51 protein-coding genes (2 of these 51 cut by a window edge) are annotated in these 56,201 nt (G+C 73.6%); 29 read left to right on the top strand and 22 right to left on the bottom strand.

Features of this window, described 5'->3' with window-relative positions:
* From uraH to ACIP4Y_RS09335, 5 genes are all read left to right on the top strand, one after another.
* Nucleotides 1–269: the 3' portion of a hydroxyisourate hydrolase gene (gene uraH, locus ACIP4Y_RS09355; protein WP_358646385.1), read on the top strand. 139 nt of this gene lie to the left of the window's left edge; the window shows 269 of its 408 coding nt (coding positions 140–408); its start codon lies off the left edge, out of view; the stop codon is at nt 267–269.
* A 4-nt stretch (nt 270–273) separates the two neighbouring features.
* A complete protein-coding gene (gene pucL, locus ACIP4Y_RS09350; RefSeq protein ID WP_401389927.1) occupies nt 274–1,197 on the top strand; it encodes a factor-independent urate hydroxylase in 924 nt (307 codons plus the stop codon).
* Between the two features lie 64 nt (nt 1,198–1,261).
* Entirely contained in the window at nt 1,262–2,674 is a 1,413-nt protein-coding gene (locus ACIP4Y_RS09345) for a nucleobase:cation symporter-2 family protein (RefSeq protein ID WP_401389924.1), read from the top strand.
* 80 nt (nt 2,675–2,754) lie between these two features.
* Nucleotides 2,755–4,140 carry an 8-oxoguanine deaminase gene (locus ACIP4Y_RS09340; protein ID WP_358646391.1) on the top strand — a complete coding sequence of 462 codons (1,386 nt, stop codon included), beginning with the start codon at nt 2,755–2,757 and terminating at the stop codon, nt 4,138–4,140.
* Nucleotides 4,141–4,339: 199 nt separating this feature from the next.
* The gene (locus ACIP4Y_RS09335; protein ID WP_401389921.1) at nt 4,340–5,755 is read left to right on the top strand and encodes a nucleobase:cation symporter-2 family protein; all 1,416 of its coding nucleotides are present in this window, start codon (nt 4,340–4,342) and stop codon (nt 5,753–5,755) included.
* Nucleotides 5,756–5,771: 16 nt separating this feature from the next.
* On the opposite strand, the gene ACIP4Y_RS09330 is transcribed toward ACIP4Y_RS09335, so the two are convergent.
* Both ACIP4Y_RS09330 and ACIP4Y_RS09325 read right to left on the bottom strand, forming a co-directional pair.
* Complete coding sequence (locus tag ACIP4Y_RS09330) at nt 5,772–6,392, bottom strand: 3'-5' exoribonuclease domain-containing protein (RefSeq protein ID WP_401389918.1); 621 nt, start codon at nt 6,390–6,392, stop codon at nt 5,772–5,774.
* 77 nt (nt 6,393–6,469) lie between these two features.
* Entirely contained in the window at nt 6,470–6,679 is a 210-nt protein-coding gene (locus ACIP4Y_RS09325) for a hypothetical protein (protein ID WP_401389915.1), read from the bottom strand.
* Here ACIP4Y_RS09325 and ACIP4Y_RS09320 point away from each other — a divergent pair.
* Nucleotides 6,672–7,043 carry a hypothetical protein gene (locus ACIP4Y_RS09320; RefSeq protein WP_401389912.1) on the top strand — a complete coding sequence of 124 codons (372 nt, stop codon included), beginning with the start codon at nt 6,672–6,674 and terminating at the stop codon, nt 7,041–7,043. The genes ACIP4Y_RS09325 and ACIP4Y_RS09320 overlap by 8 nt on opposite strands.
* 13 nt (nt 7,044–7,056) lie before the next feature.
* On the opposite strand, the gene ACIP4Y_RS09315 is transcribed toward ACIP4Y_RS09320, so the two are convergent.
* The 5 genes from ACIP4Y_RS09315 to ACIP4Y_RS09295 form a co-directional block, all read right to left on the bottom strand.
* A complete protein-coding gene (locus ACIP4Y_RS09315) occupies nt 7,057–7,479 on the bottom strand; it encodes an acyl-CoA thioesterase (RefSeq protein ID WP_358646397.1) in 423 nt (140 codons plus the stop codon).
* A gap of 52 nt (nt 7,480–7,531) precedes the next feature.
* Nucleotides 7,532–8,152 carry a hypothetical protein gene (locus ACIP4Y_RS09310; RefSeq protein WP_401389908.1) on the bottom strand — a complete coding sequence of 207 codons (621 nt, stop codon included), beginning with the start codon at nt 8,150–8,152 and terminating at the stop codon, nt 7,532–7,534.
* 109 nt (nt 8,153–8,261) lie between these two features.
* The gene (locus ACIP4Y_RS09305) at nt 8,262–8,861 is read right to left on the bottom strand and encodes a histidine phosphatase family protein (RefSeq protein ID WP_401389905.1); all 600 of its coding nucleotides are present in this window, start codon (nt 8,859–8,861) and stop codon (nt 8,262–8,264) included.
* A gap of 79 nt (nt 8,862–8,940) precedes the next feature.
* On the bottom strand, nt 8,941–10,740 hold the full coding sequence (locus ACIP4Y_RS09300; RefSeq protein WP_401389902.1) for a trypsin-like serine protease: 1,800 nt from the start codon (nt 10,738–10,740) through the stop codon (nt 8,941–8,943).
* Between the two features lie 117 nt (nt 10,741–10,857).
* Nucleotides 10,858–12,066 carry a pyridoxal phosphate-dependent aminotransferase gene (locus tag ACIP4Y_RS09295; protein ID WP_401389899.1) on the bottom strand — a complete coding sequence of 403 codons (1,209 nt, stop codon included), beginning with the start codon at nt 12,064–12,066 and terminating at the stop codon, nt 10,858–10,860.
* 81 nt (nt 12,067–12,147) lie between these two features.
* Here ACIP4Y_RS09295 and ACIP4Y_RS09290 point away from each other — a divergent pair, with 81 nt between their 5' ends.
* Nucleotides 12,148–12,774, top strand: a complete 627-nt coding sequence (locus tag ACIP4Y_RS09290; RefSeq protein WP_401389897.1) for a winged helix-turn-helix transcriptional regulator — start codon at nt 12,148–12,150, stop codon at nt 12,772–12,774.
* A 60-nt stretch (nt 12,775–12,834) separates the two neighbouring features.
* Here ACIP4Y_RS09290 and ACIP4Y_RS09285 read toward each other — a convergent pair whose 3' ends face one another.
* The 3 genes from ACIP4Y_RS09285 to ACIP4Y_RS09275 are packed head-to-tail and all read right to left on the bottom strand — an operon-like array spanning nt 12,835 to nt 16,448.
* Nucleotides 12,835–13,635 carry a hypothetical protein gene (locus tag ACIP4Y_RS09285; protein ID WP_401389894.1) on the bottom strand — a complete coding sequence of 267 codons (801 nt, stop codon included), beginning with the start codon at nt 13,633–13,635 and terminating at the stop codon, nt 12,835–12,837.
* Entirely contained in the window at nt 13,635–14,897 is a 1,263-nt protein-coding gene (locus tag ACIP4Y_RS09280; RefSeq protein WP_401389891.1) for a VWA domain-containing protein, read from the bottom strand. The genes ACIP4Y_RS09285 and ACIP4Y_RS09280 overlap by 1 nt, the downstream gene beginning before the upstream one ends.
* 9 nt (nt 14,898–14,906) lie before the next feature.
* Entirely contained in the window at nt 14,907–16,448 is a 1,542-nt protein-coding gene (locus ACIP4Y_RS09275) for an IucA/IucC family protein (RefSeq protein ID WP_401390659.1), read from the bottom strand.
* A 129-nt stretch (nt 16,449–16,577) separates the two neighbouring features.
* Between ACIP4Y_RS09275 and ACIP4Y_RS09270 the strand changes: the two genes are divergently transcribed.
* Together ACIP4Y_RS09270 and ACIP4Y_RS09265 are read left to right on the top strand one after the other, a co-directional pair.
* Nucleotides 16,578–18,077 (top strand): IucA/IucC family protein, encoded by a 1,500-nt coding sequence (locus ACIP4Y_RS09270; RefSeq protein WP_401389888.1) that lies wholly within the window; start codon nt 16,578–16,580, stop codon nt 18,075–18,077.
* Nucleotides 18,078–18,097: 20 nt separating this feature from the next.
* Nucleotides 18,098–19,012, top strand: coding sequence for a HipA family kinase (locus ACIP4Y_RS09265; RefSeq protein WP_401389885.1), 915 nt, complete (start codon nt 18,098–18,100; stop codon nt 19,010–19,012).
* 52 nt (nt 19,013–19,064) lie between these two features.
* Here the strand turns inward: ACIP4Y_RS09265 and aceB are convergent, their stop codons facing one another.
* Both aceB and ACIP4Y_RS09255 read right to left on the bottom strand, forming a co-directional pair.
* A complete protein-coding gene (gene aceB, locus ACIP4Y_RS09260; protein WP_401389882.1) occupies nt 19,065–20,690 on the bottom strand; it encodes a malate synthase A in 1,626 nt (541 codons plus the stop codon).
* Nucleotides 20,691–20,874: 184 nt separating this feature from the next.
* On the bottom strand, nt 20,875–21,483 hold the full coding sequence (locus tag ACIP4Y_RS09255; protein WP_401389879.1) for an NTP transferase domain-containing protein: 609 nt from the start codon (nt 21,481–21,483) through the stop codon (nt 20,875–20,877).
* 144 nt (nt 21,484–21,627) lie between these two features.
* Between ACIP4Y_RS09255 and ACIP4Y_RS09250 the strand changes: the two genes are divergently transcribed.
* On the top strand, nt 21,628–21,948 hold the full coding sequence (locus ACIP4Y_RS09250) for a DUF5955 family protein (RefSeq protein WP_401389877.1): 321 nt from the start codon (nt 21,628–21,630) through the stop codon (nt 21,946–21,948).
* Nucleotides 21,949–22,319: 371 nt separating this feature from the next.
* Here the strand turns inward: ACIP4Y_RS09250 and ACIP4Y_RS09245 are convergent, their stop codons facing one another.
* Complete coding sequence (locus tag ACIP4Y_RS09245) at nt 22,320–22,775, bottom strand: DUF6234 family protein (RefSeq protein WP_401389874.1); 456 nt, start codon at nt 22,773–22,775, stop codon at nt 22,320–22,322.
* Between the two features lie 101 nt (nt 22,776–22,876).
* Nucleotides 22,877–23,674 (bottom strand): IclR family transcriptional regulator, encoded by a 798-nt coding sequence (locus ACIP4Y_RS09240; RefSeq protein WP_401389871.1) that lies wholly within the window; start codon nt 23,672–23,674, stop codon nt 22,877–22,879.
* Between the two features lie 274 nt (nt 23,675–23,948).
* Between ACIP4Y_RS09240 and allB the strand changes: the two genes are divergently transcribed.
* From allB to ACIP4Y_RS09210, 6 genes are all read left to right on the top strand, one after another.
* Nucleotides 23,949–25,289, top strand: a complete 1,341-nt coding sequence (allB, locus tag ACIP4Y_RS09235) for an allantoinase AllB (RefSeq protein ID WP_401389869.1) — start codon at nt 23,949–23,951, stop codon at nt 25,287–25,289.
* A gap of 53 nt (nt 25,290–25,342) precedes the next feature.
* Nucleotides 25,343–26,473, top strand: coding sequence for an allantoicase (gene alc, locus ACIP4Y_RS09230; protein WP_401389866.1), 1,131 nt, complete (start codon nt 25,343–25,345; stop codon nt 26,471–26,473).
* Between the two features lie 125 nt (nt 26,474–26,598).
* A complete protein-coding gene (locus ACIP4Y_RS09225; RefSeq protein WP_401389863.1) occupies nt 26,599–27,411 on the top strand; it encodes an AIM24 family protein in 813 nt (270 codons plus the stop codon).
* Between the two features lie 73 nt (nt 27,412–27,484).
* Nucleotides 27,485–28,057, top strand: coding sequence for a dihydrofolate reductase family protein (locus ACIP4Y_RS09220; RefSeq protein ID WP_401389860.1), 573 nt, complete (start codon nt 27,485–27,487; stop codon nt 28,055–28,057).
* Nucleotides 28,058–28,256: 199 nt separating this feature from the next.
* Complete coding sequence (locus ACIP4Y_RS09215) at nt 28,257–29,165, top strand: DMT family transporter (protein ID WP_401389857.1); 909 nt, start codon at nt 28,257–28,259, stop codon at nt 29,163–29,165.
* 86 nt (nt 29,166–29,251) lie between these two features.
* Nucleotides 29,252–29,647 carry a ribonuclease domain-containing protein gene (locus ACIP4Y_RS09210; RefSeq protein ID WP_401389855.1) on the top strand — a complete coding sequence of 132 codons (396 nt, stop codon included), beginning with the start codon at nt 29,252–29,254 and terminating at the stop codon, nt 29,645–29,647.
* 24 nt (nt 29,648–29,671) lie between these two features.
* Here ACIP4Y_RS09210 and ACIP4Y_RS09205 read toward each other — a convergent pair whose 3' ends face one another.
* Nucleotides 29,672–29,875: a hypothetical protein gene (locus ACIP4Y_RS09205; protein ID WP_401389852.1), complete on the bottom strand. Its 204-nt coding sequence runs from the start codon at nt 29,873–29,875 to the stop codon at nt 29,672–29,674.
* Nucleotides 29,876–30,076: 201 nt separating this feature from the next.
* Here ACIP4Y_RS09205 and ACIP4Y_RS09200 point away from each other — a divergent pair, with 201 nt between their 5' ends.
* The 3 genes from ACIP4Y_RS09200 to ACIP4Y_RS09190 all read left to right on the top strand — a co-directional run bounded on the left by ACIP4Y_RS09200 (nt 30,077) and on the right by ACIP4Y_RS09190 (nt 33,359).
* Complete coding sequence (locus ACIP4Y_RS09200; protein WP_401389849.1) at nt 30,077–31,336, top strand: sensor histidine kinase; 1,260 nt, start codon at nt 30,077–30,079, stop codon at nt 31,334–31,336.
* An 85-nt stretch (nt 31,337–31,421) separates the two neighbouring features.
* On the top strand, nt 31,422–32,096 hold the full coding sequence (locus tag ACIP4Y_RS09195) for a response regulator (protein WP_401389846.1): 675 nt from the start codon (nt 31,422–31,424) through the stop codon (nt 32,094–32,096).
* Nucleotides 32,097–32,168: 72 nt separating this feature from the next.
* Complete coding sequence (locus ACIP4Y_RS09190) at nt 32,169–33,359, top strand: cytochrome P450 (RefSeq protein WP_401389843.1); 1,191 nt, start codon at nt 32,169–32,171, stop codon at nt 33,357–33,359.
* Between the two features lie 47 nt (nt 33,360–33,406).
* Here ACIP4Y_RS09190 and ACIP4Y_RS09185 read toward each other — a convergent pair whose 3' ends face one another.
* Complete coding sequence (locus tag ACIP4Y_RS09185; RefSeq protein WP_401389840.1) at nt 33,407–34,426, bottom strand: Gfo/Idh/MocA family oxidoreductase; 1,020 nt, start codon at nt 34,424–34,426, stop codon at nt 33,407–33,409.
* Nucleotides 34,427–34,556: 130 nt separating this feature from the next.
* Here ACIP4Y_RS09185 and ACIP4Y_RS09180 point away from each other — a divergent pair, with 130 nt between their 5' ends.
* The 8 genes from ACIP4Y_RS09180 (at nt 34,557) to ACIP4Y_RS09145 (ending at nt 45,027) form a co-directional block, all read left to right on the top strand.
* A complete protein-coding gene (locus ACIP4Y_RS09180) occupies nt 34,557–35,294 on the top strand; it encodes a GntR family transcriptional regulator (RefSeq protein ID WP_401390656.1) in 738 nt (245 codons plus the stop codon).
* Between the two features lie 163 nt (nt 35,295–35,457).
* Nucleotides 35,458–36,462 (top strand): sugar ABC transporter substrate-binding protein, encoded by a 1,005-nt coding sequence (locus ACIP4Y_RS09175; RefSeq protein WP_401389837.1) that lies wholly within the window; start codon nt 35,458–35,460, stop codon nt 36,460–36,462.
* The gene (locus ACIP4Y_RS09170; protein WP_401389834.1) at nt 36,459–37,502 is read left to right on the top strand and encodes an ABC transporter permease; all 1,044 of its coding nucleotides are present in this window, start codon (nt 36,459–36,461) and stop codon (nt 37,500–37,502) included. The genes ACIP4Y_RS09175 and ACIP4Y_RS09170 overlap by 4 nt, the downstream gene beginning before the upstream one ends.
* The gene (locus ACIP4Y_RS09165) at nt 37,499–38,269 is read left to right on the top strand and encodes an ATP-binding cassette domain-containing protein (protein WP_401389831.1); all 771 of its coding nucleotides are present in this window, start codon (nt 37,499–37,501) and stop codon (nt 38,267–38,269) included. Before ACIP4Y_RS09170 ends, ACIP4Y_RS09165 begins: the two co-directional genes overlap by 4 nt.
* 141 nt (nt 38,270–38,410) lie before the next feature.
* A complete protein-coding gene (locus ACIP4Y_RS09160) occupies nt 38,411–39,556 on the top strand; it encodes an ROK family glucokinase (RefSeq protein WP_401389828.1) in 1,146 nt (381 codons plus the stop codon).
* Nucleotides 39,553–40,134, top strand: a complete 582-nt coding sequence (locus ACIP4Y_RS09155) for a sugar kinase (protein ID WP_401389825.1) — start codon at nt 39,553–39,555, stop codon at nt 40,132–40,134. The genes ACIP4Y_RS09160 and ACIP4Y_RS09155 overlap by 4 nt, the downstream gene beginning before the upstream one ends.
* Nucleotides 40,135–40,231: 97 nt before the next feature.
* Nucleotides 40,232–43,099, top strand: a complete 2,868-nt coding sequence (locus ACIP4Y_RS09150) for a DEAD/DEAH box helicase (RefSeq protein ID WP_401389822.1) — start codon at nt 40,232–40,234, stop codon at nt 43,097–43,099.
* Entirely contained in the window at nt 43,096–45,027 is a 1,932-nt protein-coding gene (locus ACIP4Y_RS09145; RefSeq protein ID WP_401389819.1) for an SWIM zinc finger family protein, read from the top strand. The genes ACIP4Y_RS09150 and ACIP4Y_RS09145 overlap by 4 nt, the downstream gene beginning before the upstream one ends.
* On the opposite strand, the gene ACIP4Y_RS09140 is transcribed toward ACIP4Y_RS09145, so the two are convergent.
* The 5 genes from ACIP4Y_RS09140 to ACIP4Y_RS09120 form a co-directional block, all read right to left on the bottom strand.
* Nucleotides 44,922–46,247 carry an LLM class flavin-dependent oxidoreductase gene (locus ACIP4Y_RS09140; RefSeq protein WP_401389816.1) on the bottom strand — a complete coding sequence of 442 codons (1,326 nt, stop codon included), beginning with the start codon at nt 46,245–46,247 and terminating at the stop codon, nt 44,922–44,924. The two genes, ACIP4Y_RS09145 and ACIP4Y_RS09140, sit on opposite strands and share 106 nt — an antisense overlap.
* Nucleotides 46,244–47,611, bottom strand: coding sequence for an NtaA/DmoA family FMN-dependent monooxygenase (locus ACIP4Y_RS09135; RefSeq protein ID WP_401390653.1), 1,368 nt, complete (start codon nt 47,609–47,611; stop codon nt 46,244–46,246). The genes ACIP4Y_RS09140 and ACIP4Y_RS09135 overlap by 4 nt, the downstream gene beginning before the upstream one ends.
* 119 nt (nt 47,612–47,730) lie before the next feature.
* On the bottom strand, nt 47,731–48,420 hold the full coding sequence (locus ACIP4Y_RS09130; protein ID WP_358646466.1) for a response regulator transcription factor: 690 nt from the start codon (nt 48,418–48,420) through the stop codon (nt 47,731–47,733).
* A complete protein-coding gene (locus ACIP4Y_RS09125) occupies nt 48,417–49,664 on the bottom strand; it encodes a transposase (RefSeq protein WP_401389813.1) in 1,248 nt (415 codons plus the stop codon). The genes ACIP4Y_RS09130 and ACIP4Y_RS09125 overlap by 4 nt, the downstream gene beginning before the upstream one ends.
* 396 nt (nt 49,665–50,060) lie before the next feature.
* The gene (locus tag ACIP4Y_RS09120; protein ID WP_401389810.1) at nt 50,061–51,296 is read right to left on the bottom strand and encodes an MFS transporter; all 1,236 of its coding nucleotides are present in this window, start codon (nt 51,294–51,296) and stop codon (nt 50,061–50,063) included.
* A gap of 232 nt (nt 51,297–51,528) precedes the next feature.
* Between ACIP4Y_RS09120 and ACIP4Y_RS09115 the strand changes: the two genes are divergently transcribed.
* A complete protein-coding gene (locus ACIP4Y_RS09115) occupies nt 51,529–55,449 on the top strand; it encodes a BTAD domain-containing putative transcriptional regulator (RefSeq protein ID WP_401389807.1) in 3,921 nt (1,306 codons plus the stop codon).
* A 17-nt stretch (nt 55,450–55,466) separates the two neighbouring features.
* Here ACIP4Y_RS09115 and ACIP4Y_RS09110 read toward each other — a convergent pair whose 3' ends face one another.
* Entirely contained in the window at nt 55,467–55,856 is a 390-nt protein-coding gene (locus ACIP4Y_RS09110) for a MerR family transcriptional regulator (protein ID WP_358646474.1), read from the bottom strand.
* A 102-nt stretch (nt 55,857–55,958) separates the two neighbouring features.
* On the opposite strand from ACIP4Y_RS09110, the gene ACIP4Y_RS09105 reads away from it, so the two are divergent.
* On the top strand, nt 55,959–56,201 hold the start of the coding sequence (locus ACIP4Y_RS09105) for an SDR family NAD(P)-dependent oxidoreductase (protein ID WP_401389803.1). 498 nt of this gene lie beyond the right edge of the window; only the first 243 of its 741 coding nucleotides appear in the window; it begins with the start codon at nt 55,959–55,961; the stop codon falls past the right edge of the window.

Raw genomic sequence — 56,201 nt, 5'->3', positions numbered from 1 at the left:
CCGACGCCGACGGCCGGTGCAAGGACCTTCCGGACCTGCCGGAGGGCACCACCCACGTACGGCTCGACTTCGCCGTCGAGGCGTACTTCGAAGAGAAAACTGCGAAGAAGCAAGCCGATGCGCAGCAGGACGCCCCCGCGAATCGGGACAGCGGACCGGCGGTGTTCTTCCCGGAGGTGGCGATCACGTTCGCCGTCGTACCGGGCGAGCACTACCACGTACCGCTGCTGCTCAACCCGTTCGGCTACTCCGTTTACCGAGGGAGCTAGCTAAATGCCCACCATCCTGGGACAGAACCAGTACGGCAAGGCCGAGAACCGAGTCGTCAAGATCACGCGGGACGGCGCCACCCACCACATCAAGGACCTCAACGTCTCCGTCGCGCTGAGCGGCGACATGGACGAGGTCCACTACTCCGGCTCCAACGCCAACGTCCTGCCGACCGACACCACCAAGAACACGGTGTTCGCGTTCGCCAAGGAGTACGGCATCGAGTCCGCCGAACAGTTCGGCATCCACCTGGCCCGGCACTTCGTGACCAGCCAGGAGCCGATCCACCAGGCCCGCATCCGCATCGAGGAGTACGCCTGGGAGCGGATCGAGACCTCCGACGCCAACAGCAGGTTCATCGGCGCCGACGAGGTCAAGCACTCCTTCGTCCGCAAGGGCCAGGAGACCCGCCTCACCCAGATCACCTACGACGGTGAGCGGTGGGAGGTCGTCTCCGGCCTGAAGGACCTGGTCGTGATGAACTCCACGAACTCCGAGTTCTGGGGCTACGTCAAGGACAAGTACACCACCCTCCAGGAGGCGTACGACCGGATTCTCGCCACCCAGGTCTCCAGCCGCTGGCGGTTCAACTGGACCGACGACGAGCAGAAGATGCCCCACTGGGAGAAGTCCTACGAGCAGGTCAGGAAGCACATGCTCCAGGCCTTCGCCGAGACGTACTCCCTCTCGCTGCAGCAGACGCTGTACCAGATGGGCTCGCGGATCATCAACAACCGCAGCGAGATCGACGAGGTCCGCTTCTCGCTGCCGAACAAGCACCACTTCCTGGTGGACCTGGAGCCGTTCGGACTGAAGAACGACAACGAGGTCTACTTCGCCGCCGACCGCCCCTACGGCCTCATCGAGGCCACCATCCTGCGGGACGGCTGTGAGGCCCGTATCCCGGTCGACATGACCAACCTCTGACGCGGGACGCGCGCCCCCGGCCCCGCCACCCGGGCCGGGGGCCCGCCACACCGGAGGGAACGAAATGGCACAGCCTGCAAAGGGGCCGGCGAAAGCCCCGTGTCCCACCCCGCCGGTGCACACCGAGGACGCCGTCACGTCCGTGCACCCGGTGGACGAGAAGCTCCACCTCTCGCGGCTCGTCCCCGCCGCGCTCCAGCACATCGCCGCCATGTACGCGGGCGTGGTCACTCCTCCGCTCATCATCGGCCAGGCCTGCGGACTCGACCTCGCGGCCCGCACCCGGCTGATCGCCGCGAGCCTGCTCATCGCCGGTGCCGCGACCGTCCTGCAGACCCTCGGCGTCAAGGGCCTGGTCGGCAACCGGCTGCCCTTCGTCAACGCCGCCTCCTCCGCCGGCATCGCCCCGATCCTCGCCATCGCCGAGACCAACGGCAAGGGCCACCAGCTCCCCGCGATCTACGGCGCGGTGATGGTCGCCGGCGCCTTCTGCCTGGCCCTCGGCCCCTTCTTCGGCCGGCTGCTGCGCTTCTTCCCGCCCCTGGTCACCGGCGTCGTCATCACCCTGATCGGCGTCACGCTGATGCCCGTCCCGGTGAGCTGGGCGCAGGGCGGCGACAAGACCGCCGCCGACTTCGGCGCCATGCGGCACCTCGCGCTCGCCGGGTTCACCCTCGCCGTCATCCTGCTCATCCAGCGCTTCGGCAGGGGCTTCGTCCGGCAGATCGCCCTGCTGTCCGGGCTGCTCATCGGCACCCTCGCCGCGATCCCGTTCGGCATGGCCGACTTCAGCGGCCTGAAGTCCGCGCCGGTCGCCGCGCTGCCCGCCCCCTTCGCCTTCGGCGCCCCCGAGTTCCAGCCCGCGGCCATCCTCTCCCTGTGCATCGTGACGCTGGTGCTGATGACCGAGTCCAGCGCCGGCATGCTCGCCCTCGGCGAGATCTGCGACCGCCGTGCCGACGCCCGGACCATCACCCGCGGCCTGCGCACCGACGGCATCGCCACCCTGCTCGGCCCCGTCTTCGGCGGCTTCCCCACCTCCGCCTTCGCCCAGAACGTCGGCGTCGTCTCCCTCACCCGGATGCGCAGCCGGTACGTCGTCGCCGTCGCCGGCGCCGCGCTGCTCGTCCTCGGCGCCTTCCCCGTCCTCGGAGCGGTCGTCTCCCTGGTCCCCATGCCGGTCCTCGGCGGCGCGGGCATCGTGCTCTTCGGCTCGATCGCCGTCAGCGGCATCCGTACGCTGTCCGAGGCGGGCCTGGACGACAGCTCCAACATCATCCTGGTGGCCGTGGCGCTCGGTGCCGGCATCATCCCGCTGGCCGCGCCGACCTTCTACGCCGGGTTCCCGGCCTGGGCGCAGACCGTGCTCGGCTCCGGCATCAGCGCGGGCGCGCTCGCCGCGGTCCTGCTCAACCTCTTCTTCCATCACCTCGGCACCCGGGGCCGGCAACCGGCTCCGGCACTCAAATCCTCCTAGGGTCCTGCCGTGCCCTCCCCGTGGACACCCCCTTCGGTCCCTCTGTCCACGGGTCCGCCACTGAAAGACAAGGACGCACGATGGCACCATCGGCAGCCCAGCGCATCGTCATCGAGAACTGTGCGATCGCGACCGTGGACGCGGGCGACACGGAGTACGCCTCCGGACACCTCGTCCTCGCCGGCAACCGGATCGAGTCGGTCGGTGCGGGCAAGGCCCCCGAGGGCCTGGAGAACGTGGTGCGCCGGATCGACGCCACCGGCCACCTGGCCACGCCCGGTCTGGTCAACACCCACCACCACTTCTACCAGTGGATCACCCGGGGCCTGGCCACCGACCACAACCTGTTCAACTGGCTGGTCGCGCTCTACCCCACCTGGGCGCGCATCGACGAGCAGATGACGTACGCCGCCGCGCAGGGGTCCCTCGCCATGATGGCCCGGGGCGGTGTCACCACCGCCATGGACCACCACTACGTCTACCCGCACGGCTCCGGCGACCTGTCCGGCTCGATCATCCGGGCCGCCGCCGAGACGGGCGTACGGTTCACGCTGGCCCGCGGCTCGATGGACCGCAGCGAGAAGGACGGCGGCCTGCCGCCGGACTTCGCCGTCGAGACCCTCGAGGGCGCCCTCGCCGCCACCGAGGAGACCGTCAAGCAGCACCACGACGCCTCCTTCGACGCGATGACCCAGGTGGCCGTGGCCCCCTGCTCGCCGTTCTCCGTCTCCACCGAACTCATGCGCGAGGGCGCCGAGCTGGCCCGCCGCCTCGGCGTACGGCTGCACACCCACGGTTCGGAGACGGTGGAGGAGGAGAAGTTCTGCCACGAGCTGTTCGGCATGGGCCCCACCGACTACTTCGAGTCCACCGGCTGGCTCGGCGAGGACGTGTGGATGGCGCACTGCGTCCACATGACCGACTCCGACATCGCCGCGTTCGGCCGCACGAAGACCGGCGTCGCGCACTGCCCGTCGTCCAACGCCCGCCTCGCGGCCGGCATCGCCCGGGTCCCCGACATGCTCAGGGCGGGCGTCCCGGTCGGCCTCGGCGTCGACGGCACCGCCTCCAACGAGTCCGGCGAACTCCACACCGAACTGCGCAACGCCCTGCTGATCAACCGGCTCGGCGCGCACCGCGAGGCCGCCCTCAACGCCCGGCAGGCGCTGCGGCTCGGCACCCACGGCGGCGCCCAGGTGCTCGGCCGGTCCGGGCAGATCGGCTCGCTGGAGCCCGGCAAGCTCGCCGACCTGGTGCTGTGGAAGATGGACACCCTCGCCCACGCCTCCATCGCCGACCCGGTCACCGCGCTCGTCTTCGGCGCCGCGGCCCCGGTCACCGCCTCCTTCGTCAACGGCCGGCAGATCGTGGAGAACGGCCGTCTGCTCACCGTCGACGAGGACGCCGTCGCGGCCGGCACCCGCGCGGAGGCCCAGCGCCTGGCCCGCATCGCCGCGCAGGCCTGATCCGCACCGGGCCTCACCAGGACTCCGGCCGGGAGGGACGGCTCCCGGCCGGGACCGTGGATCCGAGCGGGATCCACGGCACGCCGTCTCCGGGGCGCGTGCGCACGCACGCACCCCGGAGACGGTCACCACCACACCGCTGCCCACCGCTCATGCGCCACCCCCGTCACGGTCCCGCACGACCACACGCACCACCTCCATGAAACCCACGTCGCCTACGACGTGTTACCCGCCCGGAGGAGCCGCCGTGGCCGCCCATCCAGTTGACGAGAAACTCCCCGCCCTCAAAATGGCGACCAGCGGTCTGCAGCATGTGGCCGCCATGTACGCCGGAGTCGTCGCCCCACCGCTCATCGTCGGCGCGGCCATAGGCCTGTCCGCCACCGACCTGACCTTCCTCACCGGTGCCTGCCTGTTCACCGCGGGCCTCGCCACCTTCCTCCAGACGCTCGGCTTCTGGAAGATCGGCGCCCGGCTGCCCTTCGTCAACGGCGTCACCTTCGCCGGTGTCGCCCCCATGACCGCGGTCGTCGCCTCCACCGAGGACAAGTCCGACGCCCTGCCGGTCATCTTCGGCGCGGTCGTCGTCGCCGGCCTCCTCGGCTTCCTCGCCGCGCCCTTCTTCAGCAAGGCGATCCGCTTCTTCCCGCCGGTCGTCACCGGATCCGTCATCACCCTGATCGGCGTGTCCCTGCTCCCCGTCGCGTTCGGCTGGGCCCAGGGCCCCGACCCCAGGGCCGACGACTACGGTTCGACCACCTACCTCACCCTCGCCGGCGTCACCCTGCTGATCGTCCTGCTGCTGCGCCGCTTCACCCGCGGCTTCGTCAAGCAGATCGCCGTCCTGCTCGGCCTGATCGCCGGCACGCTGATCGCGATCCCGTTCGGCGTGACGGACTTCGGCCCGGTCGCCGACGCGGACGTGATCGGCTTCCCGACCCCGTTCCACTTCGGCGCCCCACAGTTCCAGCTCGCCGCGATCCTCTCCCTGTGCGTGGTCATGGTGGTCTCGATGACCGAGTCGACCGCCGACATGCTGGCGCTCGGCGAGATCGTCGAACGTCCCGCCGACGAGAAGACCATCGCGGCCGGTCTGCGCGCCGACACCCTCGGCTCCGCGATCAGCCCGCTGTTCAACGGCTTCATGTGCAGCGCCTTCGCCCAGAACATCGGCCTGGTCGCCATGACCAGGATCCGCAGCCGGTACGTCGTCGCGACCGGCGGCGGCTTCCTGGTCCTGATGGGCCTGTGCCCGATGGCCGCCTCGCTCATCGCGGTCGTACCCCGACCGGTCCTGGGCGGCGCCGGCGTCGTCCTGTTCGGCTCGGTCGCCGCGAGCGGCATCCAGACGCTGGTCCGGGCCGGTCTGGACAGGGACAACAACGTCCTGATCGTGGCCGTGTCCCTCGCGGTCGGCATCGTGCCGATCACCGCGCCGGACTTCTACCACGCGTTCCCCGAGACCGCGAAGATCGTCCTGGACTCGGGGATCTCCACCGGCTGCGTCACGGCCGTCGTCCTGAACCTTCTCTTCAACCACCTCGGCAGGGGCGGCGAGGCCCACGACGTCACCCATCCCATGGAGGCGGGGGAGGAGATCGCCGCTGCGCACTGAAGGCCGGCGGTCAGGGTTACGAGGCCGGGGGAGCGGGCGGCGACGCCGCGGCCCCCGGCCACTTCATGAGATTGGCCAGCAACTCCGCCTGCTCGATCGCGTCGTCCAGGGCGTGGTGCGTGTGCCGGCGCCGGGACAGCAGCGCGCGGGGCATGGTGCCCTTCGCCACCGCCCGCAGCGGCAGCCGTGCCTTCGTCGCGTACAGCGTCTTCATGTCCAGGCATCCGGAGTGCCCGAACGGACTGGACCCGGTGAAGCGGATCAGGTACCAGTACAGGAACGTCCAGTCGTACGACGCCGGGTAGCCGCACATCACCGGCTGCGCGCCCGCACTCACCTCCCGCACCCACGTGGCGAACTCCGCGAGGGCCACGGAAGGTTCGGCTCCCTCGGCGGCCAGCCGGGCCCGGTCGAGACCGCTCACCGCCAGCGCCTCTGGCACGAAGTCCTCGCTGATCGGGCGCAGTTCGCGGTAGAAGGTCCGCTGCTCGGGGTCGGCGGCCGTGAAACCGGCACCGTCCTGCACCCCGGCGACCGCCGCGCCGAGGCTGAGCATCGAGTACGGCCCGGGAATGGGGCCGTCGGCCTCGATGTCGACGGAGATGTACAGGCTGGGCTTGACGCGACGTGCGGACATGACCCGGAAGCATCCCACTCGCGCCGCGCGCAGGCACGCGAATTCGGGGGCCCGTATGCACCGGGAGGGCCGCCGGGTCAGGCGCGGTGCTCCCGCAGGAGGGCCGCCGCCGGCACCAGGCCCGCCGCCGCGACGGCCGTCGCGACACCGAAGGCCGGCCGGGAGCCCTCGGCGGTCGCGGGCAGCGGGGCCGCGCCGGCGGCGGCCAGGGCCTCGGTGCGGCTCGCCGCGAGCGTCGACAGCACGGCCAGCCCCGGCGAACCGCCCACCACCTGGGTGGTGTGCAACAGACCCGACGCCGGCCCCCGCCTCCTCCGGCCGCGTCCCGGCCATCGCCAGCCCGGTCAGCGCGGGCATGGCAGCGGCGAAACCGGCGGACAGCAGCATCGCGGGCAGGACGTCGGTGACGTAGGGGCCGTCGGCGGGGGCGCGGCCGAGCAGGGCCATGCCAGCCGTGATCAGCAGCAGACCGGCCAGCAGCACCCGGTACCGGCCGAACCGGGCCACGGTCCGCGCGGACGCCCCAGCATCAGCGAGTGGAACGACACCCTGCAACGGCTGACCGGCTGGGCCGAACGCGACCGGGTGTACGTCGCCGGGGCGCGGGCGGCCTACGACGCCGGGCACCGGCCCGAGTCACTCGACGCGTAGGCCGTCCGGCGGCCTACAGGCCGAACAGGGCGACGTCCGTCGCCAGCTCCTTGAACACCTCCCGCGGGTCGGGTACCAGCTTGCGCTCCGCGAGGTTCAGCAGGCCGCCCACCGCGGTGACCTCGGCCGCCACGGTGCCGTCGGCCTTGAGGATCTCCTGCCGGATCCGGAAGGTCTTGCCGCCGCCCCACTCGAACGCGCACGTGACGTCGACCTCGTCACCGGCGAGCAGTTCCCGCAGGTAGCGGATGTTCGTCTCCAGCGCCACCGGGCCCACGCCCCGGGCCAGCAGCCGGGCCTGGCTGATCCCGGCCGCCTGGAGCAGCGACCAGCGGGCGTGCTCCGCGTAGTTGAGGTACACCGCCTGGTTGAGATGTCCCTGGACATCGGTCTCGTAGCCGCGGACGGTCACACGGACGGAAAACGGTTCGGCCACTGCTTGCCCTTCTCGCGTTCGGTTCTGCGGTCGACCGATCCTGACACGCCGGTCACACCCGGCGCGGTGAGGCCAGCAGAAAGCGCGCTCTCGTCCGGGGCTCGGTGTACTCGCCGGCCTGCCAGCCGGCCCGCTCCAGCGTGGCCGCGCAGGCCGCCAGGGCCCCGGCGTCCGGCGCGTACACCGCGACGGCCTCCGGCTGCGGGGTGGCCCGGACCCGGTAGCCGTCCGTGTCCCCGCCCGCCGGAGGGTGCCCGGCGGCCTCCAGCGCGAGCGCGGCGGCCCGCACCAGGTGCGTGCGCTCCCATCCGCAGGGCCGGTCCGCGGCGCCGTCGGGATTCGTCATCCGGCGCAGCTCCAGCAGCCCCTGCCAGGCGCTGTTCACCTCCCGCCGCCGGGCCGGACCGGTGCCGGGCGGCTCCTCCTCGCCGCCGACGCGGGCCGTGAACACCCCGGTGTCCGGCGCGGGCTCGGCCGGTGCCTCGGGCACCGCCTCACGTATCCGGTGGCCCGCCGGGGTGAGGAAGTGGTCGTGCGGCGGCCGGGGATGCCGGAAGGCCAGCCCCCGCTTCACCAGCGCCGCCAGCTGGGCCTCGGTACCGCGCAGCCGGCCGGTGACCGGGTCGGCGCCCTCGATCACCCGCCGCTGCGCGGCGGTCGGCGGTCGGGTCACGGGACACTCCTTTTGGTACCGCTCGCTCCACGGGACCGCCGAACGGACGGCCTCTTCGCAGAGTACGGCCCGCCTCCGACACAGCGGGGCCCGCAGCAGGGCGGTGCCGCTACTCCCGAGGCCGGATGTTCCACCCCGCCACCACCGGGCGGCCGTGTTCCGTGCCCAGGCGGCACAGGGAGCCGGTCGCGAGCTGGAAGTGGGCGCCGTGCCGGGGCGGGAGGCCCAGGCGGCGGGCGGTGAGGACGCGGAGGAAGTGGCCGTGGGCGATCAGCACGACGACGCCCTCGGTGCTCGCGAGCGCGGCGTCGGCCTTGGCCAGCATCCGGTCGGCGCGCTCCCCGACCTGCTCCGGGGTCTCGCCCGGGTGGTCCGGCGGCCCGGGCGCGACCCCGTCCGTGAACAGGAACCAGCCGGGCCGGCTCCGCTGGATCTCCGGGGTGGTCACCCCCTCGTACCCGCCGTAGTCCCACTCGCGCAGGTCGGCGTCGACCCGCGCGTCCGGGATCCCGATGAGGTCGGCGGTCTCCCGGGCCCGCTGCAGGGGGCTGACGAAGGCCGCCCCGATCCGGTGGGAGCGGATCAGCGGCACCAGCAGGCGCGCCTCCTCCCGCCCGTGCTCGGTGAGGGGCACGTCGGTCCAGCCGGTGTGCCGCCCGGACCGCGACCACTCGGTCTCCCCGTGCCGGACGAGAAAGAGGTCACCCATGACGGCACGGTGGCACAGGGCCGCCGCGGCCCGCAGGACGGACTGCGCCAGACGGCCGCTCCGGCACCGGCGCCGGGTGTCAGGTGCCGGGGTGGACCAGCGTGTGCTCGGTGCCGAGGGCCTTGGTGCCGGTGTCGGCGTACAGCGTGGTCTCCCCGTCGGACCAGCGCACGACCAGGTCGTTGCGGGCGCGGTCGTGCCGGAAATCGCCGGCCGTCAGCACTGCCGCCTGCTGCCAGAGGCTGTTGGGCCCGCGCAGCCGGGTCCGGGTGCCGAGCCCGGCGGCCGAAGTGCCGGCGTACGTGTCGAGCGTCCCGTCCGCCCAGCGCACCAGCAGGTCCCCGGTGCCCGTGCCGTCGAAGTCGCCGCCGGTCAGCAGGGCGGCCTTGGTCCAGGTGGCGTTCGCCCCGAGGAGCGGCGTGCCGGTGCCGAAGCCGTCGGCCCCGATCTCGTCGTACAGGGTGAGCGAGCCGTCGGCCCGGCGCACCAGCAGGCCGGTGCCGCCGTCGGCACGGAACGGGCCGGCGGTGAGCTGCACGGCGTTCTTCCACGCGGCGCCGGGCGGCGCCATCCGGATCTCCCGGCCCAGGCCGGACGGGCCGGGCTGCGGGTAGAGCGTGACCTCGCCGTCGGACCAGCGCACCAGCAGCCCGGCCCGGTCGCCGCCGGTGAAGGTGCCGCCGGTCACGGCCCGGGCGTGGGTCCAGGTGGAGTTGGCCTTCTGCAGCTGCTTCTCGGCGCCGAAGCCGCCCTTGCCGTCTCCCGGCTGCAGGGTGACCGCGCCGTCGGACCAGACCACGAGCAGATCGCCGTGCAGGTCGCCGGTGTAGTCGCCGGAGGCCATGAGTACGGCCTTGCGCCAGCGTGCCGCCCCGCCCGGCAGCGTGCCCTTCACGCCCCGGTACGGCGGCAGGTCGGCGGGCGGGGCCTGGTCGGCGACGGCGCCGGCGAGGAGGTTCGCGGCGTCGGCGCCGAACGCGGTGGCGTAGCTGATGTAGTCGGCGCTCGCGTCGTTGCCGCCGCCGTTGTAGCCGCCGAGGTTGCCGATCACGTGCCCGGTGCGGCCGTCGTCCTTGTAGTCGGTGATCCACGGGCTGCCGGACACCCCGCCGTAGTAGCCGCCGCAGGTCATCGACAGCTGCCGGTAGCCGCGCAACTGGGTGGTCGGGACGGTGCACTTGACGGCGCGTCCGGCGCTGTTGTGCCGGTAGGAGGGGTAGCCGACGACGGTGACGTTCCGCAGGTGGTAGCCGGAGGGCCGGGTGAAGGTCAGTCCGCCGCCCACCGCGTCCTGCAGGGACTGCCCCCGCTGGTTGGACGAGACCCGGGCGAACGCGGTGTCCAGGTCGGACGCGGCCTTCTTGGTGGTGGTCGAGCCGCGGTCGGGCACGTACCGGGGGTCGATGAAGATCCGCTGGATGTGGAAGATGCCGTACGGCTGCCGGTCGGGGGCCGCGCCCTTCACGAACTTCGGGACGAAGATGTAGTCGCCCTTCATGTTCAGCGCGCAGTGGGCCGCGGTGAGCACGATGTTCCGGGCCTTCGTGTCGATCACGCTGCCGGTGCAGTGCCAGGTGGTGCCGCGCGGCCCGTCCGTGCCGAAGAACGTCCCCACCAGCCGCGTCCCCTTGAACAGCGTGCCCTGCGGGCGGCGCGCGGCGGCGGGACCGCCCGGCGCCGACGGCGCCTGCCGCGCCGCGTCCAGCGGCCGTGCGCCGGCCATGCGCTGCGCGGTCCAGAACCGTGCGGCCTGTTGTGCCTCCTGCCCGGCGGACGGGCCGGGCGGCGTGGGCTCCGCGGCCCCCGCCGCCGGGACCGCGAGGCCGAGCAGGGCCGCGCACAGCACGACGACGGTGGTACGGCGCCTTCCGTACGACAACACTGCTGATCCCCCTGGTGCTTCCGGTCCGTCCGGTCCGTCCGGTCCCTCCGGACTGCTGGCACCGGTCGGCAACGGGGGTGATCTTCGCACGGATGAGCGAAACGGGCCAGGCGGCTACTGCCGGTACCCGCTCAGGAACCTGCCGATCCGGCCGATCGCCGCCTCCAGGTCCTCCGCGTACGGCAGGGTCAGGATGCGGAAGTGGTCGGGGCGGGGCCAGTTGAAGCCGGTGCCCTGGACCACCTGGATCTTCTCGCGCAGCAGCAGGTCCAGGACGAACTTCTCGTCGTCGTGGATCGGGTGCACCTTGGGGTCGATGCGCGGGAACGCGTACAGCGCGCCCTTGGGTTTGACGCAGGACACGCCGGGGATCTCGTTGAGCTTCTCCCAGGCCACGGTCCGCTGCTCGTGCAGCCGGCCGCCGGGCACGGTGAGTTCGCGGATGGACTGGCGTCCGCCGAGCGCGGCCTGGATGGCGTACTGGGCGGGCGCGTTGGCGCACAGCCGCATGGAGGCCAGCATGGTCAGGCCCTCCAGGTAGTCCTTGGCGTGCTGCTTCGGACCGGTGACCACCAGCCAGCCGGAGCGGAAGCCCGCCACCCGGTAGGTCTTGGACAGGCCGCAGAAGGTGAGGACGACCAGGTCGGGGGCGAGCGCGGCGGCCGAGTGGTGGACGGCGTCGTCGTACAGGATCTGGTCGTAGATCTCGTCGGCGAACACCATCAGGCCGTGCCGGCGGGCCAGGTCGAGGATGCCCTCGACGACCTCCTTCGGGTAGACCGCACCGGTGGGGTTGTTGGGGTTGATGATGACCACGGCCTTGGTGCGGTCCGTGATCTTCGAGGCCATGTCGGCCAGGTCCGGGTTCCAGTCGGCCTGTTCGTCGCACAGGTAGTGCACGGCCTTGCCGCCGGCCAGCGTGGTGACGGCCGTCCAGAGCGGGAAGTCCGGGGCGGGGATGAGGATCTCGTCGCCGTCCTCGACCAGCGCCTGGACGGCCATGGAGACCAGCTCCGAGACGCCGTTGCCCAGGAAGACGTCGTCCACGCCGACCTCCAGGCCCAGGGTCTGGTAGCGCTGGGCGACCGCGCGGCGGGCCGAGAGGATGCCGCGGGAGTCCGTGTAGCCGTGCGCCTGCGGCAGCATCCGGATCATGTCCTGGACGATCTCCTCCGGCGCCTCGAACCCGAAGGCCGCGGGGTTGCCGGTGTTCAGGCGCAGCACGCTGTGCCCCGCCTCCTCCAGCGCGTTGGCGTGTTCGATCACCGGACCCCGGATCTCGTAGCACACCTCGCTGAGCTTGTTGGACTGCCGGAACTCCATGCGCCCCTCCGGAAACTCGTGATGCTTGGTTTTACCAAGTAGGAGCTTGGAAAGTCCAACAACATGTCTAGACTGCGTCGCATGCCACCTCGCCGAAGCTACGACCAGTACTGCTCCGCAGCCCGCGCGCTCGACCTCGTCGGGGACCGCTGGACCCTGCTGATCGTCCGGGAACTCCTCGCCGGCCCCCGTCGCTACACGGACCTGCACGCGGACCTGCCCGGCGTGAGCACGGACGTACTCGCCTCACGGCTGAAGGACATGGAGCGGGACGGACTGGCCACCAGGCGCCGGCTGCCCCCGCCGGGCGCGGTCTACGTCTACGAACTCACCGGCCGCGGCCGCGCGTTGCTGCCCGTACTGCAGGCGCTGGGCGCCTGGGGCGAGGGCGAACTGGGCGAGCGCCGGCCCACGGACGCTGTCCGCGCCCACTGGTTCGCACTGCCGCTGCTGCGTGCCCTGGACGGCGAGGGCCTGGTCGAAGTCGGCCTGGAGGAAGGCGAGTTCCACCTCCACGTCGGCGCCGAGGACGGGCCGGTGTACGGCGACGGACCCGCGCCCGGCGAGGCGGACGCGCGGCTGGTGATGGACGCGGCGACCTGCGAGGCCATCGCCCGCGGGGAGACGGCCCTGTCGCAGGCGGTACGGGACGGACGGGTGACGGTGACCGGTGACGGCACACCGGCCAAGGCGCTGCGGGAGGCGTGAGAGCGGGCCGCGGCAAAGAGAAAGGCCCGCCGGGAGGCGGGCCTTCGCATCACATCGGTTTCACCCGTTCGGCGGCACCCGCGACGGCCGGCCCGACCCCCGCGTGAGCACGTACCCGCCGATGCCGGCCAGCGCGGCCAGGACGGCGCCGATGCCGGTCCACACCCAGCGGTCGGACCACCAGCCGGAGGACCAGCCGTCGTCCCGGCCGAAGCTGGAGAGCACCGCGGTCTTCGTACCGTCCTTGTCCTCCCCGGACGTGGCCGCGATGCCGGGGACGAGCGGCTTGCCCAGCGAGCCGTCCACCGCCGCCGCCCCGCCGACGTCCTTGGACTCGACGCGCACCTCGGCGCTCACCGGCTGCCCGAGGTCGGCGGCGGCGAGGTCCACCACCGTCAGCCGGATGTAGTACGTGCCCGGCAGCGGGTCATTGGCCCACGGCTCCGACCAGCCGCGCACCGTGCGCAGCACACAGGCCAGCTCGACCGAGCCGGCGCCCTGCGCGGCGGTGCGGGTCTGGGCGCCGTACTGGCAGGCCTGGCGGCGCCGCAGACCGTCGTACACGTCGAGCTGCCAGGTCTCGGAGCCGTGCGTGGCGGGGAGCTTCACCGTCGCCCGGACGGTCGGGCGCTGGCCGGTGTCCGCGGGGAACGACCAGTACAGGTAGTCGCCGGTGGAGCCGGAGGCGGTGGCCCGCTGCCCCTGCTCGATCTCGGTGGCCGTCCGGAAGGAGGAGCCCGCCCGGGTCGGCGCGTCGCCGTCGGCTGAGGCGCTCGGGGAGGGCGAGGAGTCGGCGGCGGCCGGCCCGGCGGCCAGCCCCAGCGCCAGCAGCGCGGCGCCCAGCACTCGTGTGATCCGCATCAGTTGGTCCTCCAGACCGCGACCCGCCAGCGCGACAGCCAGCCCCACAGCAGACCGGCGAGGAAGCCGGTCAGCACCAGCAGACCGAGCAGCCACCAGCCCCGGCCGAGACCGAAGGCGGCCACGTCGTGGTGCCCCGACGGCCCGTCCACCACGTCCACGGTCAGCTCCAGCGGCAGGCCGGGGCTCGTCTTGACGCCGGCGGCGGCCGAGAAGGAGCTGGTGACCTGGAGGCACACGGTCTCAGCGGGCGCCGTGTCGTCGTCGCTGTCCGGCCTCGGATAGCGCAGACCGGTCGAGACGACATCGGTACGGCCGGTGCCGGCGGCCTCGCCGCGCACGATCTCCCGGCCGTGCACCGTCACCGCCCGCAGCAGTACCCCGTAGTCGGGATCCACGGCGCGGTCGTCCGCCACGCTCACCGCGGCACGCAGCTCCTGGCCGGGTTCGACGGCCACCTTGTACCAGCGCTGCCGCCCGAACTCCACCCGGTCGGTGTACAGCCCGGACTTCAGCGCCGGCGCCTTCTCGCACCGGTCCGCACCTTGGGTGGCCACCGGCGTGACCACCGGATCGGCCGCCCGCTCGACCAGATCGCCGACCCGGTCGGAGAGTTCCTCCTTGTGCCGTACGTCGGTGTAGGTGCCGCCGGTCGCGTCCGCGATGCAGCTGAGCTGGTCGCGGGTCTTGGCGTCCGGCACCAGGCCGAGGGTGTCGATGGTCAGCCCGATGCCCTTGGCCGCTATCTCCCGGGCCACCTCGCACGGGTCGAGCGGCTGGCAGGTGTCCTCGCCGTCACTGATCAGCACGATACGGCGGGTGCCGGAACCGCCGTCCAGGTCGTCGGCAGCCTTCAGCAGCGCGGGCCCGATGGGGGTCCAGCCGGTCGGCGCCAGCGTGGCCACGGCCGTCTTCGCGTCGGTCCGGTTCAGCGGGCCGACCGGATAGAGCTGCTCGGTGTCCTTGCAGCCCTCCTTGCGGTCATTGCCGCGGTAGTGGGCACCGAGCGTGCGGATACCGAGCCGGACCTCCTCCGGGGTCGCGTCCAGCACCTCGTTGAACGCCTGCTTCGCCGCGGCCATCCGGGTGCCGCCGTCGATGTCGCGGGTGCGCATGGAACCGCTGACGTCCAGCACGAGTTCGACCTTCGGAGCGGACTGGTCCGTCTCGTCGGCGACCGCTCCGGCAGGGAACGCGATCCCGGCCGTCAGGGCGGCGAGCAGAGCACAGACGCCCGCCGCCAGCCGTTGTCTTGTGATCATCGCCGGATCCTATTGATCAGACGGGCCGCGCTCCAAAACGAGCGGGTTCGGCAGGGAGGTCCACTGGTCACCCGGGGTCTCGGGAGACAGCCGCATCAGCGTCAACGCCTTCGCCGGCAGCGGACCCTGACGCAGTGCGAGCACGTCGGGGGTCGGTGCGAGGTCCGGCAGGGCAGCGGCGAGTGCCGTGCCGAGGGCCGGTCCGGAGCCCGCCGTGGCGGCCAGCGCGCCCGCCACCAGCGAGCCGAACAGCTTGCGGCGCAGGGCGGTGTCGTCGTCGGTGATCAGGCGGCCGGTGAGGGCGGGCGGGGTGATGCCGTGCCGGGCCAGCCGGGCGGGGCTGATCCGGATGTCGGCCAGGTCCCGGTAGACCAGGCGCAGCGGGCTGCCGTCGGCCGCCAGGACGACCAGCAGGTTCTGGCCGTGCGCCTCCAGGGCCACCCCGAGATCCAGCAGGCGCAGGCCCACCGTGAGCGCCAGCCGGGTGAACGCGGCCAGCCAGGCGGGGGAGCCGGGCAGGGACGTGGTGGCGAGGGCGGCCACCGGCAGGACCCGTTCGCCCGGCCCCGCGTACACCTGCGGCGACTCCCGCAGCAGCGCGGCCAGGTCGGGGGAGTGGGCCGCGGCCGCGCCCAGTGTGCGGGTGATGTGCAGCAGGCCGTCGGTGCGCGCCGCCAGGTCCTCGGCGAAGGCGGACAGGGGCGCCGCGGACCGCACCGAGTACACGGAGATGTCCCGTACCGACGACGTCAGCCGGGCGCTGAGCGCCGTCTTGACGTGCGGGCCGCCGGGCAGCGCCAGGGTCCGCAGGGACATCAGCGGACGGGCCGGGCGCCAGACGTCGTACGACCGCCCCAGCACATGCGCGGCCTGCCAGGGGTGCACCGGCAGCAGGAGCCGTCCGCCGTCCCGGAGTTCCTCCGGCCAGTCGCCGGACAGCAGGCAGTCGGCCGCCGGTACCGGCACCGTCCCCAGTTCCACCACCGGACCGTGCTCCGGGCCGTACGCCAGCTGGTCCGCCACCGAGAAACCGGGCCGGGACCGGCAGTTCGGGTGGTACGGGTGCCCGTCGACCACCCGCTGCTCCCACTCCCAGTCCCTCCCCCAGGCTTCGGCCGGGGGGACCCCCACCGGCCACTCCTGCGGGTGATCCGCGCCGGCCCGGGACAGCGCCAGCGAGGCCACGCTGTGCGCCAGTTCCGCCGCGAAGGCGGACGCGTGCCGCACCCCGAGCGCCGCCATCAGCCGCGCCGGATCGTCGTACCGCTCCCGGTCCAGGCGCACGGCGGTGACGTACGCGCCGGTGGCGTACGGGTCCGCGGACGGCCCGTGCAGGGTCCGGCCGTCGGCGAGGCGCAGCGCCAGACCGTGCGCCCCGGACACCCGGCCGGTGAGCCACGGCAGCGGCTCGTGGGCCAGCGCCCGCCACAGCCGGGTCAGCACGGCGGCGCGGGCACCCGGCAGCTCGGCCGTGTACCGGGGCAGCAGGCCGGGCCGGACGGCGGCCAGCTCCTCGGCGATCTCGGCGTCGGCGGTGGGGGGACGGTGCACGGTCGGCTCCTCGGGTACACGGGGCACGGCACGATTGTCCGGGACGGCAGCCATACTGATCGTCACCGGCTCCCGGACGGCGCACCCGGCGTGCGCGGGGAAGACCGCGGGCCCCCGGACGAAGAACGAATGGATCGCGTGGACCTCACACCCCCCACCGGCGCCGTCGGCCGCCGCGCCGACGCGTACGCGACCGCGCCCCTGCTCAACTGCCTGCTGCGGGAGGTGGCCGAGCCGCTCCCGGACGACGGGGACCGGCGCGTGCACCGGCTGCCGGACGGACGGCTGCTGCGGGTGCGTGCCGGGCGGCGGCCCGCGGACCCCGAGGTGTACACGGCCGGGTCCTGGCGCCCGGTCGGCCACCCGGAGCTGGTCAAACTGGTCGCCGAGGAGCTGCGCCGGCACACCGGGCTGCCCGGCGGCGACCTGCCCGCCGAGATGCTCGACAGCCGGGAGGCGATCGCCGCCCTGCTCACCGCCCGCGCCCGGGCCACGGCACCCGCGGACCCGTATGTGCGCTCCGAGCAGTCCCTGCTCACCGGCCACCCCTACCACCCGGCGCCCAAGGCGCGCGGCGGCGGACCGGTCGCGTCCTGGCTGCCGTACGCCCCCGAGGCGCACGCCCGCTTCCCGCTGGTGCTGCTCGGCGTCCGCGAGGACCAGGTGGCAGAGGAGGGCGACACCCGCGCCCTGGACGCCCTCGGCACCGCCCCGCCCGGCTACCGGCTGCTGCCCGCCCACCCCTGGCAGCTCGACCTGGTCGCCCGCGACCTGGCCCCCGCCTTCGCCGACGGCCGGCTGCTGCGGCTCGGCACGACGGCGTCCGACGCCTGGCCCACGGCCGCCGTCCGCACGGTGTACGAGCCGCGCCGCGACCTGTTCCTGAAGTTCAGCCTGGACGTCCGCATCACCAACGACATCCGCCGGCTGTGGCGCCACGACCTGCACCGGCTCCGCCGCACGGACACCGCCGCCGGGCAGGCGTTCGCGGCGATGGGACCGCCCGCGGCCTGGCTGAGCGACCGCGGCTACCGCACCGCCGCCTTCGCCTTCGAGGAACTGGCGGTGCTGGTCCGCGACGGGCTGCGCGGCCACCTGCTGCCGGGCGCGACCCCGCTGCTCGCGGCCGGGCTCGCCGAGGGCTTCGAGGGCAGCCCGCTGGCCGCCGCCCCCGACCCGGCCGGCTGGTGGGAGGCCTATCTGCGCCAGGTCGTACCGCCCGCCCTGACCGCGTTCGACGCGCACGGGGTCGTCCTGGAGGCCCACCTGCAGAACACGCTCGTCGCCGTGGACCCGGCCGGCACGCCCGTGCAGGCCCTGTTCCGGGACGCCGAGGGCACCAAGCTGCTGCCCGACGTCACCCGGGCCGCCGGCTGGGAGCGGCTGGTGTACTGCCTGGTCGTCAACCACCTCGCCGAGATCGCCGGCGCCCTCGCCGACCAGCACCCCGGCCTCGACCCGTGGCCCGCCGCCCGCCGCGAACTCGCCCGGCACCCGCTGCCCGAGATCCCCGCCCTGCTCACCGCGCCCACCCTGCCCGGCAAGACCAACCTCCTGCTGCGCTGGACCGGCGCGGACGGCGCGGACGCCCGCTACCTGCCCCTGCCGAACCCGCTGGCCGACGCCTGACCTGCCGTACCCTGGCCGGTGTGCTGCGCGACGTGACTGCTGTTCGATACGTGACCCCGCTCCGGTCGGGCGGTTCCGTCCCCGGTGTCGTCGAGGCCGACGACCTCGGCACGTACGTCGTGAAGTTCACCGGCTCGGCGCAGGGGCACAAGGCGCTGGTCGCGGAGGTCATCGTCGGTGAACTCGCCCGCGCGCTCGGCCTGCGCTTCCCGGAGCTGGTCCTGGTGCACTTCGACCCGGCCGTCGCCGCCGCGGAACCGCACCAGGAGGTGCGCGACCTGCACAGCGCCAGCGCGGGCGTCAACCTCGGCATGGACTATCTGCCGGGCGCCGTGGACCTCACCCCGGAGATCGCCCGGGCCTTCCCGGTGGACCCGCTGGAGGCCGGCCGGATCGTCTGGCTGGACGCGCTGACCGTGAACGTCGACCGCACGGTGCACAGCTCCAACCTGATGGTCTGGCCCACGCTCGGCACCGCGCCGCCGCGCCTGTGGCTCATCGACCACGGCGCCGCCCTCGTCTTCCACCACCGCTGGGACACCACGGCCCCGGGCCGCAGGTACGACTTCCGGCACCACGCCCTCGGCCATTACGGCCCCGACGTGCGCGCCGCCGACGCCGAACTGGCGCCCCGCGTGACGGAGGAGCTGCTGCGCGGGATCGTCGCCGAGGTGCCGGACGCCTGGCTGGCCGAGGACGCCGGGTTCGCCACGCCCGACGACGTCCGGGACGCCTACGTCGGCTACCTCCTGGACCGGGTGCGGCTCTCGGCCGAGTGGCTGCCCACCGACTTCCCGAGCCGCGAGCAGCTCGCGGCCGAGGAGGCCGACCGCGCGGCGCGGAGCCAGGCGGGCCGCCCGGCCTGGCTGAAGCGGGTCCCGGACCTGCACGGCAAGCCGGCGGCGGAACAGGACTGGTCGGTGCACCTCGGATGACCCGTCGCCGAGCGGCCAGGGGAAGAACCCGGGCCGCTCGGAGCGTCCGGGCTCAGCCGCGCAGCTGCCGGTACGCCGGCAGGGTGAGGAAGTCGGCGTAGTCCTCGTCCAGGGACACCTTCAGCAGCAGGTCGTGCGCCTCCTGCCAGTGCCCGGCCGCGAAGGCCTCCTCGCCGATCTCCTTGCGGATGGCGTCCAGTTCCTCGGCGGCGACCGTGCGGGCCAGCTCCGGCGTGGCCTTGTCGCCGTTCTCGAACTCGACGCCGGCGTTGATCCACTGCCAGATCTGCGAGCGGGAGATCTCGGCGGTGGCCGCGTCCTCCATCAGGTTGAAGATGGCGACCGCGCCGAGCCCGCGCAGCCAGGCCTCGATGTAACGGATGCCCACCTGGACGGCGTTGACGAGACCGGCGTACGTCGGCTTCGCCTCCAGCGAGTCGATCGCGATCAGGTCGGCGGCCTCGACACGGACGTCCTCGCGCAGCCGGTCCTTCTGGTGGGGCTTGTCGCCCAGGACCTTGTCGAAGGACTCCATGGCGATCGGCACCAGGTCGGGGTGGGCGACCCAGGAGCCGTCGAAACCGTCGTTCGCCTCCCGGTCCTTGTCGGCGCGGACCTTCTCGAAGGCGACCTTGTTGACCTCCGCGTCCTTGCGGGACGGGATGAAGGCCGCCATGCCGCCGATGGCGTGCGCGCCGCGCTTGTGGCAGGTGCGGACGAGCAGTTCGGTGTACGCCCGCATGAACGGGGCGGTCATGGTGACGGCGTTGCGGTCCGGCAGGACGAACTTCGGCCCGCCGTCACGGAAGTTCTTCACGATGGAGAACAGGTAGTCCCAGCGGCCGGCGTTCAGCCCGGAGGCGTGGTCGCGGAGTTCGTAGAGGATCTCCTCCATCTCGTACGCGGCCGTGATCGTCTCGATCAGGACGGTCGCCCGGACGGTGCCCTGCGCGATGCCGAGGTGGTCCTGAGCGAAGACGAACACGTCGTTCCACAGGCGGGCTTCGAGGTGCGACTCGGTCTTCGGCAGGTAGAAGTAGGGGCCCTTACCGAGGTCGAGCAGCCGCTGGGCGTTGTGGAAGAAGTACAGGCCGAAGTCGACGAAGGCGCCGGGGACGGCGCGGCCGTCGGTGTCGACCAGGTGCCGCTCGTCCAGGTGCCAGCCGCGCGGGCGCATGACGACGGTCGCCAGCTCCTCGTTCGGGCGCAGGGCGTACGACTTGCCGGACCTCGGGTCGGTGAAGTCGATGCTGCGGGTGTAGGCGTCGATCAGGTTGAGCTGGCCGAGGACCACGTTCTCCCAGGTGGGCGCGGAGGCGTCCTCGAAGTCGGCGAGCCAGACCTTCGCGCCCGAGTTGAGCGCGTTGATGGTCATCTTGCGGTCGGTGGGGCCGGTGATCTCGACGCGCCGGTCGTTCAGCGCGGCCGGGGCCGGGGCGACCCGCCAGGAGTCGTCCGCGCGGATCGCGGCCGTCTCGGGCAGGAAGTCGAGCGTGGAGGTGCGGGCGATCTCGGCGCGGCGCTCGGCCCGGCGGGCCAGGAGTTCGTCACGGCGCGGGGTGAACCGCCGGTGCAGCTCCGCCACGAAGGCGAGCGCCGCGTCCGTGAGGACCTCCTCCTGCCGGGGCAGGGGCTCGGCGTCGACGATGGCCAGCGGGGACGGCGCTGGTGCGGACATGAGCTGTCACTTCCTTCAGCGGTGGCACCGGGTGCCTAGTGGCACGTATAGGGCAAAGAGCGCCGACTGTGCGGGCAGGCGCTTCTGATCAGTGGATAGTAGTTTCCTCATTGTGGAACTTCAATGGTTTGTTGATGTCGAGATTCTCCGGGTCGAGGCAAGGTGGCGCGGCGTGCCACCCCCTTCACTCAAGGTGGCTCAGGTCGGCCTCGGTGTCGATGTCGTACGGCTCGGCGACGTCCCCGCACTCCACGAGCCGGATCTCCGCCTCGTGCGCCTTCAGGTAGGCCCGCGCCCCGCGGTCCCCGGTGGCCGTCCCGGTGATGTCCGCCCAGTGCGCGGCGCCGAACAGCACGGGATGCCCGCGCACCCCGTCGTAGGCGGCCGAGACCAGCGATGTCCCGTCCGCGTACGCGCCGAGCACCCGGGTGACTGCGGCCGGTCCGATGCCGGGCTGGTCGACCAGGCTCACCAGGGCCGCCCGCGCCCCCGTCCCCGCGAGCGAGGCCAGCCCCGCGCGCAGCGAGGAGCCCATGCCCTCGGCCCAGTCCGGGTTGTCCACCAGCACGCAGCCGCCCAGTTCGGCCCGGGCCCGCACCTCGTCCGCAGCGGCGCCCAGCACCACGTGGATCCGCCCGCACCCGGCCGCGCGCAGCACCCCGACGGCGTGCTCGACCAGGGGCCGCCCCCGGTGCGGCAGCAGCGCCTTGGGGCGTCCGCCGAGCCGCCTGCCGCCGCCGGCGGCGAGCAGCAGCCCCGCGACCTCCCCCTGAAGATCCTGGTTGTCCGTCATGGCTCCTGCATACCCGACGGCGGCGGAACCGGACGGCTTTCCGGCGCCTATTCCGATGGGCTGAATTTCGGTCCGCCCTGTGGCGCTCCCGCACGGCGTGGCGTTTACTGACCCGCGCACGACGGCGTGTCAGGGGGGAGGGCTGTGTTGCGGAGCTTGGGGCAGAGGCAGAGGCCAGTGACCGGCAGCGGCGAGGACCCGAGAGTGGCGGAACTGCGGACCGCGGTGTCCCGGCTGCGCCGCGAACTCGCCGCGTTGCCGGCGGACTTCCCCGACCGGGCGATAGCCGAGGACGAGCTGGCGGCCCTGGCCGCGATGGCCGCCGGCGGCCTGCCGGAGATCCCGCGCCTGCGCAGCTCCCTGTTACTGATCGCCGGCGCCATAGGTTCGATGAGCGCACTGGCCCGGGGGCTGTCGCAGGTACGCGACGCCGTGGACCTGTTCGGCGAGCCGCCCCGGGGCTAGGGCGTGTCGTCCGGATCAGGCCGGGCTCGCGGGCCCTGGCACCGCGCCTCGCCGCGTTGCCGTCGGCTCCGCCATGGCGCCCTCCTCGCCTTGCGATGCACGGCACCGGACCCCGCTCCCTGATCCGGCGCCTGATCCAAAACGAAAGGCCCTCCAGGGGGTGTCTTCCGGATCATGTCGGCGCCCGGTGTCCGGCACGCACGTCCGCCGCGTTGCCGTCGGTTGCAGGTCCCCCCATCCTCGGCCGCGCTCGCGCGGGGGACCTCCTCGCGTCGGCGCCCTCCTCCGCCTGGCAGCGGCACGCGCCGGACCCGCTCGGGCCGGCTGATCGGGCACTGCTTCCGGCAGCCCCCCGATCCAGCGGGCGCCCCCTACGGGTTTCGTTCCGATCCGGCCGAAGGCCGTGAAGTCCGGTCGTCCGTCGGGCAGCCCGACGCCGACGGCAGGTCGCGGCACACCTGGTCCTGGTGGCACTGCGCCGCGGCCCCGCCGAAGACGGCGAGGCAGACCAGGACGGCCATGACGGCCTGGCCGGCAACGGTCACGAAGGCCCCGGCCCGCGCGGCGACCGCCGCCGCGGCGACGGCGAGGACCCCGACCCCGCCGGCCGCGGCCAGATAGCCCCACAGCGAGTCGGCGGTGACGGTCCCGTCCGGGTCGAGGTCGAACCCGGACAGCCACCAGAGCCCGAAGACCACCACCAGGGCGATCAGCTCCAGCACCACCAGCCCGCACCCGGCCCCGATGTCGGCACCCCGGGCCGCACGGCGGTGCGGCCCGGGACCCTCGGTGGCGTCGAAGGCCGGCGGGGCGGTGGGCAGGTCCATGCCCGCACCTTGCCCTCGCGGGCGGGGCGGGCGCATGAGTACGGGTACTCAGCCCGGGTCCGGGCGGGCCCCCGGATGACCCTGGCCCGGCTCCGGACCGGTCACCCGTGGTTCTGGCTGGCCAGCGCCGCGGACAGTTCGCGGGCGAGCTGCTGGAGCACCGGCACGATCTTCTCCGTGGCCGCCTCCGTCACCCGCCCCGCCGGCCCCGAGATGGAGATGGCCGCCGCCGTGGGGGAGTCCGGCACGGACACCGCGAGGCACCGCACGCCGATCTCCTGCTCGTTGTCGTCGACGGCGTATCCCAGGCGCCGTACGTCCTCCAGCGCCGCGAGGAAGCCCTCCGGCGTGGTGATGGTCTTCTCCGTGGCGGCCGGCATGCCCGTCCGGGCCAGCAGCGCCCGCACCTCGTCGTCCGGCACCCCGGCCAGCAGCGCCTTGCCCACCCCGGTGGAGTGCGGCAGCACCCGGCGGCCCACCTCGGTGAACATGCGCATCGAGTGCTTCGAGGGCACCTGGGCCACGTACACGATCTCGTCGCCGTCGAGCAGCGCCATGTTCGCCGTCTCGCCGGTCTCCTCCACCAGCCGGGCCAGGTACGGCCGCGCCCAGGTGCCGAGCAGCCGGGCCGCGGACTCGCCGAGCCGGATCAGGCGGGGGCCGAGCGCGTACCGCCGGTTGGCCTGCTGGCGGACGTAGCCGCAGGCGACCAGGGTGCGCATCAGCCGGTGGATGGTCGGCAGCGGCAGTCCGCTGGCCGCGGACAGCTCGCTCAGGCCCACCTCGCCGCCCGCGTCCGCCATCCTCTCGAGCAGGTCGAAGGCGCGCTCCAGGGACTGCACCCCGCCTGCGGCGGAGGGCTTGGCGGAGTCGGTGGTGCTGGCGCTGGACGTCGGCACGGCGCGTTCCTTTCGGGGCTGGCGGGAGGGGCAGAAGCCTACCCGGCACGCGGTTGACTCCCCGCTTGTGCATAGCTACCTTCTGCTTGCTGGAATTCTAATTCCGCTTTGTGGAAACGTCCAGAGCGGATGCTTCTGCCGTGCTGTCCAGAAGTGTGCCTCTTGACGGCGGGGGAGCGGGAGTGAAGACTCCTTCAACAGAACGTTGAAATCCGTTACGTGGGTGTACATCCCGTTTCCTGGACGTACGACGGCGGTAGAGAGAGGGGTTCGGGTGTCCGACGCTGAACTGGTGCTGCGCTCCACGCGCGTGATCACTCCGGAGGGGACGCGGGCCGCCACCGTCGCCGTGTCCGCCGGCAGGATCACGGCCGTCCTGCCGTACGACGCCGAGGTCCCGGCCGCGGCCCGGCTGGAGGACGTCGGCGACCACGTCCTGCTGCCCGGCCTGGTCGACACCCACGTGCACGTCAACGACCCGGGGCGCACCGAGTGGGAGGGCTTCTGGACCGCCACCCGCGCGGCGGCGGCCGGCGGCATCACCACGCTGATCGACATGCCGCTCAACTCCCTCCCGCCGACCACGACCGTCGAGCACCTGCGGATCAAGCGGGACGTCGCCCGCGACAAGGCGCACATCGACGTCGGCTTCTGGGGCGGCGCCCTGCCCGACAACGTCAAGGACCTGCGCCCGCTGCACGACGCCGGCGTCTTCGGCTTCAAGGCCTTCCTGTCCCCCTCGGGCGTGGACGAGTTCCCGCACCTCGACCACGACCAGCTCGCCCAGTCCCTGGCCGAGATCGCCGGCTTCGGCGGGCTGCTGATCGTGCACGCCGAGGACCCGCACCACCTCGCCGCCGCCCCGCAGCACGGCGGCCCCAGGTACGCCGACTTCCTCGCCTCCCGCCCGCGCGACGCCGAGGACACCGCCATCGCCGGCCTCATCGCCCAGGCCCGGCGGCTGAACGCGCGCGTGCACGTGCTGCACCTGTCCTCCGGCGACGCGCTGCCGCTGATCCGCGCCGCCCGCGCCGAGGGCGTGCAGATCACCGTCGAGACCTGCCCGCACTACCTCACCCTGACCGCCGAGGAGGTCCCGGACGGCGCCAGCGAGTTCAAGTGCTGCCCGCCCATCCGCGAGGCCGCCAACCAGGACCTGCTCTGGGAGGCCCTGGCCGACGGCACCATCGACTGCGTGGTCACCGACCACTCGCCCTCCACCGCCGACCTGAAGACCGACGACTTCGCCACCGCCTGGGGCGGCATCTCCGGGCTCCAGCTCAGCCTGTCCGCCGTATGGACCGAGGCCCGCAGGCGCGGCCACGGCCTGGAGGACGTCGTCCGCTGGATGTCCACGCGGACCGCCGCCCTGGCCGGTCTGGACGCGCGCAAGGGTGCCATCGCCCCCGGCCGGGACGCCGACTTCGCCGTCCTCGCCCCCGACGAGACCTTCACCGTCGACCCGGCCGGCCTCCAGCACCGCAACCGGGTCACCGCCTACGCCGGCAGGACCCTGCACGGCGTCGTGAAGTCCACCTGGCTGCGCGGCGAACGCATCGTCGCGGACGGCGCGTTCACCGAGCCGAAGGGCGCGCTGCTCAGCCGCCCCCGGTAAGCCACCCCCCGCACCCGCACCCGGCCGACTCCGGAAAGGACCCCCTGATCACCGTGACGGCGCTGCATCACACTTCACCGGCTCGCTTCACCGGCGACGCGAACCCCTACGGAGGCGGCGACCCGTACGCGGACTACCGCACCGCCGACTTCCCCTTCACCCAGTACGCCAACCTCGCCGACCGGCAGCTCGGCGCCGGTGTCATCGCCGCCAACGACGAGTTCTTCGCCCAGCGCGAGAACCTGCTGGTGCCCGAGCGGGCCGAGTTCGACCCCGAGCACTTCGGCCACAAGGGCAAGATCATGGACGGCTGGGAGACCCGCCGCCGGCGCGGCGCCTCCGCGGAGCACCCGTGGCCGACCGCCGAGGACCACGACTGGGCGCTGGTCCGGCTGGGCGCGCCCGGCGTGATCCGCGGGATCGTCGTCGACACCGCCCACTTCCGCGGCAACTACCCGCAGGCCGTCTCGGTCGAGGGCGCCTGCGTACCCGGCTCCCCGTCCCCGGAGGAACTGCTGGGCGACGACGTGAAGTGGACGACGCTCGTCCCGCGCACCGCCGTCGGCGGCCACGCGGCCAACGGCTTCGAGGTCACCGCCGAACAGCGCTTCACGCACCTGCGGATCAACCAGCACCCCGACGGCGGCATCGCCCGCCTGCGCGTGTACGGCAAGGTCGTACCCGACCCGGAGTGGCTCGCGGTCCTCGGCACCTTCGATGTGGTCGCCCTGGAGAACGGCGGCCGGGTCGAGGACGCCTCGAACCTCTTCTACTCCCCGGCCGCCAACACCATCCAGCCGGGCCGCTCCCGCAAGATGGACGACGGCTGGGAGACCCGCCGCCGCCGCGACCAGGGCAACGACTGGATCCGCTACCGGCTCGTGGCCCAGTCCCGGATCCGCGCGATCGAGATCGACACCGCCTACCTGAAGGGCAACAGCGCCGGCTGGGCGTCGGTGTCGGTCAAGGACGGCGAGAGCGGCGCGTGGACGGAGATCCTCCCGCGCACCCGCCTCCAGCCGGACACGAACCACCGCTTCGTCCTGCCGGAGCCGGCGGTCGGCACCCACGCGCGGATCGACATCTTCCCCGACGGCGGCATCTCCCGGCTGCGCCTGTTCGGCTCCCTGACCGAGCAGGGCGCGAGCGGTCTCGCCGCCCGCCACCAGGAACTGGGCGGCTGATCCTGCGCCCACGCGCGCGCGGGGCGCCCCGGCCGGACAGCACCGGGGCGCCTCGCGCGTCACCCGCACGGACCCCTGTCGCGGGCTGCCGGAACTCTTCCCTCCTCCTTTCGCGTTCTCCCCTCGTGACCCTTCAGCAAGAGATCGTCGGCAACGCCATGCAGATGGCGGTCGTCAACCTGAGCCCCGGCCAGACCGTGTACTGCGAGGCCGGGAAGTTCCTGTTCAAGACGGTGAACGTGACCATGGAGACCCGGCTGTCCGGCCCGTCTGGCAGCGGCGGGCAGCAGCAGAGCGGCGGCGGGGGCATGGGCGGCCTGCTCCGCCAGGCCATGGGGACGGCCATGCAGGCCGGCCAGCGCCTGCTCGCGGGCGAGTCGCTCGCCTTCCAGTACTTCACCGCCCAGGGCGGCGAGGGCACGGTCGGCTTCGCCGGCGTCCTCCCCGGCGAGATGCGCGCCCTGGAGCTGGACGGCACGCGCGCGTGGTTCGCCGAGAAGGACGCCTTCGTGGCCGCCGAGTCCACCGTCGACTTCGGCATCGCCTTCGCCGGCGGCCGCACCGGCATGAGCGGCGGCGAGGGCTTCATCCTGGAGAAGTTCACCGGGCACGGCACGGTGATCATCGCCGGCGCGGGCAACTTCATCGACCTGAACCCGGCGGACTTCGGCGGCCGCATCGAGGTCGACACCGGCTGTGTGGTCGCCTTCGAGGAGGGCATCCAGTACGGCGTCCAGCGCGTCGGCGGCCTCAACCGGCAGGGCATCATGAACGCCGTCTTCGGCGGCGAGGGCCTGTCCCTGGCCACCCTGGAGGGCAACGGCCGGGTGATCCTGCAGTCCCTCACCATCGAGAGCCTCGCAGCCGCCCTGAAGAAGGCCCAGGGCGGCGACAAGCAGGGGCCGACCGGGGGACTGTTCTCCACCCACGCCGGCTGAACCGATGAGTTCCGGCGGGTGCGGGGTCCGGCCCGATGACAGCGGACCCCGCAGCCGGAAGAAGGCACCCGCCATGGGCAACCTCGGCTCCACGATCTTCGTCACCCTCGACGGCGTGTACCAGGCGCCCGGCGGTCCCGAGGAGGACACCCGCGACGGCTTCGAGCAGGGCGGCCGGAGCTTCCCGCTCGCCGACGACGACTTCGGCCGGTTCGTCACCGGCCGCCGCACGTACGACATCTTCGCCTCCTACTGGCCGAAGGTGACCGACCCCGGGCACCCGATCGCCGGCAGGCTCAACGCCCTGCCGAAGTACGTCGTCTCCCACTCCCTCCGCGCACCCGCGTGGCCCGGCACCACCGTCGTCCCGGGCGACCTCGCCAAGGAGGTCACCGCCCTGAAGGAGCGCACGGACGGCGAACTCCAGATCCACGGCTTCGCCCTGGTCCGCTCCCTGCTGGACCTGCGGCTCGTCGACACCCTGCACCTGCTGACCTTCCCGGTCGTCCTCGGCCACCGGCTCTTCACCGGCGGCGCAGTCCCCCACGACGTGGGAGACGGCCCCGAGTACGGCACCTTCGAACTGCCCGAGGAGGACCACGGAGCCTCCGGCGACGCGAACGGAGGGGGACCCGGGCCTGCGTAGGGCTTGCCGGCTTCGAGCCGGCCGGTGTTCAGCAGGTGCGCAGGTGCACGCCGGGCGGTACCAGGGCGCGCAGAGGCCCGGTCCCCTGTCGGTGGAAGCCGGCTCTGGCCGAAGATCGTCGACGCCGGTACGGTGAGCGCGATCCGTGCGAGCCGTCGATGTCTCCGCACCCCCCTCGGAGACCGGGAGAGCCGCACCCATGTCCTCGCTCGCCGTGCCCGCCGCGCTCGCGCCCCGCCGGGCCTGGCACACCGACCTGCCCGTCCTGCTCGTCGCGGTGTGCTGGGGCGCCAGCTACCTCGCGGCGAAGGAGATCACCACCGCCCGCACCGTGCTCGCCGTCCTGGTGCTGCGGTTCGCGCTCGCGCTGCCCGCCCTGGCCCTCGCCGGCCGCCGCGCCCTGCGGGCGCTGACCGGCGCCCAGTGGCGCGGCGCGGCCCTGCTCGGGCTGATCCTCGCCGGGATCTTCCTGCTGGAGACGTACGGGGTGGTGCACACCTCGGCGACCAACGCCGGCCTGATCATCAGCCTCACCATGATCGTCACCCCGCTCGCCGAGGCCGCCGCCACCCGCACCCGGCCCACGCCGTCCTTCCTCGGCGCGGCGGCCCTGGCGGTGCTGGGCGTCGTCCTGCTCACCCAGGGCGCCGGCTTCACCCGGCCCTCCCTCGGCGACCTGCTGATGCTGCTCGCCGCGCTCGCCCGCACCCTGCACGTCCTCGCCATGTCCCGGATCAGGGCCGTGCAGCAGGCCGGCGCACTGCCGCTGACGACGGTCCAGCTCGGCATCGCCGTCGCCGTCTTCGCCCTGCTGTCGGCCGCCGGCGGCGGCCCCGCGCCCTGGACGGTCGCGACGGACCTCGGCACCCGGCAGTGGGCGGGGCTGCTGTTCCTGTCGGCCCTGTGCACGGTGTTCGCCTTCTTCGTGCAGATGTGGGCCGTCCGCCGCACCTCGCCGTCCCGGGTCAGCCTGCTGCTCGGCACCGAGCCGCTGTGGGCCGCCGGTGCCGGTATCGCACTGGGCGGCGACCGGCTCGGCGCGCTCGGCCTCGCGGGCGGTGCGCTGGTCCTCGCGGGCACCGCGTGGGGCCGCCGGTCGGCAGGTTAACTCCCCGAAAACTCCTCGGTCTTGAAAGGAAAATCTTCAACCTTGACGTTGACATGTCAACGTCTACGCGCGTCATGATTGTGGGCATGAGATTCCCCCCACGCGCCACCCGCATCGGCGCCGCAGCCGCGCTCCTGTCCGCCCTCCTCGTGGGCGGCACCGTCACCGCCACCACCGCGGACGCCGCGGCCGCGTCGGCCGGCAGCATCTGCTACAGCGACCTGCCGTCGCAGGCCCACGACACCCTGCGCCTGATCGCCGAGGGCGGCCCCTACCCCTACGCGCAGGACGGGGTCGTCTTCCAGAACCGGGAGGGCGTCCTGCGCACGCAGCCGTCGGGTTACTACCACGAGTACACGGTCAAGACCCCCGGCTCCTCCACCCGCGGTGCCCGCCGCATCGTCACGGGCGAGGAGTACGAGGAGGACTACTACACCCCCGACCACTACGCCACGTTCGACCTGGTCGACTTCGGCTGCTGACCCACCGGTGCCGGGGGCCGCGGGTCAGCCGGGCCTGCGGCTCTCGGCGGCGGCGAACAGGGCCAGCGCCAGCACGATCAACGCGATGCTCGCGTAGATCCGGTAGCCGTCGAGGACGCCCCACCGCAGGGTGATGCCCCAGCGCAGCCTGCCCGTGATCTCGTACACCAGACCGCCCGTGCCCTGCACCAGGGCGAGAAACCCGAGGAACTCCAGCAAACGCTTCATGGCACGACTCTCGCCCCGCGGCCTCCCCCCAGCCATCGGCCACGGGGCGAGCGCACGGTGCCGAAAGGCCGCGCCCCGGTCGGCGGCCGGCCGACGAAAGTCCGCCACGGTGCGACTTTGGTCGACGATCCCGGTCGTCCGGTAGGCGATCGCGGGCACGGGACGACGACACCGCGCCATCGGTGCGTAGATTTGCCGACCGTGAGCGAAGACGAACGGGCGCGGGCGCCGCATGAGTTCGCGGGACGCCGCTGGCTGTTCCCGTCCGCACTGGTCCACGAACTGGACCCGGACGCCGCGGCCTCCGGCCGGCGGCCACGGCGCACCGCGCGCGACTGGGTGGTCGACTTCTTCTGCTTCCTGCTGGCCGTGTTGATCGGCCTGCTCAGCGCGGACACCCTGCGGCACGAGGACCTACCGGACGGCTACGCCGCTCTGGACCAGGTGCTCGGCGCGCTCGCCTGCGGCGCGGTGTGGCTGCGGCGCCGGTGGCCGGTCGGCCTCGCCGTGGCGATGGTGCCGGTCGCCTTCCTGTCGAACACCGCGGGCGGCGCGGGCGTGGTCGCCCTGTTCACGCTCGCCGTGCACCGGCCCCTCCGGTACGTGGCCTGGGTGGGCGGGGCGTCCGCGGCGCTGCTCCCGGTCTTCTTCTGGCTGCGGCCCGATCCCGACGTGCCCTACGCCGGGGCGGTCGCCTCGGGCGTGCTGCTCACCGCCGCGATGGTCGGCTGGGGCATGTTCGTACGGTCCAAACGGCAGCTCATGCTGAGCCTGCGCGACCGCGCCCGGCACGCGGAGACCGAGGCCCGGCTGCGGGCCGAGCAGGCGCAGCGGCTGGCCCGCGAGGCCATCGCCCGCGAGATGCACGACGTGCTCGCCCACCGGCTCACCCTGCTGAGCGTGCACGCGGGTGCCCTGGAGTTCCGGCCCGACGCGCCCCGCGAGGAGGTCGCGCGGGCCGCCGGGGTGATCCGGGAGAGCGCCCACGAGGCGCTGCAGGATCTGCGGGAGATCATCGGGGTGCTGCGGGCCGGCGAGGCCGACGAGCCGTCCGGCGGGCGTCCCCAGCCGACGCTGGCCGCGCTGCACGCCCTGGTCGCCGAGTGCCGCGAGGCCGGCATGAAGGTCACCCTCGACCACGGCGTCGCCGACCCGGCCGCCGTCCCCGCCTCCGTCGGCCGCACCGCCTACCGCATCGCCCAGGAGGCCCTGACCAACGCCCGCAAACACGCCCCCGGCACCGAGGTCACGGTCCGCCTCGCCGGCACCCCCGGCGACGGCCTGACGGTCACGGTCACCCATCCCGCCCCACCCGCCGAGGCGCCCCCCGTCCCCGGCTCCGGCCAGGGCCTGATCGGTCTCACGGAACGCGCCACGCTGGCCGGGGGACACCTGCGCCACGGCACACGCCCCGACGGGGGCTTCGAGGTACGGGGGTGGCTGCCGTGGCCCCGCACCTGAGCCCGGCCCGCACCGGACACCGTCCGGGAGGCGGCCCTGGGCCGTTGCCCCCGTCCCGCGTCCCCGCCCGTGATTACGTAACCCCATGACTGCGACGCCGATCAGACTCCTCCTCGTGGACGACGACCCCCTCGTACGCGCCGGCCTGGCGCTGATGATCGGAGGGGCCGAGGGCATCGAGATCGTCGGGGAGGCCGCCGACGGTGCGCAGGCCGAGGAACTCGTGCGGCGGACCCGGCCGGACGTGGTGCTGATGGACATCAGGATGCCGTCGGTGGACGGGATCACCGCGACCCGGCGGCTGCGCGCGCGGCCGGACGCGCCGCAGGTCGTGGTGCTGACCACCTTCCACGCCGACGAACAGGTGCTGCACGCCCTGCGCGCCGGCGCCGCCGGCTTCGTGCTCAAGGACACCCCGCCCGCCGACATCGTCGACGCCGTCCGCCGGGTCGCGGCCGGCGACCCGGTCCTGTCGCCCGCCGTCACCCGGCAGCTCATGCGGCACGCGGCCGGCAGCGCCGCCGACTCCCGGCAGACCCGCGCGCGCGAACGGCTCGCCGTCCTCAACGACCGCGAACGCGAGGTCGCCGTCGCCGTCGGCCGCGGCCTCGCCAACGCCGCGATCGCCGCGGAACTCTTCGTCAGCGTGGCCACCGTCAAGGCCCACGTCTCCCGCATCCTCGCCAAACTCGGCCTCGACAACCGCGTCCAGATCGCCCTGCTCGCCTACGACGCGGGACTTCTCCAGGACGGGCACTGAACCGGCGCCGCAGACGTTGACCCTGCACCGGGACGTACCCGGTGTGCCTCGGGGGAGTCCGGAAGGGGAGCGATGGACAGGCGACACGTGGTCGATCTGGGGGAGTTCGGGGAGGCGTTCCGCCGGGATCCCCATCCGGTGTACGCCCGGCTGCGCGAGCGGGGCCCCGTGCACCGGATCCGGATGTCGGGAGCGGACGAGGACTACGAGAGCTGGCTCGTCGTGGGGTACGAGGAGGCCCGCGCCGCCCTGGCCGACCCGCGGCTGGCCAAGGACGGCAGCAAGATCGGCACGACCCCGCTGGACGAGCAGCTGATCGGCAAGTACCTGCTGGCCGCCGACCCGCCCCAGCACACCCGGCTGCGCGGCCTCGTCGCGCGCGCGTTCACGATGCGCCGGGTGGAGCAGCTGCGCCCCCGCATCCAGCAGATCACCGACCAACTGCTCGACGAGATGCTGCCGCACGGCCGCGCCGACCTCATCGAGTACCTCGCCTACCCGCTGCCCCTCACCGTCATCTGCGAGCTGCTCGGCGTCCCCGAGGTGGACCGCACGGAGTTCCGGAAGATCTCCACGGGAGTGGTCGCACCGGCCGACGCGGAGACCGAGCGTGAAGCGGTGGTCCGCCTCGGCGAGTACCTCACCGAGCTGATCGAGGACAAGCGCTGCGCGGGACCCTCCGGCGACCTGCTGAGCGACCTGATCCGCACCACCGCCGAGGACGGCGACCGGCTCTCCGCGAGCGAGCTGCGCGGCATGGCCTTCCTGCTCCTCATAGCCGGCCACGAGACCACGGTGAACCTGATCGGCAACGCCGTTCTCGCCCTGCTCACCCACCCCGCGCAACTGGCCGCCCTGCGCGCCGACACGACCCTCCTGGACGGCGCGGTGGAGGAGGCGCTGCGCTGGGAGGGCCCGGTGGAGAACGCCACGTTCCGGTACGCCGCCGAGCCCCTGGAGATCGGCGGCACGGCGATCGCGCAGGGCGACCACGTGCTGATCGGCCTCACCGCCGCCGACCGCGACACCGCCCGGTACGCCGTGCCGGACACCTTCGACATCCGCCGCGACACCCGCGGCCACCTCGCCTTCGGCCACGGCATCCACTACTGCCTCGGCGCACCCCTGGCCCGTCTGGAGGGCCGTATCGCGATCGGCACCCTCCTGGAGCGGGCTCCCGGGCTCGCCCTGGACGGCGAGCCGGGGGAGTGGCTGCCCGGCCTGCTGATGCGCGGCGTGCGCAGCCTGCCGGTGCGCTGGTAGCGGTGCGCGGCGGCCACCCCGGCGGGGACGGCGTACGGCCCCCGGCCCTACGACGGCCCCGCGCCGCCGCCCGGGATCTCCGCGAGCGGCACCGGGCGCCGCTCGCGGCGGGAGCGTTCGCAGGCCTCGGCGATCCGCAGCGCCTGCAACGCCTCCCGGCCGTCGCAGGGGTTGGCCCGCTCGCCGCGCACGACCTCCACGAAGGCGTTCAGCTCGGCCTCGTACGCGGGCCCGAACCGTTCCAGGAACCCCGTCCACGGCTTGTCCGCGGGCGGCGGCCCGCTCGGCTCGGTGGACGCGAGGGGCGTACGGTCGTCCAGGCCCACCACCGCCGTGTCCCGCTCCCCGGCCAGCTCCATGCGGACGTCGTACCCGGCGCCGTTCAGCCGGGTCGCCGTCGCCGTGGCCAGGGTGCCGTCGTCCAGCGTGAGCAGCGCCGCGCCCGTGTCCACGTCCCCGGCCTCCCGGAACATCGCGGGACCGCCGTCCGAGCCGGTGGCGTACACGTCGGCCACCTCCCGGCCGGTCACCCAGCGCAGCACGTCGAAGTCGTGGATCAGCGTGTCCCGGAACAGCCCGCCGGACAGCGGCAGCCACTCGGCCGGGGGAGGGGACTGGTCGCAGGTCATGGCCCGCACGGTGTGCAGCCGGCCGAGCCGGCCGCTGCGCACGGCCTCCCGGGCGCCGGCGTAACCCGCGTCGAACCGCCGCTGGAAGCCCATCTGCAGGACCGTCCCGGCCGTCTCCACCTCGGCGAGCGCGTGCAGTGTGCCCGGCAGGTCCAGCGCGATCGGCTTCTCGCAGAACACCGGCAGCCCCGAACGGGCCGCCCGGCCGATGTACTCGGCGTGGGCCGCCGTCGCCGTGGTGATCACCACCGCGTCCACGCCCCAGCGGAAGATCTCGTCCACGCCCGGCGCCGCCGTCTCGCCCAGCCGGTGCGCCAGCTCCTGCGCCCGCGCCGGCTCCGCGTCCGTCAGGATCAAGGACCCCACCTCGCGGTGACGGCTGAGCGTCCTCGCGTGAAGGGTGCCGATGCGGCCCGTACCGATGACCCCGATGCGCATGGAAACAAAGTGAGGGCGGACCCCGTACCCTGTCAATGTGTATGTCCGGACAATCGGACTACACAACTTCCCGTCAACCAGGCACGGGGCTACGCTCGGGCCCGTGCCGAAACCAGATGTGGACCCGACCGTGTCGCTCGACCTCCGTGTGGACCGTAGCTCCCCGGTGCCCCTGTACTTCCAGCTGTCCCAGCAGCTGGAGGCCGCCATCGAGCAGGGCAGCCTCACCCCGGGCAGCCTGCTGGGCAACGAGATCGAGCTGGCCGCGCGGCTCGGCCTGTCCCGGCCGACCGTCCGGCAGGCCATCCAGTCCCTCGTCGACAAGGGGCTCCTCGTCCGGCGCCGGGGCGTGGGCACCCAGGTCGTGCACAGCCAGGTCAAACGCCCCCTGGAACTGAGCAGCCTCTACGACGACCTGGAGGCGGCCGGCCAGCGCCCCGCGACGAAGGTCCTGGTCAACACGGTCGTCCCGGCCTCCGCCGCGGTCGCCGCCGCGCTCGGCGTCACCGAGGGCGGCGACGTCCACCGCATCGAGCGGCTCCGCCTCGCGCACGGCGAACCGATGGCGTACCTGATCAACCACCTGCCCCCGGGCCTGCTCGACCTCGGCACCGACCAGCTGGAGGCCACCGGCCTGTACCGGCTGATGCGCTCGGCCGGGATCACCCTGCACAGCGCCCGCCAGTCCATCGGCGCACGCGGGGCCACGGCCGCCGAGGCCGAGCGGCTCGGCGAGGCCGAGGGCGCCCCGCTGCTGACCATGCAGCGCACCACCTTCGACGACACCGGCCGCGCCGTGGAGTTCGGCGACCACACCTACCGGCCGAGCCGCTACTCCTTCGAGTTCCAGCTGCTCGTACGCCCCTGATCGGCCGACCGTCTTCGTCGCAATGTCCGGACAATGCGACCCGAGTGGGCTGCCCGGTCATGTCATGGGTGTTCCCCGTGTTCGATACTGGAGCGTTTGGGGCCGCTGATGCGATCGACGGCCCCTTGCGTCTGTACGAACACGGCAAGAAGGGCACGGCCTCGTGGCACGGTTTCGGACCTGGGTAGGCATAGCGCTGGCGGGGGCACTCTCCGTGTCCCTGGCGGGGTGCAGCAGCACCGGCGGCAAGCGGGCGGAGGACGCCCGCAAGGCCGCCGCCGCCCAGGGCAGGGCGGCGGTGAACACCCCCCGCTGGACCTTCGCGATGATCACCCACTCCGGGGACGGCGACACCTTCTGGGACATCGTGCAGAGCGGTGCGAAGCAGGCCGCCGTCAAGGACAACATCAACTTCCTGTACTCGCACGACGACGAGGCCCAGCAGCAGGCCCAGCTGGTGGACGCGGCCGTGGACAAGAAGGTCGACGGCATCATCGTCACCCTCGCCAAGCCGGACGCCCTGAAGGCCGCCGTGGCCCGCGCGGAGAAGGCCGGCATCCCGGTGATCACGGTGAACTCCGGCTCCGCGGAGTCCAAGGCGTTCGGCGCCCTCACCCACATCGGCCAGGACGAGACCGTCGCCGGCGAGGCGGTCGGCGACGAGCTGAACGAGCGCGGCAGGAAGAAGGCCCTGTGCGTGCTGCACGAGCAGGGCAACGTCGGCCACGAGCAGCGCTGCGACGGTGTCGCCGAAACCTTCCGCGGCACGCTGCGCAAGCTCTACGTCAACGGCACCAACATGCCCGACGTGCAGTCCGCGATCGAGGCCAAGCTCCAGGCCGACCGGTCCATCGACTCCGTCGTCACCCTCGGCGCGCCCTACGCCGACACCGCCGTGAAGGCGCGGACGGACGCGGGCAGCAAGGCCGAGATCGACACCTTCGACCTGAACGCCAAGGTCGCGGCCTCGCTGGAGGACGGCACCCTCGGCTTCGCCGTGGACCAGCAGCCGTACCTCCAGGGCTACCAGGCCGTCGACCTGCTGTGGCTGTACAAGTACAACGGGGATGTCCTCGGCGGCGGCAAGCCGGTCCTGACCGGCCCGCAGATCGTCACCAAGGACCAGGCGTCCGCGCTGGCGGAGTACACCGAGCGGGGCACCCGATGAGCGCGGTCACGGACGAGAACCTGCGTGACGAAAGGATTCTGCAGACCTCTCCGCTGCGGAAGCTGCTCACCCGCCCGGAACTCGGCTCGGTCGTCGGCGCCCTCGCCGTCTTCGTCTTCTTCGCCGTCGCCGCCGACGGCTTCCTGCGTGCCACCAGCCTCAGCACGGTCCTCTACGCCTCCTCGACCATCGGCATCATGGCCGTACCCGTGGCCCTGCTGATGATCGGCGGCGAGTTCGACCTCTCGGCGGGCGTCCTGGTGACCTCGTCCGCGCTGGTCTCCTCGATGTTCAGCTACCAGATGACCGCGAACACCTGGGTCGGCGTGGGCGTGTCCCTGCTGGCCACCCTCGCGATCGGCGCCTTCAACGGCTTCATGCTCACCCGCACCAAGCTGCCCAGCTTCATCATCACGCTGGGCACCTTCCTGATGCTGACCGGCATGAACCTCGGCTTCACCAAGCTGATCGACGGCACGGTCTCCACCAAGACCATCGCCGACATGGAGGGCTTCCCCAGCGCCCACGCCGTCTTCGCCTCGACGATCCGCGTCGCCGGCGTCGACGTCAAGGTCACCATCCTGTGGTGGCTGGGCCTGGTCGCCCTGGCCTCCTGGATCCTGCTGCGCACCCGCACCGGAAACTGGATCTTCGCCGTCGGCGGCAACGAGGACGCGGCCCGCGCGGTCGGCGTCCCGGTCGCCAGGACCAAGATCGGCCTCTACATGGGCGTCGCGTTCGGCGCCTGGATCTCCGGCCAGCACCTGCTGTTCTCGTTCGACGCCGTCCAGTCCGGCGAAGGCGTCGGCAACGAACTGATCTACATCATCGCGGCCGTCATCGGCGGCTGCCTGATCACCGGCGGCCACGGCAGCGCGATCGGCTCCGCCGTGGGCGCCCTGCTGTTCGGCATGACCAGCAAGGGCATCGTCTTCGCCGAGTGGAACCCCGACTGGTTCAAGTTTTTCCTCGGAGCGATGCTGCTCCTCGCGACCCTGCTCAACGCCTGGGTCCGCAAGCGCGCGGAGGCGACCAAGTGACACTCGTGGAGCTGACCGACGTCAGCAAGCACTACGGCACCGTCCGCGCCCTGGAAGGGGTCTCCCTGGAGGTCCGTGCGGGCGAGATCACCTGCGTCCTCGGGGACAACGGCGCGGGCAAGTCGACGCTGATCAAGATGATCGCGGGCCTGCACCGGCACGACGGCGGCACCCTGCGCATCGACGGCGAGGAGACGACCCTCTCCTCCCCGCGCGAGGCCCTGGACCGGGGCATCGCCACGGTCTACCAGGACCTGGCCGTCGTCCCGCTCATGCCGGTCTGGCGCAACTTCTTCCTCGGCTCCGAGCCCCGCAAGGGCGCCGGCCCCTTCAAGCGCCTCGACACCGATCTGATGCGCCGCACCACCCGCGAGGCGCTGCTCCGCATGGGCATCGACCTCCGGGACGTCGACCAGCCCATCGGCACGCTGTCGGGCGGTGAGCGCCAGTGTGTCGCCATCGCGAGGGCGGTCCACTTCGGTGCGAAGGTCCTGGTCCTGGACGAGCCGACGGCGGCACTGGGGGTGAAGCAGTCCGGTGTGGTCCTGAAATATGTGGCGGCGGCACGGGACGAGGGCCTGGGCGTTGTCTTGATCACCCACAATCCGCATCACGCGTATCTGGTGGGTGACAGGTTTGTGCTGCTGAGGAGGGGCGCGATGGTGGGCAACTACACACGGGACGACATCACGCTGGACGCATTGACCCAGCAGATGGCCGGCGGCTCCGACCTGGACGCTCTGCGCCATGAACTGCGCAGGAGTTGAGGGGCGCGGGACCGTGTCGGGGTGCGGCTCCGCCGCGTGGGCGCGAGCAACCACAACGCACCTGCACCCGCCGTCGGACGCGCACTCCTCCCCCCTGCCCCGCGCAGCACCCGGCGTGAGCGTGCGGCACAATCAAGGCCGATGAGCACCTACCGCGACCTCACCGCCCCCATCGGCTCCCGCCGAGCCCCGGTCCTGCGCACCGTGGGCACACGAGAGCGCCGGTCACACCTGACCGCACCCCGTGTGCCCACCGTCGGCATCGACATCGGCGGCACCAAGGTCATGGCAGGCGTCGTGGACGCCGACGGCAACATCCTGGAGAAGCTCCGCACGGAGACCCCGGACAAGTCCAAGAGCCCCAAGGTCGTCGAGGACACCATCGTCGAGCTGGTGCTGGACCTGTCCGACCGGCACGACGTGCACGCGGTCGGCATCGGCGCCGCCGGCTGGGTCGACGCCGACCGCAACCGGGTCCTGTTCGCCCCCCACCTGTCCTGGCGCAACGAACCCCTGCGCGACCGCATCGCCGGCCGACTCGCCGTGCCGGTCCTGGTGGACAACGACGCCAACACCGCCGCCTGGGCCGAGTGGCGCTTCGGCGCCGGCCGCGGCGAGGACCACCTGGTCATGATCACCCTCGGCACCGGCATCGGCGGCGCCATCCTGGAGGACGGCCAGGTCAAGCGGGGCAAGTTCGGGGTCGCCGGGGAGTTCGGCCACATGCAGGTCGTGCCCGGCGGGCACCGCTGCCCGTGCGGCAACCGCGGCTGCTGGGAGCAGTACAGCTCCGGCAACGCACTGGTGCGCGAGGCGCGCGAGCTGGCTGCCGCCGACTCGCCGGTGGCCTACGGGATCATCGAGCACGTCAAGGGCAACATCCACGAGATCACCGGCCCGATGATCACCGAGCTGGCCCGCGAGGGCGACGCGATGTGCATCGAGCTGCTCCAGGACATCGGCCAGTGGCTCGGCGTCGGCATCGCCAACCTCGCCGCCGCCCTCGACCCCTCCTGCTTCGTGATCGGCGGCGGCGTCTCGGCCGCCGACGACCTGCTCATCGGCCCGGCCCGGGACGCCTTCAAGCGCCACCTCACCGGCCGCGGCTACCGGCCCGAGGCCCGCATCACCCGCGCCCAGCTCGGCCCCGAGGCGGGCATGGTGGGCGCCGCCGACCTGGCCCGGCTGGTCGCCCGCCGGTTCCGCCGGGCCAAGCGGCGCCGCGTGGAGCGCTACGAGCGCTACGAGCGGTACGTCCAGTCCTGCCGCGACCAGGACAGCGCATGACGCCGTCGCTGCCCCACCAGGGCGGCCCGCGGGACGAGCCCCGGCGGCCCGCCGAGGACTCCCGGCACAAGGCCCGGCGCCGGGCGCTCACCCTGCTGATCATCGTCCTGCTCATCGGCGTCCCGGCCGGCTACCTGGTGATCTCCGCGAACCAGAGCCGCAACAGCGGCAAGGACAAGGAGGCGAAGTACTCGGCCACCGGCCTCACCCCGGACTGGCCCTCGAAGGTGCAGCGCCGCCTGTACCAGGTGACCGTCCCGCACCCCGCCGACGACATCGCCTCCTACGAGACGAACAACTGGAAGACCAGCCGCCTCTACGTCCAGTTCCGCACCAATCCCGCGGGCCTGGACAGCTTCCTGGAGGCCATGGGCGTCCGCCGGGAGCAGCTGAAGAAGGACGAGATCGCCGTCGGTGAACGGGACCGGAAGGTCAGCGGCTGGACCTTCGGCGGACCGGGCCCCTGGTGGGGCCTGACCCACGAGCAGAAGAACCCGGCGCCCACCCAGGACGTGGTCGTCAACCTGTCCGACCCCGAGCATCCGATGGTGTTCGTGGTCTCCCGCACGGTGCCGTAGCCCCGGGACCGCACCGGCCCCGGAGCCGACTGTCAGACCCCGCCCGTAGAGTCGGAGACAGTCTGATCCGACACACCGGCGGGAGGTGGCAGGACGTATGGGCGGCACGGCTGCGGTGGCCGAGCGCACGGGCAGTTCCCCGACGCCCGGGACGGGGACGGAGACCGGGCACCCGGTCCCGCTGCGCCTCGCGTCCGTCTACCTGCCCGCGGCCCTGCCGCGCGAGGGCCGCCTCGCCTTCTGGTCCCCGGACGGCGACCCGCTGCCCGCCGGCACCGGGCGCGCCCCGCAGGAGCTGACGGTCGTACGCCCCCATGGCGCCGGTGTGCGCCGCCGCCAGGTGCCCGCGCTGACCCTGCCGCTCGCCGAGGCCCTGCCGCTGCTGGTCCGCGCCCGGCGCGACCCGGCCGCCCACCCGGCCACGGCCTGCTGGGGCGCCGCCGCCCTGCACGCGCTGCGGCTCGCCGCCCGCGGCCGGCTGCTGCCCGGCCTCACCCCGGGCGGCCACGACGCCTGGCGGGCCGGCCCGCTGGAGCCCGACGACATCGCCCACCTGCGTGCCATCGCCGCCGCCCTGCCGCCCGAGGGCCACGCCGTGCCCCTCCCCGGGCCGGGCCCGCTGTGCCTGCCCGAGCCGGAGGCCCTGGTCCGCTCCTTCCTGGACGCGGTCGCCGACACCCTGCCCCGCACGCCCGCCGCCCCCTACACCGCCGGCCGGCCCTTCGCCGCCCGCGAGCCCCAGGCCCTGCCCGAGGCGCACGCCTGGGCGGCCGAGGTCGCCGCCGGGATGGACGCGGGGGTGCGGATCTCGCTCCGCCTGGACCTGTCCGCGTACGACGTCTTCGACGCCGGCGCGCACGAGGGGACGCGCGCCGCGGGGGCGGCGATCGTGCAGGTGCACAGCCTCGCCGACCCCACCCTGGTGGCCGACGCGGCGGCCCTGTGGACGGGCGACGCGGACCCGGCGTTCGGGCCCCGCGCGCGCGTGGACGCGGCCCTCGCCGTCCGGCGCGCCGCCCGCGTGTGGCCGCCCCTGGACCGCCTCGCCGAACAGGACGTGCCCGACGTCCTCACCCTGTCCGAGGAGGAGCTCGGCGAGCTGCTCGGCGTGGCGGCGAGCCGGCTGGCCGCCGCCGGGGTCGCCGTCCACTGGCCCCGCGACCTCGCCCGCGACCTGACCGCCACCGCGGTGGTCCGCCCGGCGCCCGGCTCGGCGACCGACGGCACCGGCTTCTTCGAGAGCGAGGAGCTGCTCCGGTTCCGCTGGCAGCTGGCGCTCGGCGGCGATCCGCTGAGCGAGGCCGAGATGGACACCCTCGCCGAGGCCCACCGCCCGGTCGTACGGCTCCGGGACCGCTGGGTGCTGGTCGACCCGGCCCTCGTCCGCAAGGCCCGCAAACGCGAACTCGGTCTGCTCGACCCCGTCGACGCGCTGTCCGTCGCCCTCACCGGCACCGCCGAGGTCGACGGCGAGACCGTCGAGGCCGTCCCCGCCGGAGCGCTGGCCGCCCTCCGCGACCGCCTCACCGCGGGCCTGCGCCCCGCCGAGCCGCCGCCCGGACTCGCCGCCACCCTCCGCGACTACCAGCTGCGCGGCCTGGCCTGGCTGGACCTGATGACCTCCCTCGGCCTCGGCGGCTGCCTCGCCGACGACATGGGCCTCGGCAAGACCGTCACCCTCATCGCCCTGCACCTCAAGCGGGCGCGCACCGAGCCGACCCTCGTGGTCTGCCCGGCCTCCCTGCTCGGCAACTGGCAGCGGGAGATCACCCGGTTCGCGCCCGGCGTCCCCGTCCGCCGCTTCCACGGCCAGGACCGCAGCCTGGACGGACTGGAGGGCGGCTTCGTGCTCACCACGTACGGCACCATGCGCTCCGCCGCGGCCCGCCTCGCCGGACAGCGCTGGGGCATGGTCGTCGCCGACGAGGCCCAGCACGTGAAGAACCCCTACTCGGCCACCGCCAAGGCGCTGCGCACCATCCCGGCCCCCGCGCGCGTGGCGCTCACCGGCACCCCGGTGGAGAACAACCTCTCCGAGCTGTGGGCGCTGCTCGACTGGACCACCCCCGGGCTCCTCGGCCCGCTGAAGTCCTTCCGCGCCCGGCACGCACGGGCGGTGGAGAACGGGGAGGACGCAGAGGCGGTCGAGCGCCTGGCCCGCCTGGTCCGGCCGTTCCTCCTGCGCCGCAAGAAGTCCGACCCAGGCATCGTCCCCGAGCTGCCGCCCAAGACCGAGACGGACCACCCGGTGCCGCTCACCCGCGAACAGGCCGCGCTGTACGAGGCGGTGGTGCGCGAGTCGATGCTGGCCATCGAGACCGCCGAGGGCATCGCCCGCCGGGGCCTGGTCCTGAAGCTGCTGGGCGCGCTGAAGCAGATCTGCGACCACCCGGCGCTGTATCTGAAGGAGGAGGCCCACCCCGACCGGCTCGCCGCCCGCTCCGGCAAACTCGCCCTGCTGGACGAGCTGCTGGACACCCTGCTCGCCGAGGACGGCTCGGCGCTCGTCTTCACCCAGTACGTCGGCATGGCCCGCCTCATCACCGCCCACCTGTCCGCCCGCGCGATCCCGGTGGACCTGCTGCACGGCGGCACCCCCGTCCCGGAGCGCGAGCGCATGGTGGACCGCTTCCAGAACGGCGAGACCCCGGTCCTGGTGCTGTCCCTGAAGGCCGCCGGCACCGGCCTCAACCTCACCCGCGCGGGCCACGTCGTCCACTTCGACCGCTGGTGGAACCCGGCCGTCGAGGAACAGGCCACCGACCGCGCCTACCGCATCGGGCAGACCCAGCCGGTCCAGGTGCACCGCCTGGTCACCGAGGGCACGGTGGAGGACCGGATCGCCGAGATGCTCGCCGCCAAACGCGCCCTGGCCGACGCCGTCCTCGGTTCCGGCGAGGCCGCCCTCACCGAGCTGACGGACCGTGAGCTGTCCGACCTCGTCTCCCTGCGGAGGACGCCATGACGGGCACCGACCGTCCCCGCCCCGGCGACGCCGCCCGCCAGGCCCTGCGCGCCGCCCGGGAACGGGCCGAGTCCGACCCGGATCCCGGCGAGGGCCAGGCAGCGCAAGACCCGGCCGCGGAGGAGACGGCGCACGCCGACGGCACCGACGGCACCGAGCCGAGGCCGGGTGACGTGGCACGGGCGGCGCTCAGGTCCGCCGCGGCCGACCCGGCAACGGGCGAAGGCCCCGACGAGGCCGTACGTCCCGCTCCGGAATCCGGCTCCGGCCGTGCCGCGGGCGGGCGCCCCGGTGATGTGGCGCGGGAGGCACTGCGCGCCGCCCGGCGGGAAGCCCTGCGCGCGGAGGCGGCGGAGCCTCGGCGCGAGCACCGGGCCCCCGCGCGTCCCGGCCCCGCGGCGCCGCGCACCCCGTCCGCGCCCGCGGAGGAGTCCCAGGCCGCCAAGGCCAGGGCCGTCCAGGACATGCGGCACTACTTGGCGACCGCCTTCCGCATGCCCACGTGGGCGGAGACCCCCGACGAGCCGGAGCAGCCGGCCCCCACCCCGCCCACGCCCGCCGAGCCGGCCCCGCCGACGCCGGTGTCAGCCCCCGCGCCCTCGCGAGGGCACGGGCCGGCCGGCCCCGCTCCCGCAGCCCCGCACGTGCCCGCCACCATGGCCACCCCCCACCGCGACAGCGAACTCCGGCGCACCTTCCCGGCGTTCGCGCCCCGCGAGGACGCCGGGGAGGACGTCCCGTTCGCCGGGACCTGGTGGGGCAATGCCTGGGTGGAGGCGCTGGAGCGGGGCGCGTTGGACGCCAAGCGGCTGGCGCGGGGGCGGGGGTACGCGGACCAGGGGCATGTGGACGCGATCACCGTCACACCGGGACTGGTGCTGGCGTACGTGCGCGGCAGCAGGCCCCGGCCCTACCGGGTGCAGGTGCGGGTGCGGACGCTGGAGGACGAGGACTGGGAGCGGTTCCTGGACGCCGCGGCCGACCGGCCGGGGCACATCGCGGCGCTGCTCGACAAGGAACTGCCCCACTCGCTCGCCGACTGCGGGGTGCCCCTGCTGCCCGGCCCCGGTGACCTCGTCCCCCGTTGCAGCTGCCCGGACTCCGGTCACCCCTGCAAGCACGCCGCCGCCCTCTGCTACCAGACGGCCCGCCTGCTCGACGCCGACCCGTTCGTGCTCCTCCTGCTGCGCGGCCGGGGCGAGAAGGAGCTGCTCGACGCGCTGTCCCGGCGCAGCGCCGCCCGTGCGGCCCGTGCCGCCCGGGAACGGCAGCCGCAGACCCTGCCCGGAATCCGGGCCACCGAGGCGCTCGCCGCGCGCGAACGCCCCCCGCTGCCCCCGCCGCTGCCGGTGCCCCCGCACCCCGAGCAGCCCCCGGCCTATCCGTCGGCGCCCGGCGGCCCGGACCCCTTCGCGCTGGACCAGCTGGCGACCGACGCCGCCGCCCGCGCCCACGCCCTGCTCGGCACCGGACGCGACCCGGTCGGCGAGCTGACGCTGTGGCAGGACGCGGTACGGCTCGCCGCGGCCCGCCCCGGCTCCGGGCTGACCGCGGCCACCCGCACGCTGTACGCCACGCTCGCCGACGCCGTCGGCCGCACCCCGGCCGAGCTCGCGCGTGCCGTCGCGGCCTGGCGGCAGGGCGGCCCGGCGGGGCTGGACGTCCTGGAGGAGCCGTGGGACCCGCCGGCCGGCCGTTTCGACCGGGCCCGCCCGCTGCTGCTCGCGGCCGACCTCCCGGCGTTCCGCCCCTGGCGCAACCGTCTCACCCACCCCCGCGGCCACGTCCAGCTGCGCCTGGGCCGCGACGGCCTGTGGTACGCCTACGAGTCGGAGCCCGGCCGGGACGACTGGTGGCCCCGCGGCACCCCGGACCTCGACCCGGTGGGCGCGCTGACCGGGCTCGGCATACCGGAGGACTGCCTCTGAACGCCGGGTCGGCCGTCCTGCGCGTACCGGTTGCGGGGAGCTGGCAGGCCCAGCCGGGCCCGCAGGGTCCCGGTGCCGTACGTGCCGCGGAACGCGTCGCGGCGCTGCAGTTCCGGCACCAGCCGCCGGGTGATCGCGGTGAGGTCGTGCGGCAGCGCGCCGGGGCGCAGGCGGAAGCCGTCGAGTCCGGCCGTGCGCCAGTCGAGCAGCAGGTCGGCCAGCTCGCCGGGGGTGCCCGTGAAGACGGCGGCGTCCGAGGTGTACGCGGCGCCGTCCAGCGCGTCCAGGCGCTCCTTGCGGCGGGCGGCGGCGCCGGGCTCGTCGTCCAGGAAGACGACCAGGTCCGCGAACCGGCGCAGCGGCCGGTCCCGCAGGTCCCTGCCGACCCGGTCGACGGCCTCGTCCACCTGCGCGAGGATCGCCTTGGCGCCCGTACGGTCGCGGGGCGTGACGAAGACGACGTCGCAGCCGCGCGCCGCGAACTCGTACGGCGTCGAGGCGTGCGCGAGGCTCGCCACCACCGGCTGGCCCTGCGGCGGGCGCGGGGTGATCGAGGGGCCCTTGACGCTGAAGTACGGGCCCTCGAAGTCGATGTGGTGCAGCTTGTCGCGGTCGAGGAAGCGGCCCGTGGCCGTGTCCCGTATCTCCGCGTCGTCCTCCCAGCTGTCCCACAGCCGCCGTGCCACCTCCACCACGTCGGTGGCCTCGGCGAACAGCGGACGCAGCCGCCTGGCGATCAGTTCGGGGTCGCGTACGTCGTCGTCGGTCAGCTGCGGGGTGGTACGGCGGCCGAAGTGGGCGGCGTCGGCGGCGCGTGAGGCGATCTGCGGACGCCAGCCGGCCCGGCCCTCGCTGACATGGTCGAGGGTGGCGATACCCACGGCGACGTGGAACGGCTCGGTGTGGGTGACGTTGACCGTGGGGACCAGGCCGATGTGCGTGGTGAGCAGGGCCAGGTGGGAGGCGAGCAGGACCGCGTCCAGGCTGCCGCGGACCTGGTCGGTCCGGTCGTCGGGGCGGTGCGGCGCGGCCGACTGCGGGCCGAGGGCGTCCTCGAAGGTGACGAGGTCGAGCAGGCCGCGTTCGGCCTCCGCGACCAGGTCCGCCCAGTACGCGGCGGTGAACAGGGCGCCGGGGCGGGCGTCCTCGGACCGCCAGGCCGCGGGGTGCCAGCCGGCGCCGTCGAGGGCGACGGCGAGGTGGAGCGGGCTGTCGTTCACGATGCCTCCCGTGCGTTCCCGGACGTGCGCTCGGCGCGCGGCTGAGGGGCGAGGCCGAGGTGGTGCCGCAGGGTCGTGCCGGTGTAGTCCGGGCGGTGGACGCCCTTCTCCTGCAGCAGGGGCACCACGCGGTCCACGAAGTCGTCCAGACCGCCGGGCGTCAGATGCGTCGCGAAGACGAACCCGTCGGCGCCGTCGCTCTGCACGAAGTGGTCGATGGCGTCGGCGACGGTGTGCGGGCTGCCGACGAAGGTCTGTCCGCCGTGCACCTCGATCATCAGCTCGCGGATGCTCAGCCCGCGTTCCTCGGCCAGGGCACGCCAGCGCCGGGCGGTCTCGGCCCGGCCGGTGCGGAACACCGAATGCCCCTTCAGGACCAGCGACTCGGGTTCCGGGTCGATGTCGGGCAGCGGCCCGTCCGGATCGTACGCGGACAGGTCACGGCCCCAGACGGCCTCCAGGTGGGCGATGGCGGTCTGCGGGCTCACCTGGGCCCGGGTGATCTCGTCGGCGTACGCCGCGGCCTCCTCGTCGGTGTCGGCGACGACGACGGTGGCGGTCGGCATGATCAGCAGGTCGGCCGGCGAGCGGCCGTACCGGGCGAGACGGCCCTTGACGTCCCGGTAGAAGGCACGGGCCTCGTCCAGGCGGTTGTACTTGCTGAAGACCACCTCGGCGTCCGAGGCCGCGAACTCACGGCCCGGGTCGGACTCCCCGGCCTGGATGATCACCGGGTGCCCCTGCGGGGCGCGCGGGGTGGTGAACCGCCCCGAGATGTCGAAGTGCTCGCCGTGGTGGGCGAACGCACCGGCCCCGGGGCGCAGGAACCGCCCGGACGCCGCGTCGGCGCGCACGTCCCCGTCGGCCCAGCTGTCCCACAGTTCGCGCGCCGTGGCCAGGAACTCGGCGGCGCGCGTGTAGCGGTCGGCCTCCGCGAGGAAGCCGCCGCGGCGGAAGTTCTCACCGGTGAAGGCGTCGAAGCTGGTCACCACGTTCCAGCCGGCCCGCCCGCCGCTGAGGTGGTCCAGGGTCGCGAGCCGGCGCGCCACCTCGTACGGCTCGTTGAACGTGGCGTTGACGGTGGCGGCGACCCCGAGACGGGTGGTGACGGCGGCCAGGGCGCTCAGCATCGTGAGGTTGTCCGGGCGGCCCGCCACGTCCAGCTCGTAGAGACTGCCCTTGTGCTCGCGCAGCCGCAGCCCCTCGGCGAGGAAGAAGAAGTCGAACTTGCCGCGCTCCGCGGTCCGTGCGAGGTCCACGAAGGAGCCGATGGCGATCTGGCTCCGGGAACGCGGGTCCGACCAGACGGTGACGTTGTGGATGCCCGGCAACTGAGCGGCGAGATGGATCTGCTTCGTCAAGATGCTCCTTCTGAAGCGCGCAGGCGTAACGGTTCTTCGCTGGACAAGAGGGGCAGGGCGAGGCCCCGGGCACGCGCGGTGGCCGGCACCGCACGTGCCCCGCGAACGGCGGGCCGGACGGTTCAGCCCGCGGACGTCTCGGGCACCTGCCCGACGTGTCCCATGCGGTAGCCGACCCCGCGCACCGTGATGATCCACCGGCTGGAGCCGAGTTTCGCCCGCAGGCTGCTCACGTGCGTGTCGATGGTGCGGCTGGTGCGCACCCAGTTGCTGCCCCAGACCTTGGCCATCAGCTCCTTCCGGGAGACCACGGAGTCCGGCCGGGCGGCCAGCGTGTAGAGCAGCTCGAACTCCGTGGCGGTCACGTCGACCACGCGGTCGCGCAGCCGTACCTCCCGCGTCCGCGGATCGATGTGCAACGGCCGCAGCGAGATGCTGTCCGCGCCCGTCGAGTGCGGCCGGGTGCGCCGCAGCACCGCCTCGATGCGCGCGCCGATCTCCCGCGGACTCCACGTCCGGAGCACACAGTCGTCCGCTCCCGCCTTGAGCGCGAGCACCCTTTCCAGTTCGTTGTCGCGGTGCGTGCTGGCGATCAGCGGAATGTCGCTTTCCGCCCGCAGCGTGCGGCACACCTCCAGTCCGTCGATGTCGGGCAGATCCAGGGAGAGCAGCACCAGATCGGCGTCGTGGTACGACCGCAGGATCCGAGCCCCCCTGTCGACGGTGTGGGCGGCGTAGCCCTGCCGGCGCAGATCGCCCACCGTGGTCTCGGCCGCAGTGGCGTCCGGCTCCACGACCAGCACTTTCTTCACGCGCCCAGGCCTTTCGCTCCGGCGCCCGCCCAGCAGCCCGCGGCTTCGGCGGGTGCCGCGGACAGCCCTGTGGCCGGCGCGGGGACAGGGCCGGGAGCGCCGTACAGCTGCTGGTAGGCGTACGCCGCCGAGACCATGGTCATGTGGTGGTGCCAGCCGGGGAAGGAACGGCCCTCGAAGTCGAGCACGCCGAAACGTTCCCCCAGTGTGTCCACGGTCGCGCGGGCGACGGTCTGACGGCGGGCCAGCGCCAGGACCTCCTCCACGCCCCGGTCCATCAGGCTGGTGATCCAGTACCGGGCGGGCTGACCGCTGTCGGCGGAGGGCTGTTCCAGGACGTGGTACGTCCGTGAGACGCCGTCCTTGGCGGCCCCGCGCTGGGACAGCCGTACCGTTCCGCCGTACACGTTCACCCGTACCGCCTTCGAACCGCCGTGTTCCAACGGGCGCATGAGCACGTGCGGTTGCCGGGCGTGCGACTCCTCCATCAGTTCTCCGACGGTGATCACCCGCGGTGCGGGACGGCCGACGAGCACGATCTGTCCGGGATCGACCTCGCACACGAAGTCCAGCTCGCGGCGGGCGAGCCCGGCCATGACCCCGCTCGCGTCGTCGCACCGCTGGGTGAGGTTGAGCACCCAGGGCGCCTTGGGCAACCGCGGTTGCGCGGCGGTGACTCCGGCGGCGAAGCCGAGCACGAACGCCCCCACGGGGCGCCCGGTCTCCGCCTCCGGTATGCGCGCCCGGCGCCGGCGCAGGTCGTCCCAGTCCCACGCCCCGTCGAGGACGAGGCTCCAGTCGACGGGGTAGCAGCGGGTGCCCGCCGACAGGAAGAGGCCCACACCACGCTGGCAGTTGATGATGCGTCCGGTCGCTTGGTCCAGGCGACGGTGCACCCCCACCGAGTGTTCACCCTGCTTCGGGATGAGGAGATCGGCGACCGTCCAGGCGTACGCCGGGCGGTGCGCCGCGACGGTCCGGCCGAGTGCGCGGCGCACCGGTTCCCAGGCCCACGTGCTGCTGTTGATGAACTGGTGCAGACCGTGCGCCGCTCCGGCGGGCAATAAACCGGCCTCGGCCATGCGCCGCGGGGTCTTCTTGCCCGGTGTGTGGATCAGTCCCCACAAGTACACCCGGGCCCAGCGGCGTTGTTCCGCGCGGTGGAGTGGATTGAATACGCTTTCAACGAACGTTTGTATGCGCTCGCGCTCCCCTGCTGCGACGCGCACTCCCAATGACGACATGTTTAACTACGCCCCCTCGCAGTCGTGTCGCCCCACAGTGACGATGTACGGGCAGCCGTACGAGGGACAAAGCTACCGGCTGCATCGCCAAATTCACGCCTCGTGCTGTCACTTTGCCATTTCGGCCGCTGACCAGCGCAAACAGGCCCGCAAGGGGGAGGGGGCCGAAACGGGACGAGGGGCTCCGGAAAGCCCCCGCACCCCGGTCGGATCCCGGAACGGGCACTGTCTGCGCTGGTCAGGGGGGCTCGGCCGGCCCTTCGGCCGATGATCACGGCCACCGGCGCAGAAGGTCCGAAAGAAAGCCGCCTGCCGTCACCCGCGTATGAACATCACATTGCGCGCCGGGCCGAGCCATTCGTTGAATAGGCGACAGTTTGCTTTTCTTTGCGGAAGTCAGCCGCCCGGGCGCCGGGCCGGGAAGCCGTGGCCGCGGGCGGCGAGCACGACGGCGAGCACCGGCAGCAGGAGCAGCAGCACCGTCCAGGGGAAGGAAGCGCTGCCTGCCGCGTCCAGCAGGACCCCGCCCAGCACACCGCCGCCGGCCATGGCCACGTTCCACAGCGTGACGAGCATCGCCTGGGCCGCATCGGCCTGTTCACCGCCCGCGTCGCCGACGGCGGTCTGCAGCAGGGTCGGCAGCCCGCCCCAGCCCAGCCCCCACAGCGCGGCGGCGACGTACACCGGGGCCCCGCCGTCGCTCAGTGCCGCGAGCAGCGCGGCGGCGGCCGCCACCAGCAGGGTGCTGGCGATCGTCAGCGAACGCAGCCGGTGCTGGATCTGGGCGCCCACGATCCAGATGCTGAGCAGCGAGGTGACACCGAAGGCGAGCAGCACCAGATCGGTCTGGCCGCCCATGTCCAGCCCGTCCAGGAAGGTGGCGATGTAGGCGTACAGGACCGTGTGCGCCAGCACGAAGACGAGCGTCACGAAGAGCACCGGACGCACTCCCGGGACCCCCAGCGCCCGCAGCATGCGCGGGCGTCCGCCGCGCTGCCGGCCCGGGTGGTCGGGCACCGCGGCGGTGATCCACAGCAGCAGCACCGCCGTGAGCGCCGTCATCGCCAGGAACGCCACGCGCCAGCCGACGGCCTGGCCGAGGAAGGTCCCCGCGGGCACGCCGAGGGAGAGCGCCACCGGGATGCCCGCCATGGCGACGGCGATCGCCCGGCCCTGCAACGGCACCGGTGCCAACCGCCGCGCGTAGCCGGCGAGCAGGGCCCACGCCAGGCCCGCGGCGACGCCGGCGAGGAAACGGGCCACCATCGTCAGGCCGTAGACGGACGACACGGCCGTGACCGTGTTGGCCGCCGCGAAGCCCGCCACGGCGGTGAGCAGCAGCCGCTTGCGCCGCCAGCCCGCGGTGGCCGCCGTCAGCGGGATGGCGGTGAGCGCGGTGCCGATCGCGTAGATGGTGACCGTCTGCCCGGTCGCGGACTCGCTCACCCGCAGGTCGTGGCTCATGTCGGGGAGCAGGCCCGCGGGCAGCGTCTCGGTCAGGCTGGTGATGAACACCGCGGTGGCGAGGGCGAGCAGGGCGAGCATCGGCAGTCTCTGCGGCGGCTCCGTGCCCTCCCGCCCGGCGGGCGGCGCGGCGCCGGAAGCGGCGGCGGTCTCGGGTGAGGCGCTCATGGGGGTCTGTACTCCGTATCGTGCTGGGGCGATGCCCGGACGTCGCAGCGGGAGAGGGGGCCCCGCCGCGCCGCCCGCCGGGCACGCCCGGCGGCCGTCCGTCCGGGGAGTACGACAGTGCGCGCGGCCACTTCGGGAAAGCTTCGGAAAAGCTTCCGGAACGGGGGCCGGAACAGGCCGATCCGGTGCCGGACCTGCCGGGAGCGTTCACGCAACGGGTACGGTGGTGCACATGCGGTTAGGGGTGCTCGGACCACTCGCGGTGTGGGACGACGAAGGGGAGCCGGTCCGGGTCGCCGAGACCAAGGTGCGGGCGCTGCTCGCGGATCTGCTCGCGCACGAGGGCGGCCCCGTCTCCGCCGACCGGCTCATCCACGACCTGTGGGGCGACCACCTCCCCGGCAACCCGGCGGGCGCGCTCCAGGCCAAGGTCTCCCAACTGCGCCGGGTGCTCGGCCGGGAGCGGCTGGTACGGCAGCCCCCGGGCTACCGGCTGCGGCTCGACCCGGCCGACGACGTGGACGTCGCACGGTTCGGCCGCCTCGTCGCCCAGGCCCGCTCCGTCACCGACCCGCGGGCGCGGGCGGCCCTGCTCACCGAGGCGCTCGGACTGTGGCGGGGGCCGGCCTACGCCGACTTCGCCGACGAGGAGTTCGCCCGGGCGGCCCGCGAGTGCCTGGCGGAACAGCGGCTGGCCGTGCTGGAGGAGCGGGCCGAGGCCCGCCTGGCGGCGGGGGACCACCTGCTGCTCGCCGGGGAGCTGGCCGCGCTGGTGGCCGAGCATCCGCTGCGGGAGCGGCTGCGGGTGGTGCAGATGCAGGCGCTGTACCGGGCCGGCCACCAGGGCGAGGCGCTCGCGTCGTACGAGGACCTGCGCACCCGCCTCGCCGACGAGCTGGGCGCCTGCCCCGGCCCCGCGGTGAGCGCACTGCACCAGGCGATGCTCCGCCAGGACCCGGCTCTGGACCCGGCCACGCCGCTGTCGACCGGTCCCGCGGTGTCTCCGGCTGGTCCCGCCCTGGCTCCGGCTGGTCCTGGTGTGGTTCCGGCTCCGGCTGGTCATGTCGTCGTCCCGGCCCCGGCGGGTCAGGACGTCGCCCCGGTTCCGGCCGATGGCGCCGGTGCTCCGGCTTCGGGCGGTCGGTCCGTGCTGCCGCCTGCCGGGGCGTCACATCCGGGGTCGCCGCACGCCGGGCCGTCGCGTGCCGGGGCGCCGTCCGCCGGGCACTTGGACGCCGGGCCGCCGCACCCTGCATCGCCGCGACCGGGGTCGCAGACTGCGGAGTCGCCGCACGCTGGGCCGTCGCCCGTCGGGTCGCCGGACGTCGAACCGTTGGGTTCCGGGTCGCAGCGCGGGTCGCGGTCTGCTGGGGCGCCCCAGGCGGGGGCGCCGGACGCCGGGTCGTCATACGCCGGGTCGTCGCCTGCCGGGTCGTCGCACCCCGGAGTGCCGCATACTGCACCGTCGCCTATCGGGCCGCCGTACGCCGGGTCGCCTTACGCCGGGCCGCTGGACGGCGAGCCGTTGGGTGCCGGGTCGCCGTACCCTGCGTCGCCGCAACCCGGGTCGCCGAACCCCGCGCTGCCGGATGCCGCGTCACCGCACCCCGCCCCGTCACCCCCTGAGCCCGCCCCCGCACCCACCACAACCACCACGCCCCCACCTCCGGCGTCCGCCCCCGCACCCACCAACCTGCCCGTCCCCCTCACCGCCCTCATCGGGCGGGGAGAGGCCCTCGCGGATCTCTCCCGGCTTCTCGGGCGGCAGCGGCTGGTGACTCTCACCGGGCCCGGCGGCGTCGGGAAGACACGGCTGGCGGTGGCTGCCGCGCAGGAGGTCGCCGGCGGGGGCGCCGGACTGCCCGACGGGGCCTGGTTCGTCGAGTTCGCGGGGGTCCGCAGCGCCGCCCCCGACGACCTCGCCGACCTCGTCGCCGCCACCCTCGGCATCCGGGACGACGCCCCCTCCGCCCCGCCCGCGACCGGCACCGGCGCCACCTCCCCCGTGCACCGGCTGACCGCCGCCCTGCGCGACCGCCGTACCCTCCTCGTGCTGGACAACTGCGAGCACGTCGTCGGGGCCGCCGCCGAACTGGTCGCGCTGCTCCTGCGCAGCGCCCCCCAGCTGCGCATCCTCACCACCAGCCAGGAACCCCTCGCCCTGGCCGGCGAGACCGTGTTCCTGGTCGAGCCGCTGCCCACCCCGGACGCCGTACGCCTGTTCACCGAGCGGGCCGCCGCCTGCGCGCCCGGCTTCCGGCTCGGCTCCGACGGGCCCGACGGCACCGGTGAGGGCGCGGCAGCCGACCACGCCGCCGTGGCCGAGATCTGCCGCCGCCTGGACGGCATCCCGCTCGCCCTGGAACTCGCGGCGACCCGCGTCCGCGCCCTCGGCGTACGGGAGCTGGCCGCCCGCCTCGGCGACCGGTTCCGGGTGCTGACCTCCGGGCAGCGGGGCGCGCCCGCCCGCCAGCAGACCCTGCGCGCGGTGATCGACTGGAGCTGGGAGCTGCTGAGCGCGCCCGAACGCCTCGTGCTGAGCCGCCTCGCCGTGCACCGCGACGGCTGCGGCCTCGACGCGGCGGAGGCGGTGTGCGCGGGCGACGGCGTGGCCCGCGGGGCGGTGCTCGACCTCGTCACCCGGCTCGTCGAGAAGTCCCTCGTCGTCGTCACGGACGGCCCGGCCGGCCCCCGGTACCGCCTCCTGGAGTCGGTCGCCGCCTACGCCACCGAGCGGTTGCGGGAGACCGCCGACGAGGCCGCGGCCCGCGAACGCCACCTGCGGCACTACCTCGCGTTCGCCGAACACGCCGAGCAGCGGCTGCGCGGTCCGCGGCAGCGGGACTGGCTGACCCGCCTGGACACCGAGGCGTGCAACCTGCGCGCCGCCCTGGACGAGGCGGTGCGCCGCGCCGCGGCGGGGCACAGCGAGGAAGCCGTACGGCTCGCCACCGCCCTGTCCTGGTGGTGGCTGCTGCGCGGCCGCCTCACCGAGGCCCGCCGCGGCCTGGCCGCCGTCCTCACCGCCACCGCAGGCCGCTGCGATCCCGAACTCGCCCTGCTGCACTGCGCTTTCGGGCTGCTGACCGGGGAGCGCACGGTGACCTGCCACGCCGACGCCGTACCCGACCCGGTGCGCCGCGCCCGGGCGCTGTGGCTCAACGCCTACGGCCGGTTCAGCGTCGGCGACCTGGACGGCAGCCGCGCCCTGAACACCCGCGCGTTGATCCACTTCGAGGCCGCGGACGAGCAGTGGGGGATCGCCGCCGCGCTCGGCCTGCGGGCGGCGCTCGCCCTGGTCCGCGGTGACCTGGACGGCCTGGCCCGTGACGGGCAGCGCAGCCGTGCCCTCTTCCGCGGCCTGGGCGACCGGTGGGGCGAACTGCAGACCGTCTCACCGCTCGCCGCGCTCGCCGAGATCAAGGGCGAGTACGAGCAGGCGGCGCACCGGCAGCACGAAGGACTCCAGATCGCCCGGGAGTTGAACCTGGAGGCCGAGGTGTCGGCCCGGCTGTCCGGGCTCGGCCGTCTCGCGCTGCTCGCCCACGACTTCGACCGCGCCCGCGCACTGCACGAGCAGGCCCGCCGTATCGCCGTCGACCAGGGCTACAAGTACGGCGAGATCCACGCCGACATGGGCCTGGCCCTCGGCGCGCGCCGCTCCGGCGACATCGACGCGGCCGAGGCGCACCTGCTGCGCATCCGCGACGCCCACGCCGACGTCTCCTCACCGGCCGGCGACCACCTGCTCCACGCCGAACTCGGATTCATCGCCGAACTCCGCGGCGACGCCGCCCGGTCCGCCGCCCACCATCTGCGCAGCCTCGGGATCGCCCACTTGCTGGACGAGCCGCGTGCCCTCGCCCTCTCCCTGGAGGGGCTCGCCGGCACGGCCGCGCTGGGCGGCGACCGGTCCGGCGCCACCTGTGCGGCCCTGCTCCTCGGCGCCGCCCACGCCGCCCGCCGCAGCGTCGGCGCGCCCCTGCCGCCCGCCGAACGCGCCGACGTCGACCGCGTCACCGCGGCGGCCCGCTCCGTCCTGGGCCGGCGCGCCTTCACCGAGGCGTTCGAGCGCGGGGCGCGGCTGAGCCCCGCCGAGGCGGAGCGCCACGCCCGCACCACCCTGGCCGGGCTGGCCGACCAGGCCGCCTGAGCCGCGCCGGGGAGGACTCAGCCGCCACCGGCGAGGGCGGCCGCGCCCAGGCCCGTCGACGCGGTGCTGATGATGCCGTCCAGGACATCGCGGGAGCGGACCAGGTCGGCGATCATCCGGTCGAGCCGGTCGCGCTCGGCGGTGAGTTCGTCGACGAGCCGGGGCGTCGCGCTCGCGCTCGGCGTGCCGTCGCCGTCGCGCATGCACGGCAGCAGCTGGGCGATCTTCTTGCTGTTCAGGCCCGCGGCGTACAGCGCCTGGATGCGGATGACCCGGTCGACGGCCCATTCGCCGTAGTCCCGGTGGCCGCCGGGGGTCCGCTCCGCCTGGAGCAGGCCCTGGGCCTCGTAGTAGCGCAGCGACCGCTCGCTCACCCCGCTGCGCCTGGCCAGTTCACCGATCCGCATGGTCCGACCCCCTGTGTCCTTCAAGGACTTGAATCTCACACCGGTGTCAGCTTTTAGCGTAGCGGTACGGCGAACACCGAACCGTCTACGGAGGAAGCATCGATGAGTGACCTGACCGGCAAAGTGGCGTTGGTGACCGGCGGCAGCCGCGGTATCGGCGCGGCGGTGGCGAAGCGGCTGGCCGACGCGGGAGCGGCGGTCGCGCTGACCTACGTCCAGGCGGAGGACCAGGCCCGCGAGGTCGCCAAGGCGATCGAGGCGGACGGCGGCCGGGCGGCGGTCGTCCGGGCCGACCTGACCCGGCCGAACGACGCAGCCGAGGCCGTGGAGCAGACCGTCCGGGAA

Source organism: Streptomyces sp. NPDC088810 (assembly GCF_044750305.1).
Lineage (GTDB): Bacteria > Actinomycetota > Actinomycetes > Streptomycetales > Streptomycetaceae > Streptomyces.
This window is presented reverse-complemented; position numbering and strand designations above follow the sequence as displayed.

What these genes read in the sequence shown, in the direction of transcription:
- pucL (WP_401389927.1), top strand. Translation starts at nt 274, where the DNA reads ATGCCCACCATCCTGGGACAGAACCAGTACGGCAAGGCCGAGAACCGA.
- ACIP4Y_RS09345 (WP_401389924.1), top strand. Translation starts at nt 1,262, where the DNA reads ATGGCACAGCCTGCAAAGGGGCCGGCGAAAGCCCCGTGTCCCACCCCG.
- ACIP4Y_RS09340 (WP_358646391.1), top strand. Translation starts at nt 2,755, where the DNA reads ATGGCACCATCGGCAGCCCAGCGCATCGTCATCGAGAACTGTGCGATC.
- ACIP4Y_RS09335 (WP_401389921.1), top strand. Translation starts at nt 4,340, where the DNA reads ATGAAACCCACGTCGCCTACGACGTGTTACCCGCCCGGAGGAGCCGCC.
- ACIP4Y_RS09330 (WP_401389918.1), bottom strand. Translation starts at nt 6,392, where the DNA reads ATGTCCGCACGTCGCGTCAAGCCCAGCCTGTACATCTCCGTCGACATC.
- ACIP4Y_RS09305 (WP_401389905.1), bottom strand. Translation starts at nt 8,861, where the DNA reads ATGGGTGACCTCTTTCTCGTCCGGCACGGGGAGACCGAGTGGTCGCGG.
- ACIP4Y_RS09295 (WP_401389899.1), bottom strand. Translation starts at nt 12,066, where the DNA reads ATGGAGTTCCGGCAGTCCAACAAGCTCAGCGAGGTGTGCTACGAGATC.
- ACIP4Y_RS09290 (WP_401389897.1), top strand. Translation starts at nt 12,148, where the DNA reads ATGCCACCTCGCCGAAGCTACGACCAGTACTGCTCCGCAGCCCGCGCG.
- ACIP4Y_RS09285 (WP_401389894.1), bottom strand. Translation starts at nt 13,635, where the DNA reads ATGCGGATCACACGAGTGCTGGGCGCCGCGCTGCTGGCGCTGGGGCTG.
- ACIP4Y_RS09280 (WP_401389891.1), bottom strand. Translation starts at nt 14,897, where the DNA reads ATGATCACAAGACAACGGCTGGCGGCGGGCGTCTGTGCTCTGCTCGCC.
- ACIP4Y_RS09270 (WP_401389888.1), top strand. Translation starts at nt 16,578, where the DNA reads ATGGATCGCGTGGACCTCACACCCCCCACCGGCGCCGTCGGCCGCCGC.
- aceB (WP_401389882.1), bottom strand. Translation starts at nt 20,690, where the DNA reads ATGTCCGCACCAGCGCCGTCCCCGCTGGCCATCGTCGACGCCGAGCCC.
- ACIP4Y_RS09255 (WP_401389879.1), bottom strand. Translation starts at nt 21,483, where the DNA reads ATGACGGACAACCAGGATCTTCAGGGGGAGGTCGCGGGGCTGCTGCTC.
- ACIP4Y_RS09245 (WP_401389874.1), bottom strand. Translation starts at nt 22,775, where the DNA reads ATGGACCTGCCCACCGCCCCGCCGGCCTTCGACGCCACCGAGGGTCCC.
- ACIP4Y_RS09220 (WP_401389860.1), top strand. Translation starts at nt 27,485, where the DNA reads ATGGGCAACCTCGGCTCCACGATCTTCGTCACCCTCGACGGCGTGTAC.
- ACIP4Y_RS09215 (WP_401389857.1), top strand. Translation starts at nt 28,257, where the DNA reads ATGTCCTCGCTCGCCGTGCCCGCCGCGCTCGCGCCCCGCCGGGCCTGG.
- ACIP4Y_RS09210 (WP_401389855.1), top strand. Translation starts at nt 29,252, where the DNA reads ATGAGATTCCCCCCACGCGCCACCCGCATCGGCGCCGCAGCCGCGCTC.
- ACIP4Y_RS09205 (WP_401389852.1), bottom strand. Translation starts at nt 29,875, where the DNA reads ATGAAGCGTTTGCTGGAGTTCCTCGGGTTTCTCGCCCTGGTGCAGGGC.
- ACIP4Y_RS09195 (WP_401389846.1), top strand. Translation starts at nt 31,422, where the DNA reads ATGACTGCGACGCCGATCAGACTCCTCCTCGTGGACGACGACCCCCTC.
- ACIP4Y_RS09190 (WP_401389843.1), top strand. Translation starts at nt 32,169, where the DNA reads ATGGACAGGCGACACGTGGTCGATCTGGGGGAGTTCGGGGAGGCGTTC.
- ACIP4Y_RS09185 (WP_401389840.1), bottom strand. Translation starts at nt 34,426, where the DNA reads ATGCGCATCGGGGTCATCGGTACGGGCCGCATCGGCACCCTTCACGCG.
- ACIP4Y_RS09170 (WP_401389834.1), top strand. Translation starts at nt 36,459, where the DNA reads ATGAGCGCGGTCACGGACGAGAACCTGCGTGACGAAAGGATTCTGCAG.
- ACIP4Y_RS09160 (WP_401389828.1), top strand. Translation starts at nt 38,411, where the DNA reads ATGAGCACCTACCGCGACCTCACCGCCCCCATCGGCTCCCGCCGAGCC.
- ACIP4Y_RS09155 (WP_401389825.1), top strand. Translation starts at nt 39,553, where the DNA reads ATGACGCCGTCGCTGCCCCACCAGGGCGGCCCGCGGGACGAGCCCCGG.
- ACIP4Y_RS09150 (WP_401389822.1), top strand. Translation starts at nt 40,232, where the DNA reads ATGGGCGGCACGGCTGCGGTGGCCGAGCGCACGGGCAGTTCCCCGACG.
- ACIP4Y_RS09145 (WP_401389819.1), top strand. Translation starts at nt 43,096, where the DNA reads ATGACGGGCACCGACCGTCCCCGCCCCGGCGACGCCGCCCGCCAGGCC.
- ACIP4Y_RS09125 (WP_401389813.1), bottom strand. Translation starts at nt 49,664, where the DNA reads ATGTCGTCATTGGGAGTGCGCGTCGCAGCAGGGGAGCGCGAGCGCATA.
- ACIP4Y_RS09120 (WP_401389810.1), bottom strand. Translation starts at nt 51,296, where the DNA reads ATGAGCGCCTCACCCGAGACCGCCGCCGCTTCCGGCGCCGCGCCGCCC.
- ACIP4Y_RS09115 (WP_401389807.1), top strand. Translation starts at nt 51,529, where the DNA reads ATGCGGTTAGGGGTGCTCGGACCACTCGCGGTGTGGGACGACGAAGGG.
- ACIP4Y_RS09110 (WP_358646474.1), bottom strand. Translation starts at nt 55,856, where the DNA reads ATGCGGATCGGTGAACTGGCCAGGCGCAGCGGGGTGAGCGAGCGGTCG.